Genomic DNA, 55008 nt, shown 5'->3' on the forward strand with positions numbered 1-55008 from the left:
CCAACCCGGACAAGGTCGCCCAGGCCAAGGCGAAGCCGACGCTTGCCGGCTGGTTCGTCGGACAGGTCATGAAGGCGACCGGCGGCAAGGCCAATCCGCAGGCGTTGCAGGCGCTGGTGAAGGAAAAGCTCGGCATTGTCGACGAATAAGCCGGTCTTCGTTTGACGGCAGGTTCGCACGGCTGGCCCTCGGGCCGGCCGTTTTTCGTTGCGCAGAACAGGGCGCGCGCCCCTCCCTTCGCAAAGATCGGCCAGCGCCATGATCACATCATGTGCCCCTGATCCGTTCAGGCCCCATTAAGCTAAATCCGTATTATGGTATAACCATCAACAGGGAATCTCCCGCGCAAGACGGGGGAACAGTGGGGCCGCATGACGAATGTCTTTAACTCCGAGTTCTCGAGCTATGTGGAGTATCTGAAGAACGAGGGCACCGGGCAGAACGTGGCCTTCAACCACACCTTGATTTCGGTGAACCTGAACGGGCTGCTCGATAACACCGCCCAATACAATGCGGCACGCAATGCGCTTGCTCTCTGGTCGAAGTTCACCGGCCTGCAGTTCAACATCGTCTCGGGCAGCGCCGACATAACCGTCGACAACACCTATGCGGGGGCCTACGCGACCGTCGATACCAGCGGCAGCACCATCACCCGCTCTCAAGTCAATGTTGCCCGCGACTGGTATCCGAACTGGTCCATCGGTCAGTATGGTGTCCAGACCTTCATCCACGAATTCGGCCATGCCCTGGGTCTCAATCACGGCGGCCCGTACAACGGGAACGGCACCTACGCCAATGATGCCATCTTCTGGCAGGACACCTGGCAGTACTCCGTCATGTCCTACTTCGAGCAGGAGAATTACAACGGGGCGACCACCGTCAATCTGATCGGCCCCATGATCGCGGACATCAAGGCCATCCAGGACCTCTATGGCCGCATCTCCGTCAATTCGGGCAACACGGTCTATGGCCGCGGTGAAACGGTGATCTCCGGCTGGACGGATTTTGCCAAATACGCCTATTCCACCTACTGCGTGAACGATACAGGCGGCGTGGATACGCTCGACTATTCGAACACCTCGCCGAGCGCCCTCATCGATCTCCGGGCGGGTTACTTCTCGAACATCAACGGTCTCAAGGGCAACGTCTCGATTGCTCTTGGCACCGTCATCGAGAATGCCCGAGGCGGCGCGGGCAATGATTCGATCATCGGAAATCACGTCGCGAATGTTCTTCAGGGCAACGCAGGCACGGACACGATCCAGGGCCTCGACGGCAACGACTCGCTCTATGGCGGACTTGCCCGCGATTACCTCTATGGCGGTAACGGCAACGATTCCCTCGTCGGTGGGGCCGGCAACGACTATCTGAATGGCGGCGCCAACATCGACACCGCCTATTACGGCGACTCGACCGTGGGGCTGAAGGCGAGCCTCCTCGTACCCTCGCAGAACACGGGCATCGCACTCGGCGATACCTATGTCAGCATCGAGAACATCTATGGCAGCGCCTACGGGGACACGCTGGTCGGTGACAATTTTGCCAACACGCTTTGGGGTGCGAACGGCAACGACTACCTCTACGGAAACGACGGCGCCGACGCGCTGAACGGCGGCAACGGCAACGATTACATCGTTGGCGGGCTCGGCAACGACGCCATCGTCGGCGGCGCAGGCATGGACCGGCTTTTCGGCAGCGGCGGTGGCGACCGTTTCGTCTTCACGGCCACGACCGATTCCACCTATTCAAGCGCCGGTCGGGACGTCATCTACGATTTCAGCTACGCCGCCGGTGACCGGATCGACCTGACGCTGATCGACGCCAATACACAGGTGGCAGGCAACCAGGCCTTCGCCTACATCGGCACGGCCGCCTTCAACGGCAGCGCCGGCCAGCTGCATATCGATTATGCCGGTGGCAATACGGTGGTGAGCTGCGACGTGAACGGAGACCGGGTTGCGGACTTCGGCCTCACGGTCTATCAGGCAAACGCGATATCGTCCCTCTGCTATTATCTGTAACCTGCGAGGGACAGGAAGCCCCGGCACGCGCCGGGGCATGTGCCACGGGCTGCAGGTGATCATGTACTTCATTCGAACTGCCAGCGAGCGGGATCTGCCCGCCATTCACGCGCTTCTCGTCGCCGCCTATGATGCGGTCTACACGCCTATCCATGGGCGGGAGAAGGTGGCCGAACTCAATGCTGCATGGAACAGCCCCGACGTTCTGCGTCAGTTGATCAGGGACCCCGCCGGCGAGTTTCTGGTGGCCGACAGCGGTACCGAGATCGGCGGCATTGCCTATGCGTGCCCCTCCCGCAGCAAGCCTGCAACCGCAACCCTGGCCAAGCTTTACGTTCACCCGGACCGCAAGCGGAAGGGCATCGGCGGCGCATTGTTCGCGGAAGTGGAGACCTGTTTTCCGGAGGCGAAGACGCTGCGGCTGGAAGTGGACGTCAGCAACCCGGAGGCGATTGCGTTCTACGAGGCGCACGGCATGTCCATCGTCGGGCGGACGGAAAACTGCGGAGCCGCGGAAAGCGGCATACCCGCGCACATCATGGAAAAGACGCTCGACCCGCTGCGCTGAGCCTTATTCGGCAGGCACCTCGTATTCCTTGCCGTCCTCGTCGAAAAGGCGGGCAGCCGCGCATTCCATGAGTTCGGGGTTGCGGACCTTGTCGCACACGGCCTTGGCGATCGCGAGCGCATCCTCCTTGCTGCCTGCGCCGCAGTGGATCTCGTGCCAGTGAAAGCCGTCGTTGTTCTGCTTGAACACGTCCACGGACCAGAAGGCGGGGAAGCAGTAGGTGGTGTCGATGCAATCGGCATCGGTGCCGCCATTATCGATGCACTGCTTGCGCGCACAGCCGAAGGCTTCCTCGCGGTTGGCGCCGGTGCACATGCCCGAACTCATTTCCGGTGCTTCCACAAAGGCAATCCCCTTGCGCTCTGCCAGCGCTGGCGATGCCATGAATGCGGCCATCATGGCCAAGGTCGTGACGATTTTACGCATGGTGCCGATCCCCCGTCGTTCGTAAGTGGATATAACCATAAAGCTGCCGCTCCTTGCCAGTGAGCCCGCCGGGAAAAGAGCCGGGAAAATGCTGGAATCACTGGACAACCGCGGGTGAGGGCGGCATAAGCGAAAAGAGAAATACGACCGTCGGCGACAATGCCCGGCGCGGTCCGCGAAGGAAGGCACGATGAAGCTTCTTCTGCAAATCTTTACCTGGTGGAGCGGCCAGACCATCGGAACCCGTTTCCATACCTGGCGTCATGGCCAGAAGGTCGGCCAGGACGAATTCGGCAACGTGTACTACCAGGGCGGCACGGATTCCGAAGGCCGCACGCGCCGCTGGGTCATCTATGCGGATTATGCAGAAGCTTCCGCAATTCCGCCCGGTTGGCATGGATGGATGCACCACCGCACGGACGTGCCCCCGAGCCAGGAGAACTACGTTGCCCGCGAGTGGCAGAAGCCGCATCGGCCGAACCCGACCGGTACGCCTGCCGCTTACCGGCCGCAGGGCTCCCTGCTGGCCAGCGGCGAACGTCCGCGCGTGACGGGCGACTACGACGCCTGGACGCCTGGCGCCTGATACCGGAAGGCGCTCCCGAGGCGCTTCACCCGGAATGGCAAGGACGGCCTGATGACGAACAGCAAGACGAGTGGATGGGTAAAGGCGCTGCCGGTGGCGGCGCTCGCGGCATTGTCATCCGCCCCTTCCGCCGAAGCCGCACGCATCAGCAATCCCGTCGCATCCTTCTCCGGTCTCGACAAGATCACCGGGCGCATCACCACCTTCGATGTCTATATCGGCGAAACCGTGCAGTTCGGCGCCCTGCAGGTCACGCCGCGGGCCTGCTACAACCGCGACGAATCGGAAGCGCAGCGCGTGGATGCCTTCGTCGAGGTCGATGAGATCACGCTCGACCGGAAGATCCGCCGCATCTTCACCGGATGGATGTTTGCCGACAGCCCCGCGCTGAACGCGATCGAGCATCCGATCTTCGACGTCTGGCTGAAGGAGTGCAAGCAGAAAACGGATGTGCCGCCGCCGAAGGACCTGAAGATCCCCCCGAGCGAGCCGAAGGCGCCGCCGAAACCGGCAGGTGATCAGGCCCCCGCCACGGATGCTTCTCCGTCGCCGGTTCCCGTCGATCCCGGCCAGCCCGAACAGGGCCAGGTGGAGCCGCAGAGCCCGCCGCCGCCCGCACCCGGCACCGAACCGCCGATCCAGGACGTGGAGCCCGCGCCGCTTCCCCCGCTCGAGGACGGGGCGACGGTGGATCAGCTTCCCGCTCCGCCGGATGCGGCGATACCGGAGGAGCTTCCGCCGCTTCCCGAGCCCGATTCCGGCTTCGGCCTGCCGCCGGAACCGGTGCCGGTTCCGGACGACGGCTTCGTTGAACCCGCCCCGGATGGTGCATTTCCGCCTCCGCCGCAGCCGCAACCCGGTCAGCCGGGGGGCGGGCAGGGCGGCTTCCAGTAAAAGCTGGCTTTTTTCTCAGTCGAAGGGAATATCCGGATTCGCCATGGCTGCCTCGAGCAGCCGTGCGTAATCCGCTTTCGGCACGTCGATCGCGCCGAACGTCTTCAGGTGTTCGGTGGTAAACTGCGTGTCGAGAAGCGTGAAGCCGCGGGCGCGCAGCCGCTCCACCAGATGCACGAGACAGATCTTCGATGCATTGGTGCGCCGGGAGAACATGCTTTCGCCGAAAAAGGCGGAGCCGAGCGAAACGCCGTAAAGCCCTCCCACGAGTTCATCGCCTTCCCAGGCCTCGACGCTATGGGCGTGACCGAAGCGGTGAAGAGCGGTGTAGAGCTGTCGGATCGTGTCGTTGATCCAGGTGGAGGGACGGTCCGGTGCCGCCGCGGCACAACCGGCCATCACGGCCTCGAACGCGGTATTCACCCTGATGTCGAAAGGCTTGCGGCGCATCGCCTTCTCAAGGCTGCGCGAGACGTGGAAATCGTCGAGGGGAATGATGCCCCGAATTTCCGGCTCGACCCAGAAAAGCTCCGGATCGTCTGCGGATTCGGCCATCGGAAACATCCCGATGGAATAGGCGCGCAGCAGGACATCAGGTGTTATCGGCTGATATCCGCTGCGCTTTCTGCCCATCTTTCACTCAGGCCGGGTTGTTGGCCAGATAATGCTCGAGCCAATGGATATCGTAATCCCCATTGGCGATGTCCTGGTTGGAGACCAGCTCCCGGAAGAGCGGCAGCGTGGTCTTGATCCCGTCCACGACGAATTCGTCGAGCACCCGGCGCAGGCGCATCATGCATTCGACGCGGGTGCGTCCATGCACGATCAGCTTGCCGATCAGGCTGTCATAATAGGGCGGGATCTTGTAGCCGGCATAGGCACCGGAATCGACGCGGACGCCGAGGCCGCCGGGGGCATGGAAATGCGTGATCGTGCCCGGGGAGGGTACGAAGGTCCGGGGATCTTCCGCGTTGATGCGGCATTCGATGGCGTGACCCGAGAAGGTGATCTCTTCCTGGGTGACCGAAAGCCCACGGCCCGAAGCGACACGGATCTGCTCATGCACCAGATCGATGCCGGTGATGGCTTCGGTGATCGGATGCTCCACCTGCAGGCGGGTGTTCATTTCGATGAAATAGAACTCGCCATTCTCGTAGAGGAACTCGATGGTGCCGGCGCCACGATATTTCAGCTTCTTCATCGCATCGGCGCAGATCTGGCCGATCTTCATGCGCTGGTCGACGTTGAGGGCAGGGGAATTGGCCTCTTCCCAGACTTTCTGGTGGCGGCGCTGCAGCGAGCAGTCCCGTTCGCCGAGATGGATCGCGTTGCCTTCGCCGTCGCCCACCACCTGGATTTCGATGTGGCGCGGCTTTCCGAGATATTTCTCCATGTAGACGGCATCGTTGCCGAAGGCCGCAGCCGCTTCCGCGCGGGCGGTGGAAATCGCCTCGTCGAGGTCCTCCTCGGTCTTTGCCACCTTCATGCCGCGGCCACCGCCGCCGGCGGTCGCCTTGATCAGCACGGGGAAACCGATCTTGCGGGCCACCTCGAGCGCCTGTTCCGGCTTCACCTCGCCATCGGAGCCGGGAACGACCGGAATGCCGAGTTCCTGGGCCGTCTTCTTGGCGGTGATCTTGTCACCCATGATGCGGATGTGTTCCGCGGTCGGGCCGATGAAGGTGATGCCGTGTGCATCGAGAATCTCGGCGAACTTGGCGTTTTCCGAGAGGAATCCGTAGCCGGGATGAACCGCATCCGCACCGGTGATTTCGCAGGCCGCCACGATCTGGTGGATGTTCAGGTAGCTTTCGCGCGACGGGGGCGGGCCGATGCAGACGCTTTCGTCAGCCAGGCGCACATGCATCGCATCGGCATCGGCGGTCGAGTGGACCGCCACCGTCGGAATGCCGAGCTCCTTGCAGGCGCGCAGCACGCGAAGGGCGATTTCGCCGCGGTTGGCAATGAGGATTTTCGAAACCATGGGCTCGGTGCCTTATTCGATGACGACGAGCGCTTCGCCGTATTCCACGGGACGGCCGTCTTCGACCAGGATTTCGGTGACCTTGCCGGCGCGCGGCGCCGGGATCTGGTTCATGGTCTTCATCGCCTCGATGATGAGCAGCGTCTGGCCTTCCTTGACGGTCGCGCCCACTTCGACGAAGGGGCGTGCGCCCGGGGCCGGTGCCATGTAGCAGGTGCCGACCATCGGGGCGGAGACGACATTGGCGGGGTTGCGGGCCGGAGCGGCCGGCGCTGCAGGGGCGGCGGCCGGTGCGGCCGGAGCGGCTGCAGCAACGGGAGCCGGGGCCGCAGCCATCGGTGCCTGAATGTAGTGCGGCGTGGCCGGGGTGCGCGAGACGCGGATCCGGAGGTCGTCCTGCTCGACTTCGATTTCCGTCAGGTCCGTATCGTTCAGGATGTTCGCCAGATCGCGGATGAGCGCCTGGTCAATGCCGGATTTCTTCTCTGCCATGGATAATCCCTTTGTTCTTCTTATCGCGTCACATTGGCCAGCGCGTGGAGCGCCAGGATGTAACTGTATGGTCCGAAACCGCAGATCACGCCCTTGGAGACGGGTGCGGTCATGGTCTTGTGGCGGAATTCCTCCCGCGCGTGAATGTTGGAAAGGTGCAGCTCCACCACCGGCAGGCCAATGGCCCGGATGGCGTCGTGGAGTGCGATCGAAGTGTGGCCATAGGCACCGGGATTGATTGCAACACCCATTGCCTTGTCGGCAGCCTCATGAAGCCAGTCCACCAGCACGCCTTCGTGGTTCGTCTGCCGGAACACCACCTCGAGCCCGAGTTCCTTGCCACAAGCGACGCAGGCAGCCTCTATATCGGCAAGCGTCTGGCCGCCATAGATCCCCGGTTCACGCTTTCCCAGCATGTTCAGGTTGGGACCGTTCAGCACATAAACCGATTGAGCCATCGCAAATTCCGACTTGTGACACGACGGTCACCTATAGACCGCCTGTCCTGCAAGGGAAAGAGCCTTGCCCCACTTGCGGCATTGTCCACAAGCGGGGAAGCGCTTAAAAGTCGAATTTGTCGGAATTTCAGCAGGTGATCTTCCCGCAGGCGCGGACGTTTGCAACCTTCGCGCTCAGTTCCTCGATCCCAATCGCGCCGAAAACGGGCTCGTTGCCGATCACGTAGGAGGGGGTTCCGCTGACGCCGAGCTCCTGCGCCACGCGATATGCCTCCCGGATGGAGTCGTCCGCCGGGCTTTTCTTCATCATGTCGCGGATTTCGGTCTCCGTCACGCCGAGCGAGGTGGCGATCTCGATGGCCCGGGCTTCGGTCGCGCGGCCATGGCCTCCCAGAAGCGCCTGGTGGAAGTCGTTGTACTTGTCGCGCTTCAGCTTGCGGAAGGCATCGGCAACCCGGTGCGCGGCCAGCGAATCCGGCCCGAGAATGGGGAATTCCTTCAGCACGAAGCGGATGTTCTTGTCCTTCTCCAGAAGCGCGTTCATGTCCGGAAGGGCCTGCTTGCAGTAGCCGCAGTTGTAGTCGAAGAACTCGACGACAGTCACGTCGCCCTTCGGATTGCCGAGATTGACATCGTCGGCCGCATTGAAGATCGCATCCTTGTTGCGCTCGACAGCTTCCGTCACGGCCCGGGCCTGTTCATCGGCCTGCTTCTTCTCGAGCGCAGCCTGCGCCTCCTGGATAACTTCCGGATGGCTGATCAGATACTCGCGGATGAATGCGCCGAATTCCTTTTTCTGGGCGTCGTCCAGCGCGTTGGCGGCGAGGGGGGCGGCGGCAAGAGCGCCGAGCATCACGCATCCGGTAGCAATAAGGGTCTTCAGTTTCAGGGCCATACGATCCTCGTTCGTCTCATGGGCGCACAAGGGCAACCTCTGTCCGCCCCCGCAATCCGTTTGTCGAGCTATAAGCCGTTCCGGCCCGAGCTCAAACCGAAAAGCGCAGCGACCGGCGCGCCTTCGCGCAAAAGTGAAGGGACAATGTGGCCGTTTTCCGCCGGTTCGTCGACCGACAAGGATATGGGAAAACGGTTGTTTTACAGCATCTTGTCCGTAAATGCGGAATCAGGTTCGCAAGCACCTGAATCAATCTCTGAGCGGCGACGGACAAAGAAAAAGGCCGCTCCCTATCGGGAGCGGCCTGATCTCGGGAAGTCTATCCCCGGCGCGCTCTCAGAGGAAGCCGCGGCGAGACCACCAGCCGGCCTTCTTCGGCTTGTCGGCTGCTTCCTCGCCGGCCGCGGACTTCACGACCGGTTCGGAGGTGGAGATGTTCGAGCCGCGATTGGCGCGCACGGGCTTTGCAGCATCGTCCGCTGCCTGTTCCTCGGCTGCTGCGGTTTCCGCCGCAGGAGCGTCCTCGGCGGGCGCCTCCGGTGCCGGCGCCTCTTCGGCGGGGGCTGCGTCCTCGGTTGCGACCGGTGCGGGTTCGGCCGCAGCCTTCTTGGCGCGGCTGCGGCGCGGCTTGGCAGGCTTTGCTTCCGGAGCAGGGGCGACGCCTTCGACGGCCGCCGTGGCTTCCGGTGCTTCCGCAGCTAGCGTCTCGGCCACGGCCTCGATGACCTCGGCTTCGGTGCGATCCGGTTCTTCCGTGGATCCGGCCTCGTCTGCGTCCGCTTCGCCCGAAGTCACTGCCTGTGCCTCACCGGTGCCCTCGGCGCCTTCCTCGCGATTGCGGCGGCCACCGCGCTTGCCGCGCCGGCGGCGCTTGCGGCGCTGGCTTTCCTCGCTTTCGGAGGACTGAAGCGCGGGCTTGTCGCCCTCTTCGCCCTCGGCGTCGTCGGCATCGTCGTCCTGGTCTTCACCGCCGAAATCGGCGTTGGACTGATGTTCCGACTGGAAGCCGGCATCCTCGCCGCGCTCGCCATTGCCCTTGCCGCCACGGCGACGACGGCGACGCTTGCGCTTGCGGTTGCCTTCCCCGCCTTCCGCACGGGACGGATGATGGGCGTCGGAAGCCTTCTCGACGACGATTTCCTCCTCGTCGGCCTCCTCCTCGATGATGACGACGTCGTCTTCCTCGGGTTCGGGCTCGAAGTGGATCAGGGTCTCGATCTTGACCGGGTTCTCGACGGCTTCGCCACGATCGATGGCGAAGTGCTGGCTGCCGACATTGGCATCTGCCGAAATGAAGATCGATACGCCAAAGCGCTTCTCATAGTCCGTGATGGTCGTGCGCTTCTGGTTGAGGAGGTAGAGCGCGATGTCCGGCGTGGTGCGCACGGTGATGTTGTGCGTCGTGTTCTTCAGCAGGTATTCCTCGATGCCGCGCAGGACATGCAGCGCGATGGAGGACTGCGAGCGCACATGGCCCGTTCCGCCGCAATGCGAGCAGACCTGGGTGGTGCTTTCGAGAACCGAGGCGCGGATGCGCTGGCGCGACATCTCCAGAAGGCCGAAATGCGAGATCCGGCCGACCTGGATGCGGGCGCGGTCGTTCTTCAGGCAATCCTTCAGGCGCTTCTCGACGGCGCGGTTGTTGCGCTTCTCCTCCATGTCGATGAAGTCGATGACGATCAGGCCGGCAAGGTCGCGCAGGCGAAGCTGGCGTGCCACTTCCTCTGCGGCCTCGAGGTTCGTCTGGAGGGCGGTATCCTCGATCGAATGCTCGCGGGTGGAGCGGCCGGAGTTCACGTCCACCGCCACCAGCGCTTCGGTCTGGTTGATGATGATGTAGCCGCCGGACTTCAGCGTCACCTGGGGCTGCAGCATGCGGTCGAGCTGGGCCTCGATACCGTTGCGCGAGAAGATCGGGTGAATGTCGCGATAGGGCTGAACCACCTTGGCGTGGCTCGGCATCAGCATCTTCATGAAGTCTTTCGCTTCACGATAGCCTTCCTCGCCGGCAACGATGATCTCGCCGATATCCTTGTTGTAGAGGTCGCGGATCGAACGCTTGATCAGGCTGCCTTCTTCATAGACGAGGCAGGGCGCCGTGGAATTCAGCGTCAGCGTGCGCACGTTTTCCCAGAGGCGCATCAGGTATTCGAAGTCACGCTTGACCTCGACCTTGGTGCGGTTCGCACCGGCCGTGCGCAGGATCACGCCCATGCCCTGCGGCACGTCGAGACCGCGGGCGATCTCCTTGAGGCGCTTGCGGTCCTGCGGGTTGGTGATCTTGCGGGAAATGCCGCCGCCACGCGCCGTGTTCGGCATCAGAACCGAGTAACGGCCGGCAAGCGAGAGATAGGTGGTGAGCGCCGCGCCCTTGTTGCCGCGCTCTTCCTTGGCGACCTGCACCAGCAGGATCTGCCGGCGCTTGATCACTTCCTGGATGCGGTACTGCTTGCGCGGCTTGCGCACGATGCGGTCCGGCACTTCTTCCATCGCGTCTTCCGCGCCGACGGACTCGATGACTTCCTTTTCGCCTTCATCGGCGTCGTCGTCATCGTCCTCGTCATCGTCGTGGCGCGGGCGGGCTTCCTCGGACACGGAGTCGGAATCGACCATCGCAGCCATTTCGCCGGGCGTGGAGTCGTCACCGTCGGGGTCGGAGGAGGTGGCGTCCGCCTCGACGGCGGCCTCTTCGGCCACGGTCTCTTCGGCAACCTTCTTCTTCGCGCGGGTGCGGCGCGGCTTCTTGGGCTTCTCGACCTTCGCCTCGACGGGTGCTGCATCCTCCGAGGCGGTGTCTGCCTCTACGGCCTGCGGTGCATCTTCCGTCGTCGCGGCGGTTGCATCCGTCTCGTTGTCGGAAAGATCGGTGCCGGTCTCCACGTGCTCGATGTCGTCGTCGCGGCGATGCTCTTCGGCTTCCGCGCGCAGCAGCGCCTGACGATCCGCCAGCGGGATCTGGTAGTAATCGGGATGGATTTCGGCAAAGGCCAGGAAGCCGTGCCTGTTTCCGCCGTAGTCAACGAAGGCCGCCTGAAGGGAAGGTTCTACGCGGGTAACCTTGGCGAGGTAGATGTTTCCGCGGATCTGTTTCTTGTGTTGCGATTCGAAGTCGAATTCTTCTATGCGGTTCCCGCGAACGACAACGACGCGCGTCTCTTCCGAGTGAGACGCATCGATAAGCATTTTGTCTGCCATGTAACCTGTGCTCCTCGGCGCAGCAGGCCGGGTGCATGCCTACCGTGCCATGAGGCCCGGTGGTGATATGCGACAGGTGATGCGCCGGAAATAGATGTTCTCGATGGAGATGGTTGGCTGGCGGGCAGAGAAGCAGGGGCGGGGATGTTTCCTCCCTCAGCGCTGCTCAACTGTGACAAGATCTGCCGCGACACCATTTCGGTCCATACGAGACTGACTAAGTTTAGACCCGGGAAGGGTCCGATGGATTGTGCTCCTTGGAGCGTTCGGTGGCTCGCCACCGAAAATTCTGTTTCCGGCCAGGCCGGTGTTCGTGATCCAGTTCCGGGACTTTGGTGTCACCACGGCGGATGAAGAGCGGGCCGATGGCGCCAGATCGTTGGCTGCCTTGTTGCCGCAATTCTATCCCGTTCACACTTTTTGTCCCGTCTTGCCTTGTATGGTCAAACCGCGACAATGGCAAGGGGAAAGCCGGTTTTGCCATAATATTGTAATAATTTTAGCATTGCTCGGCCGCGGCGCAGCCTGTCGCGGCATCGTCGTTTTGGGCTTCGGTCGGCGCCTCGATCCTGCTAGGAAGGCGCGAAATGCGGCGTTCGGGAGGCCAGATGAAACGGGTTGGGGGCATTCTACTTGCGGTGGCGGTCCTGCTGTCGCCTCTTTCCTTCAGGGGCGCGCGGGCAACCGGCGGAGAAGAAGCGCCCGCTATGGTCGTCTCCGCCACGCGACTCACCGCCACGGACCAGCGGATGACGCTGGAAATGGATTTCGACCAGAAGCCTGCCTACAGCTTCCACTATGTCGACCAGCCGCCGCGCCTGATCCTGGACCTGCCGAAGACCGTCTTTGCCAGCCCCGACAACACGATCGAAGGCGAGGGCATCGTCAAGGGCGTGCGTTACGGGACCATGTCGGAGGGCTCGGCGCGGATGGTCGTCGCACTGCGTCATCCCCTGAAGGTGGTGCGCTCGGAGATCCGGGCCCAACCCGAAGGAAAGGGTGCTGCCCTGGTGCTCGAGGGCGAAAAGATTGCGCCGGAGGCCTTCCGCTCCCTCGTGGCGGCGCAGACGTGGGAGGATCCGCAGGCGACTGCGAGCGTCCAGCAGCCCGCCATCCTCGCTTCGCCCTCCGAAGGCGATTTCCTTGTTGCGGTGGATGCCGGCCACGGCGGGATCGACACCGGCGCGAGCAGCCCGGACGGCAAGACGGTCGAGAAGCACATCACGCTCGCCTTTGCCCGGGCCCTTGCCGGCGAGCTGAACGGCCGCCCCGGCATCAAGGCTTTCCTCACCCGCGATTCCGACGAATTCATTTCGCTGAGCCGCCGTGTGGCGATTGCCCGCGAGCACAAGGCGAACCTTTTCGTTTCCCTGCATGCGGACAAGCTGAAGCAGAGCGACATCCGCGGGGCCACTGTCTACACGATTTCCGACCGGGCATCGGATACGCTTTCCGCGAGCCTCGCGGAACGGGAAAACCTGTCCGACGAGCTTGCCGGCATCGCGGTGACCGACGAACCGGAGGAGGTGGCCGATATCCTGCTCGACCTCACCCGGCGCGAGACCCAGGCCTTTGCGGTCACGCTTGCAGAGCAGATCATCGCCTCCTTCCGCGGCCAGGTGGAGCTGATCAACAACCCCCACCGTTCCGCAGGCTTCATCGTGCTGGGTGCCCCGGAAATTCCCTCGATCCTCCTGGAGCTCGGCTTTCTCTCGAACAGGAAGGACGTCGAACAGCTGACCGATCCCGATCGTCAGAAGCTGATCGCCCGGCTGCTCGCCGATGCCATCGTGCGCTACCGCTCGCCCGAAGCCCAGCTGCCGGGGCAGGGCGGCTGAGCGGCGAGGCTTTTCCGGCCGTGCCGCACCGGCCTGCGGCAGCCCGGCAACAGCCATGACGAATTCATGAAGAAAACCTTAAGGCCGCCGGCCACAGCCCTAATTTCCGCACAATCGGCGGTGTAAGCCGGACCCGTACAGGAGACGGCTCTGCCAGGCGGGCAGGGTGTGGAGAACCACGCAGGCGGGCGCTTTCCGCCCTGGCTTCCCACACATTCCTTGCAAACGGGAAACCGCCGTGCAAAAGCCGTAGCTAACGACAATTCCCGTTCCGCACGAGGAGCGGCAGGCAGGCATCGGCAAACCGGCAATGGTCAGACTGATTGGATATTTCTTCGGCGTCTTCTCTCTGCTCTTCCTTCTGGCAGCGGGTGTTGCGGGGCTGTATCTGCACAAGATTTCCAGTTCGCTGCCGGATTACGAGGTGCTCAACAGCTACGAGCCGCCGGTGATGACCCGCATTCATGCGGGCAACGGGGCGCTGATTTCGGAATATGCGCGCGAGCGTCGGCTGTTCATTCCCATCCAGGCCATTCCCGACCGCGTGAAGGCGGCCTTCCTGTCTGCGGAAGACAAGAATTTCTACAACCATCCGGGCATCGACATCTATGGTCTCGGCCGCGCGATCCTCGTGAACGTCCGCTCCTTCGGCTCCGGCCGCCGCCCCGTCGGCGCCTCGACCATTACCCAGCAGGTCGCAAAGAACTTCCTGCTGAGCGCCGACCAGACGATCGACCGCAAGATCAAGGAAGCGATCCTGTCCTTCCGGATCGAACAGGCCTATTCCAAGGACAAGATCCTCGAGCTCTACCTGAACGAGATCTTTTTCGGCCTGAACTCCTACGGCATTGCCGCTGCCGCGCTGACCTATTTCGACAAGTCCGTCACCGAACTGACGATTGCAGAGACCGCCTATCTGGCCTCGCTTCCGAAGGGTCCGTCCAACTATCATCCGTTCCGCCATCCCGATGCCGCGCTCGAACGCCGCCACTGGGTCATCGATCGCATGGTGGAGAACGGCTATGTCACCCGCGCCGATGGCGAGGATGCCAAGAAGCAGCCGCTCGGCGTCGTGGCCCGCCGGTCCGGCACCTACATCATGGCATCGGACTTCTTCGCCGAAGAAGTCCGGCGCCAGGTCATCGAGCGCTACGGCGACAAGGCCCTCTATGAAGGCGGACTGTCCATCCGCACGTCGCTCGATCCGACGCTGCAGGCCTATGCGACCCGCGCGCTGCAGGATGCGCTGGTGTCCTACGACCAGCGGCGCGGCTGGCGCGGCCCCGTGGCCACCATCGACGTCTCGGGCGACTGGGGCGAGGCGCTGGCCAAGCAGAACGGCTTCTTCGATGTGCCGCAATGGAAGCTGGCCGTCGTCCTGTCGGCATCGAAGGATGGCGTGGATATCGGCCTCCAGCCGCAGAAGGATGGCGCCGGCAAGGTTCTGCCCGAGCGCACCCTCGGCCGCATTGCCCCCGAGGACATGAAGTGGGCCTTCAATTCCGCCCGCGAGGGCGTGAAGAATGCCCGGTCGCCGGAAGGCGTGCTCAATCCCGGCGACGTGGTGTTCGTCGAGGCGGTCGGCGGCGATGCGCCGAGCTCCGCCTACAGGCTGCGCCAGCCTCCGAAGGTACAGGGCGGCTTCGTGGCCATGGATCCGCATACCGGCCGCGTGGTGGCGCTGACGGGTGGTTTCTCCTATGCCCAGTCCGAATTCAACCGCGCGACGCAGGCGATGCGCCAGCCCGGCTCCTCCTTCAAGCCCTTCGTATATGCGGCGGCGCTCGACAATGGCTACACCCCGGCCTCGGTGATCATGGACGCGCCCATCGAGGTCGTGTCCGGTGGCCAGGTCTGGCGCCCGAGCAACTACGAGGGTGAAAGCGCCGGTCCCTCGACGCTGCGTCTCGGCATCGAGAAATCGCGCAATCTCATGACCGTCCGCCTCGCCAACGACATGGGCATGGATGTGGTCGCCGAATATGCCGAGCGCTTCGGCATCTATGACAAGATGCTGCCGGTGCTCGCCATGTCGCTCGGGTCCGGCGAAACCACCGTTCTGCGCATGGTATCCGCCTATTCCGTGATGGCGAACGGCGGCAAGCAGATCAAGCCCTCGCTGATCGACCGTATCCAGGATCGCTACGGCAAGACGATCTTCCGTCACGAGGAGCGCGGCTGCACCGAATGCAACGTGCCGAAGTGGGAGAACCAGGCCGAGCCCGTGCTCACCGACAACCGCGAGCAGGTGCTGGACCCGATGACGGCCTACCAGATCACATCCATGATGGAAGGCGTCATCAAGCGCGGTACCGCCTACGGCCGCATCAAGCTCGATCGCGATGTCGCGGGCAAGACCGGGACGACCAACGACGAAAAGGATGCCTGGTTCGTCGGCTATACGCCTGATCTCGTCGCCGGCCTCTATATCGGATACGACACGCCCACGCCGCTGGGGCGCGGCATGACCGGCGGCCAGCTCGCGGCGCCCGTGTTCAACACCTTCATGAACGAGGCATCCGCCGGCACGCCGCCGACCCATTTCCTCGTTCCCGAGGGCCTCACCCGCATCGCGGTCAACCGGAAGACGGGCATGCAGGCCATGGAAGGCGATCCCGAGGCGATCGACGAGTATTTCAAGCCCGGCACGGGACCGGCCAACTCCTATCAGGTCATCGGCGCCGACATGACCCTTGCGCCCGACGACGTGATCAAGGCCTCGCCGCAGGCCAATCAGGCGGTCACGTCGGGTGAGGGTGGTCTTTTCTAGCCCGCCCGTCCTGACGGTCCGTCACCGCCCCGCCGTCGCATCCGCAGGGCTTTACATCCTTGCCGGGCGCAACTATGCACGGGGCTCATTTTTTCCCTGCACATCTGAGAACGGAAACCATGCGAGCGGAAATCGAGAATATCGTTGATGACATCAAGCAGGCCGTAAGCCTGCTGAGGAGGCATCTTTGACTGGGATCAGGCGCTGAGACGACTGGACTGGTTGAACAACAAGGCAGAGGACCCGAACCTCTGGAACGACCCGCAGGAAGCACAGAAGCTCATGCGGGAGCGGCAGCAGCTTGAAGACAGCATCAAGGGCGTGCGTCGCCTGGAAACGCAGCTGAACGATAACATCGAACTCATCGCCATGGGCGAGGAAGAGGGCGACCAGTCGATCGTTTCCGAAGCGGAAGACGCCCTGCGTGCCCTGAAGGCCGAATCCGGCCGCCTGCAGGTGGAGGCGATGCTGTCTGGCGAAGCCGACGGCAACGATACCTATCTGGAAGTGCATTCCGGTGCCGGCGGTACGGAAAGCCAGGACTGGGCCAGCATGCTTCTGCGCATGTATACCCGCTGGGCTGAAAAGCAGGGCTTCAAGGTGGAGTTGCTGGAAGTGCATGACGGCGAAGAAGCCGGCATCAAATCCGCGACCCTGCTGGTCAAGGGGCACAATGCCTATGGCTGGCTGAAGACCGAATCGGGCGTGCACCGCCTCGTGCGCATCTCGCCCTATGACAGCAACGCGCGCCGTCATACCTCGTTCTCGTCGATCTGGGTTTATCCCGTGGTGGACGAATCGATCCAGATCGACATCAACGAGAGCGATTGCCGCATCGATACCTACCGCTCGTCGGGCGCCGGTGGCCAGCACGTCAACACGACCGACTCGGCTGTCCGCATCACGCACATCCCGAGCGGCATCGTGGTGCAGTGCCAGCAGGAGCGTTCCCAGCACAAGAACCGCGCCAAGGCGTGGGACATGCTGCGCGCACGCCTCTACGAGATGGAGTTGAAGAAGCGCGAAGACGCAGCCAATGCGGAAGCCGCTTCGAAGACCGATATCGGCTGGGGTCACCAGATCCGCTCCTACGTGCTGCAGCCCTACCAGCTGGTGAAGGACCTGCGCACGGGCGTGGAGAGCACGGCTCCCTCGGACGTGCTCGACGGCGACGTCAGCCCCTTCATGGAAGCGGCCCTTGCCCACCGCATCAGCGGCAAGGCAGATGCCGCGGTGGCCGATATCGACTGAGGCAGGCATTCTCCATCACAAGAGCTCCGGCCCCGGTCCCGCGAAAGGGGCCGGGGCTTTTTCGTCGGAAGACGCTGCGCGTGCAGGAGCGGCCAATTTTGGGACCACCTTCATTATCGTGTTGCTGGCCGGCATGAGCTGCATTTCATCTTGATCGGGCACTCGAGCCCTCACGCCACACGGGGACACCCATGCACAAGACCCTTCTTTTCGCCTTTCTTGCCCTTGCGACACCCGCCGTTGCCACCGGCGCAGAATGCAGCCTGAAGACGGTCGCGCAGTGCGACGATACCGGTGCGCTCGCGGGCGCCAAGGGTTTCGAGAAGGCGGTCGACCGGTTTGCCGGCAAGCAGAAGGTGCGCTGGCTCGGCACCCGCATGACCCTTTCCGACGTCGTCCAGGAGGTGATCGGCATGCCGGCAGACGACGGTCGCAAGGAAGTCGCGCCCGGCCTTTACCGCTTCGCCGGCTCCCGCCCGCACAGCGCCATGGAGCGCGGCGCCGTGTTCGTTGCCGGCGACGGCACCGTGAAGGCCGCAGGCGTCCTCAACTTCGATTGCACCAAATCCTGCGGCAAGACCTATGTTCTGGCCGTCATCGTCCAGAAGCCCGATCCGGCGCTGGAAACCGCCGTTCGCGCCTGGGCGGACGAGCAGATGCGGCAGAACGCCGACGCCGGCTACGGCAAGGGCGACAGCACCATCGGCCGCACGGATCTCGTCGTCACGGGCAAGTGACGCCTAAGCTTCTGATTTGACTGGAAAGAATGGTGCCCCCGGCAGGGTTCGAACCCGCGACCCCCTGATTACAAATGTGGTCGCACCCCATGAAATCATTGATGCGCGTTCCCGAGTGAGTGCGTTCCCGGTCGATCTGGCCGGGAACGCCAACGGTCATGCTGCCGACCGAATGACGAGCGCCATGCAGGCCACGGCCGCACCAGCATAGGCCCCTGCGGCGTGATTTCTGAACACCACCGAGACGACTCCGTCAGCAGTGACGGCGCAACCTGATATCGCGACGCCAGCAGGATTAACTGCTCGCAGGTTGAAGACGACGTGATCCCCCAGAGCTGCCCCAGCCACTGCAATTGTTGCGGTACCCTCCGCGCCCGCGGCAAGCGCGGGAATGGTGATGTTGCCCTCGTAGCGCATGTAGCCGGTGATTCGAATGCCCGGTGGCCTCAGCTTCGAGAAAGGCGTCTTCCTGTCGGGGGAGGCGGGGCTACTCATGTCGAAGATGTAGAAGTAATCCGCATCAACGACCGAATCGATTTCCGGGAGATCGGTCAACTTCGCCATGGTCACATTCTCTTTGCTGATTCGCCGTAGGCGTCTGCCCTGTCCAGGCTGTGCTTCACACGAATTGCGAGATAGATGGCCGCCACCACGAGGAGTACGGCCAAGGCGAGCCCGACCCAACCGAAGTCCCCATAGAGAATCTCAGCGCCGCTAGACAGCCCGCCCGCAGCGCCAGCTCCACCCGCAGCGGCGGTCTTGTTGTTCGCATCGACGCGCGCGCGCACCTGCTCCTCTTCGAGCCGCCCCTTCACGACCGCAGGAGGAAGACCTTCCGCGGTGAGGGCCATCGATACGGCCCGGGCCTCGATGTCGGCGACCCGGCGAGACCAGCCGCGGCCAAACGTCTGCCAAGTGCGGAGGCCTCGCAGGAAGGACATCCGGGAGGCGCAATGCCGCTTGATTGTATCAACAGGTGGAAGGAGCTGCGCCCGACGCAAGGTGAGGGGACCAATGACTCCGTCTTGATCAGCGCCTACCACCTTCTGGAGGGCCTTGATCGAACGCTCGGGGCCACTGTTCACGCCATAGTCGAAGACTGCGAGATCGATGCCGGCCGGAAGCTGGTCGCCGCAAATGGGCAGCCAGTATTTCTCCCAGTAGATCGGCTCCACGTCAGATTTTGTCAGGTTCCGAATATCGAGGGATGGATGCGCCGAGGCTGCGACCCCGTATTTGGTGCCCTTCAGGACCCCATGGCCCACCTTTCCACCCGTCCAGTTGCCGGGATCACGGCGATCTACCGACAGCCCACCCTCATGCGAGAGCGTGATGTCGAGGCACTTTCTGAGGTTCCCGGCGGCCATTATTTGGCCCACCCGAACTTGACGGCCAGATAGTACCACCATTCCGAGACAGCTGCGGCCAGCAAGCCGAGTGCGATCTGGAGCAGCTGGAAGACATCAGGATCGGCAGCGATGGCATTGCCGATCTCCGGTGCGAGAGCTCCCTTGGCGATGAGAGCGCTGGCAGCATACCGAAGGAGAATTCTGGTCACGGCGGGGGACATGGCAGCACCTTTCACTTGTGCGGGCCGAAGAAGGCCAGGAACTTGAGGATGTTTTCCCAGACCATGACGAAGCCGACGAAAAGGCCGACCGTGCCGACGATCATCCATTTCATGAACGTGCCCACAGTGCGGATAGCGATCACCAGCCGCAGCCCGTCCTTTAATGTTTGGAGATCCTCACCCCGCATTTCCGCAAGGAAGAGGCGGGTTTCTTCCGGCAGCTCTGCGAGCCTTACGGGGTTTGCGACTTCATCTGCCACGGCATTCATCCTGTCTTGAGTGGGCGCATGATGCCCACCCCGAAAGGGCGACTGCAAAGCACAGGAGTTATCTCATGCAGCGCTGCACAATTTTCTTGACAAGAGGCTCGGCCACAGTTGTGGAGGGCGTTCAATCTGATCCTAAGACATGCTAACGCTAGTGTTCGCTGAAGTTATGAGCGTTGATCCCACATATACTGGTCGTAAACACTTAGGGGCCGCTATACATTTGTGCACTGTTCCAAGGGCGATAGTCGCAACTATACGGAGCAGCCCTCTCCCTGCTCCCGCCCCCCCGGGCGCGCGTATAGTGCCCCTATCATAAACCAGAGGCCTATCCAACTAAAGAACGTCGCCATCATCCCGAACACTAGAAGCACCGGGGTAACAGCTTTGAGCGTGACGGTGCCTCGCCGTCGAAATAATGAAAAAAGGCGTTCAATCACGACTATGGAGAACAGTGTGCTTCCAACGGCACCCAAATGAGTTTGCACAGACAAGAATGAATGTTGATAGTTGCCCCACCCGCCATGTTTAAGGTCCACCCCAAGATCGCCGAAAATCGGTGACGCTGCGAGTTGTTCGCGTATTAGATCACGGGTGATCTCCATCCGGTTTGATACGCTGTTTGGCGCTTGGAAGTAAGGTTCTGTCATACCCCCATCTTCGATTTGCGCCGGTTGAGCTTGGCTTTCGACTGTTCCTGTTCTCGGGGTCACGTCAGACCTACTCAGCCGCCTAATGCCGAGTGGGTCGTCCGCATAGTTGAAGAGCCGTAAGGGTTGTGCTGTAGCGACCAATGCAACGAGCAAAACACCATAGAGAACGTGGGCGCAGGCGATACGTACAGCCGTGCCGATACCTTCGGTTTTCCAGCGGGCAAGTGAACGTATAAACAGCATTAGCGTCCACATGAAAAAGATTGCCAGAATAATTACAGCGGCGGCGTTCGACCCCGCCAACTGCGCTTCAAAGAAGAAGCCGACCGCAATGACCGAAACCGCTGCGTAATACCGGATAAAGCTTCGCGAGCCATCGGCGAACGATTCCGCAATGGCCACGATAAGCACGAATGATAAAACGATCAGGTCGCCGATACGTTGATAGACACTTCGACCGCCCGGATATTCCACCGTCCACAGATCGGGCACTTTATACCGGGAAATAAGCGCAACAAACAAAGCGTGCGATACCAGCAGCAGACCGACCGCAATCAGTCTTCTCCCCCTGGCTTCACTGCTGTTGTCGCCGGTGAAAACGGTCATGCCGAACAGGAATCCGGGAACGATTGAAAACAACACAGCCCCGACGGCGCGCTTTTGAACATTCCAATCCGGGTAGATTACGGCTTGCAATAAAAAATAGAGTATGAATAACCCGAACGACATAAGCGCGAGAAATTCAATCTTTGATGTGTTCTTTAGATTGGCTATCCGCCCGATGTAAAAAACGAATGGGGTCGCGAGTAAAGCGGTTCCAATCGGCACAATTCGCATACCTGTTTCAATATGTACCGTGTTGATTATTAGAGCTAAACACAAAACCAGAGCGCAAGCTACCGTTTTTATACTGCTTCCAAAAAATCTATCCGTCCGCATTCAAAGACCCCTTACATTTTAGGGTTTTTATTAGCACGTATAGAGTCTAAACGCAACCTAGGGGACTCATAATTCAAGCGGCGTTGAGAATGAGAAGCTTCGAGAAAACAGTAACAAACGCGATGGCGATTACCGTCATCACGATTGTTAGCATTATGGTCGTATATTCTCTATTAGATACTGGTGAATGTCGCGTGCGCGGCTTGGAAGACGACAACCAAGAGATTTACACGGAAAACCTGTTCGGCCTTGAGTGCTATTGAAGACCGCCCCCACTTAGAAGTCTTTAATCCCGACCGACCAGTGTTGCCGCACGTTGTCCGCTGCTGTGAAATTCGTAGCGTCTGCTGTGAGCGTTGTTAAGCGGATTGCGGTGCTGGTTAGCGAGTAAACCGCCGTGTTCGCAACCTTGTTACCATAAGTGCTTTTTGCGGCACCATTGGTTGAAGATTGCGTCACCCCGAGAACGTTGGGCATCTTCGAATACGGATAGCGGAAATTTAACGTCCCGCTCACCGCCGACGCGGCTCCCGATGCAATGGCAGTGTCCACATACCCGACTTGCGTCATTTCACGCGTGGGGATGCCTGTCAGATCGCCGGTCGGGTATATCAGATACGCCCCATTCGGACCCGACACATTGTCAACGATCAGGAAATCACTCGGAAGTGTCGCGAGAACCTCATCCCGGGCGAACAAGAACGCTTGCCCCTGCGGAGCATCCCAATGAAGCCCGTCGATGATCACATTGACCTTCTTGTTCGTGTTGATCCCCTGGACGAAAACAGCGCGCGCATTGACACCAGCATTAGGCGACACGATGCGGGTGTTCATAATGCGGACAGTGATGTCCTCGCGGATATTCGCGCCGGCCGGATAGCCGCCACCGCTCGGCCCAATCGGCTGAACGAGGATATAGGCGAGCGAACTTGTCGAGCCATCGCCTTGCGAGATCAATTCGCAGTCGATGATATCGACATAGCCGCCGTTGATCTCGGCCGCCTGGACGCACATACCGGCCGTGCTGCCGTACATGCCGAAAACCGTGCAACCCTGAAGGCGCACGTTCCTGCCCCCGAGGGAGACGCCCGACATGAAACAATTCACGTAGCTGCAAAAATCAGCGCAACCATGGAAGTCAGCCGCTCCAACATCTGCAATCGGGCCAGTAAAGAGGTGCATACCGACTATAGTCACATAGCGGCACGGCACTGAACCCGGCGTACCGTAGGTGCCGATGGTAACAGCGTGTCGCGTGGCATAGGAGGCCGAGCCACGCACGGTCACGTTCTGGCAGCTGGAGATCTCGATGCCGTATTCATCGCCGACAGACGGAGAGTTATTTTCCCCGTAACCGCAGTCGATGTTAACGCCATAGCAGAGGTCGACTTCAAGCCCGCAGTAGGTTCCGCCGCCCGTTGCGCGGACATCGCGAAAGACGACATCTCGGCCGTATCGGACGAGAATGCCCGACTTGGCCGCCGTGTTGCAGGGCTTTATCGTGATGCCCTCGATCCGGGCCCTGACGCCATCCAGGCGGTATACATCCATGCTTGCAGCAGTGTAGGCATCTGTCGCCTGTTCATAGCAAAGCAGGTTGTTTCCGCTGAGCGAATGCACCTTGAACATGCCGCCATCACGATAGACGTCACGGCGCCCGCCGAACGAGAAGTCGGTCGGATTGTAAACAATCACCACATCGCCGGGGTTGACCGGCTGGGCGGCGGCGAACTGCAAGGTTCTCGACTGCTTGTTCACATTCGCGCTGAGCTTGCTGAGGAGCACAAGCGCCCCCTGAACCCGCAGCTGCGCGGAGGTTCCGAAAGAGAAATCGAGCGTGCCTTCTCCTCGCAAGGAGAGGTCCGCTGTGCGTACCAGGTCGCTATCCGCTCTCCAGTTTCCGGCAGGCAGGCGATGATTCCCACCTGTGTAGTTCAGCCATGACTGTAGGGCTGCCTGCTGATTGCTCAGTATGCCGGGAACAGCGCCGAACTGTTGCGGAACCACCTCCGGCTCGGTGATGGAATACCCGACCAGCGTGCCGTCTGCGAGGCTGATCACAAGATCGCCAACGGTGGTGTTGTTCTTCTGATATCGGGCGCCGCCGTAATCCCCCGCATTGTAATACCCAGCCGTCTGTATGTAGGGCGGGGCTGTGGTGGGATGGAAACTCCCTTCTGCAAAGGACTTGGACGCCAGCATGAAGCCGGGATTGGCGTTCGCCTGGATGCCGGCTGCGACCGCCAGCACGAGGTTCGCAAAGTATTCTGCCTGAATGATCTGGTCGCCGGAAAAGACTTTCCCGCTCTCGCCATAAGGCACCTTATGGGCGCGGTCGGCATCTCGCCGTATTTCCTGAATTTCGGCCTCAATCACATCGAGAACGTGATTATGGTCTTCAGGGGATATAGGCCTACCCATGGCAAACTCTGACGCCTTGTGGGGCGCGCGCATGCCTACGATCCTCACGTCACCAATGATGCCGGGATTGAACGTGACCCTTGCGTCATTAGCTACGCCTGAGACGAAGGTCGCGGAAATGGTGAAGTCGGTTCGCTGCTGTCCGTTGTGAATGACAATCAAGTCGTCGTCATCGAACAGCGGGAAGTCCGCCGCAAACTCTGTGGTTGCGACGACGGGGGCGTAAGCCGTATGGCGATCATCAGGAGCGGTCGTAGACATGGAAGGGATAATCCACGCCATGTCCCATGTCAGCAAAGCACTGGCGGCTATTGCCCGACCGCGTTGCCTACATCGGGTCCTCGAGTGGGCAGCGCCTCTCCCGGGCGCCACCAGAAGCCCTGCCCGAAGTCCTTTTTCATCCTCCGCTCGTAACGGGCAAAGGTGTTCCGATAGTCGGGGTCGATCATCGTCTGGATCTGATCGAACAGGATACGGTCCGTTGCAATCTTGGCAAACCACATGGAGGAGCCGGGCGTCCATGCCTTGAGGTGCTGAGCGAGCATCTTGCCCGATACCTCCTTGTTGCCCGCGGCGGCCTGCATCAGGTCGCCAGTGGCGGAGATAATCGCGCCGGGGCCCGGGCCCATAGCATATGCTGCTAGGCCATCTCCGCCTCGGGTAGTCGAGGAATAGACAAGATCGCCCAGCATCCCGAAGCCGCCGCCACGAATCGCGGCCTGCATCCAGAATTTCTGGCTGCCCATGTCCTGTGGGTCCCGACCTGCAATCAGCGACTGCATCTGGGCTGTCACCGCCCCGGCAATGGTCATCAGCCCGACCAGCTTGGTTCCCGCGAAGACCTTGTTCCACATACCGTCCTGAATGGCGGATCGCATCATGTGGGTCATCATGAAGGTCATCGGGAAGGACTTGAACTGTGTTGCGCTGCGCACCAGCTCGCCCATAAACGTCCCGCGCTGGAGGCCAGCGGACATCGCACCACGGATGCGAGCGTCCGGTTCGATCACGGCAAATTTCCGCTCATCGATAATCGCCGACATCAGCCTGTCCGCAAGCTGCTGATCGGCGACCCCGTTGACGTCGAAGAACCGCGCACCATCGGCCTCAAGCGGAGGCGTGACGCGGATCGCCTCCCACTGATCGGCGGAGAAGCCATATCGCCGCAGGAACCCTTGGAACGCCGGGTCCAGATCATCGAACGCATAGTCTGCTTGCCGTGCGATAAAGCCGTTGAACTCCATGGCCCATGCCCGCTTCAGGCCTTCGGTCCACACGTTGATGCCAGTGAGCCGCATCGTTGTGTCAGCAACGCGCCCGGTCAGCCCCTGGCCGACCACCTCATCCGCAAAGCGCTTGCTGCCGAGCGCGTGATCTATGATGGATTCGGCAGTGAGGTTCACCATGCGGGCGACTTCCTCAGCCCCTTCACGGTTTACGGTCAGGTCTTTCACAAGGCGCGCCAGAACTGCTGTCGCAGGAATACCGTTGTAGTTGGCAGCGAGCGAAGCTGTGAAGCTGTCACCGGGCAATGCGGCGATGGTGGCCGAGCCGAGTCGTGCCGCCGTCTGGATGTTGCGCATACCGCCGCCGATGCCCGCTATCAGATCGCTCTGCACCGCCCCGAGCTTGCCGGTGACGGAGTCCCACGTGCGCTGGACAGCTGCCGGGCTGTTCATACTCAGCGACCGCTTGGCTTTCGCCAGGAGCGACCGGTTGCGCACCGCGTCATCCTGTCGGGCGAGCTCCAGCAGCTTCCCAAACGTGCTTTCGTAGTTGGGGCCCAGGATCTCGAGCGTGGCAATCTCGCGGCCCATTCCGCTCAGATGCCCGATGAGCGTGCCGTGCAGCCCGCCGTCACCGATCCCGTACTTGCGCATCATCCGAATATACGAATCGGCGTTCTGGAAGCGGAACACGCGGAGTTGGTTGCTGAAGCCACCGGATGCACCGTTGCTGGCCTTGCCGAGCGTGATGTCCTTGTAGGCGTTGGCGATGATGCCACCGACCGCAGCTCGGGGCGCTTCGCCCTGTCCCTGCTTGTCCATTACCTTGATGTTGCCCGCCTCGAACTCGCTCATCAGATCGTTGACGAACTCGGACTGCGAGAACTGGCCCACCCGCTTGTTGTCCCAGTATTGAGGCAGCCGCCAGTCTTCCAGCACAGACAGCACTTTTCCCGCACGCTTGGCGCGCTCAACTGCATATTCGGTGGTTTTCTTCCAGCCGGCGGCCGCAGCCTTCGCAGCCTGATCCCCGGTGTCGTCGCCAAACAGTTCGCGCGCGATGTTCCAGACGGACTCCGTATCCTGTCGGAGACCGGCCAGCCTGGAGGCATATGGCTTCAGAGCGCCATCCATCATGCCGAGGAGCCGCTTTGTCACGTTCTCGCTGTGGCCGTCGATATGGATGGCGCTGCCCATGGCCTCGCCCCCTTCGAGGTTGTCTCGCACCAGAAGGCTATGCAGACCCGCCGTCTTGCCGGAAGGGTGCTTTTCCATCCGGTCGAGAGCCTGCGCATAGGCGATGGCTTGCTTCGCCGCCGCATACTTCCGTTCCTTGGCGGCTTCCATCATCACGCGCGCGGCTTCGAGCGCGGAGGCTGCATCGGCGGATGCGGGGCCCATGGCCGGGTAGAGTCGCTGCTGCAATCCCTCGTGCAGGGCCAGGGCATCATCTGCCTGCTTCTGGGTGATCCTCTGTGCGGCGACAAGTTTGGTGAGGCAGTTTGCAATGCTCATTGGGCGGCAACCTCCGTGCCGGTGGCGCAGACTTCGATCTCCTTGCCGGCGGCGATCTCATCATCTGCTTCATCGAGAATGTCATCAAGGGAGCGCTCGCCAAGCCCATCGCCGAGATCGACCGTGATGCCAGGTCTCTCTGCCCTCAGCTGCTGTGCTGCCTGTATGTGCGCATCCACCGTCTGGGGCTTTGCCGCAATTTCTTCAACTGCATCCGCCGTCAGTCTTTCCTCGGCTATTTGGGCAAGATCGGAACGTCCCACCCGATCCAGCGAAGACTTGAGAATATCGGGAGCCCCGAGCGGTTCACCGAACAGCCGCGGCCCCGAGTCGTTCTTCATGGCCTCTTCCGCGAAATCATTCAGGAAGGCAGCCAGCCGTGCCCGGCCAACCGGCCGCTTCAGGTCCGCATCCGAGAACAGCGCTCTCGCCACCAGCTTTGACAGCTCATCCGGCCCGCCGAACATCTCCGCCTGGTTGACCAGATCGGCCATGGAGCGGCCTTCGTCGCGCGCCTTCATGACCAGCCGGACGGCATTCATCAGGTCGGGAGTGATATCCATCCCGCCCGGGATTTCGCCGCGCGCCACGGCATCGCGCAACCGTGACCAAGGCCCAGCCGCGTCCGCGAGCGCCCCGGCAATCGCCTTGATGTTGTTGTCGGTATCTTCCAGAGCCCGGCCCAGAAGGGCCGGCTCCCCATAGGCTCTACCCATCAGGGCAGCGGTGATGCGCCGCTCTCCTTCTTGGCTCAGATAGCCCCCGGCATCCATAAGAGAGCCCTGCTCGGCTCGGGGAAGCTTCGCCATGAAGCCGCGCGTGAACTGCTGGTTCGCCGCCGCCTTCACGTCCGATCCCTGCAGAAGGTCGAGAAGCGATCCGTCTATCATGCGAGCGTCAGAAAGCGCCTGCTCGGTCGCCCCCATGCGCATCGCCGTTGACCGATTGGCGGCAGTAACAAACCCGATCCGCTCCCCGTTCTCCAGATCTGTGACGCGGCGAGCAATCAGAACGGGGTTGGTAAACCCCTCGATGTCAAAGTTCTGCGCGCGCAGGAAGTTGCGATAGTTGTTCGCCGAGGTCCCAGCGTCCGAATAGGCTCGCCGAAGTGCCATCACGCGGCCATTGCCGCTTTCAACGATCCCATCTGGTCCTACGATGGGCGCTCCGGACTCAGCCTGGGGCGAGGGGCCCAGCCGCTCCGGTTGCAGATTGGCAGCAATTCCTGCCACCTGATCGCGTGACAGGGCCCGGGACCGGTCGCGCGGCTGCAAATCCGGTGGGAAGGCCGGATTGGGCGTCATGTCGTCGGTATGGGAGGTGATCAGGTCAGTCGCCTCGACAACCTCGTAGCGAACGCCCACAGACCGCCCGTCCGCATCATACACCCGACCGGGCCTTGCTGCCGCCTCGATGAATGCTTCCTTCGGCAGCTCGACGGGGCGGCTCCGCACCAGATCGTCGGCAGCCTTCTCCACTGCTGCCCGGTATGCTCCATCTCCTCGGACAGTCGCGGGGAACCTTGATGCCGGCACCGCGGCTTCCCGACTGACGACATTCGCAGCATCGCGGACAGGAGAGGGCCAGTACCCCGTTTTCGCTCTATGCCAAGCCGCTGCGATACCCTTGAAGCCAGCCCCGAGCGCCGCGCCGCCAACACCGGCCGCGCCGATCTCGTAGAGAGCGTCTCCCACGGAGAATTCAGGATCGATCCGGCTCTTGCGCTGAAAGGATGTGGTTTGGATCAGGGACTCGGAGGCTACTCCGGCGGCGCCCTCAACCAGCGCTGTCCGCACGATGCCGCTGGCGGCAGAGCCCCCGAGGCCAGATACCAGCAGGTTGATCGGATCGGTGATGCCACCGACAACCGTGCCAAGGAACCCGCCGACAGAGGATGTGAAATCGGTCGTTCGGCGGGACAGGTCCACCGACTTCTGTCTGGCCTCGGAGGCTTTCTCATCGGCCTTCCGGCGAATTACTTCCGGGGTGGGAAACTCCAGCGGGCTATCGGGGTTGTTTTTCTTCCACGCCTCGAACTGCTTCATCGCCTCCTGGCGCTTGAATGGGAGTACGCTGTCCGACCAGTTGGGAAGCATCTGCCCGCTGGCCTTGTAGAACTCGTTCTGGAAATCGTTCTCGGCCGCGACTCGGGTGCGGTATTCCGCATTCGAGTTGGAGAAGTTCTGCATTGCCTCCAGATCGGCTTTGAAGCGCGCGGCAAAGCCGGGGTCAACGCCTTCGAACGGGCGCTGGGCTGCTGCCTGCAACGCCCCCCGCATCTGATCGTCATTCACCAGAAACGGCATCATTTCCCCCTGAGATCGAGGACGAACACGGACGGGCCGCCGTAGCTGCCCGGCGACGGTTGGCGCAGTGCGTAGGTGGGTGCGTCCTCCGGGCCGAACTCCAGCACGTACCGGCCATCGGCAACAGCCCGGAGCCGACCTTCGTTGAGGAGGTCCTGAGGCTTTACCCGTGTGCCGGAGGAAGTGACCGCGCCTTGCAGATCGGCATCCGATAGTCCCTCAAGCAACTGGTCGAACTCCTGCTGGGATGCTCCGTAACGCGGGGCGATCACCTGATGCCCATTCATCTCAACAAGCCCGCCCGTTACTTCCTGCACTGCCTGCTGCATCCGGCTGTCGTTGAGCTGCCCGGATGTGTCCCCCACCTGATTTGCCAGATCTGCATAGCGCGCGCGTGCCGCTTCGAGGATCTGCTGGCGTGCCCCTTCGAGAGCCGGTGCGAATACGGATGGAGGCAGCACCTCATCCACCAAGGCGGCATTCTCGTCCGTCTGCTTGGGCGCCAGGTTGGGGTTCTGTGCCAGAAGGGCCTGTCCGCGGAGGATGCCTTCGGCGGCCTGCGGGTTGACCCCTACAAGGGCACCAGCAGCAGCCACGGGCAAAGAGGCACCCTTGCCAGCAATTGCGGATATCGTTGCCTGATAGGTGTCCGGGCTGAGGTTCTGCTGCATCGTGCCTAGCAGCTGGATCTGCTCCTCGGGCGTGGATGTGGCAAGGCGACGTTGAAGCTCCTGCTGAGCACCCGGGCGCAGCGCCGGAATGTTCCCGGTGAGGCCACGAGCGCGAACGACATCGACCGCGCTCTGATACGCCTGGAACGTGCCGGCCCAGCTGTCAGGGTTCTGCAGGTCGAGAGGCGGCAGGTTAGAGACTAGTCGGCGGTTCATGGCGTAGCCGAGGGGATCATCTTTCAAGGCCGCCTGTTGAGCTTTCGCGGCCTCTTCAAGCCCGGCCACCATCTGGGATTGGGCGACGGTGAAGCCATCCGCGTTGTCAGCGCGCAGTCCGGCGATCAGACTTTCCAGCTGAGCCGGGGCCATGACCATGGCGCTGTCCGTGGCAAGCTGGGTGGCGAAGTAATCGGCCACCTCGTTCCGAAAATCCTGATCGTCCACCACTGCCAGCTGGCGATTCAGCAGATCGATGTTGGAGACGGTCGGGGTGAGACCCCTGTCGTTGCCAGACTTGATGTCTGCAAACAGCGCGCGAGCGTCGGATGTCACCTCCTGCCGGTATTCCTTCACCAGCTCGGGATCGACCGGGCTTGAGGGAACCCCACTCCGCGTGCTGTCGTCCTCGATGTGCCAGTTCTCGTTCGCCAGCGGGAATTTCAGCCCGTACTTGGCCGCGTTGTCGTGGAGCCATCCAACGACATTCGCAGGGGCTTGGGCAAGAGATTGCCCGTTATAAGACAGATCGGCGGCCGTGCCTTTCTGGTGGTAGGAGCCGCCCGGCTTGCCGATGTTTTCGGACAGGCCGCTGCGCTTGAACTCGCCCGCCCACTTCTTGCCAGCTTCGATGGGGCCGAGCTTCGCGACATCCGCTTCCCAAGCCTTGCGGTCGATGCCGTATTTGGCCGCATTCTCGCTGATGATCTCGGCCTGCCGCTGAGGTGTCCGCATCCCGGAGAACACACCGAGTCCATTCCGGATCTCTGGGGGCGCGTCCTGCATCATCCGTGCGAGCTTGACGGCGAAGCCGTCCTGGAGCCCCGTGATTGCCTCGGGCGCCTTGTCTGTTCGGCCCTGAAGAAACCCCTTCGCAGACGTTGCTTCTTCGGGAGAGAAAGTGACTATGGAGCTCGCCTTACCGAGCACCTTCTTGTAGTAGGCGGCGGATTCCTTAGGCAGCACGGAGTCGTCACGGCCAGCTGCCAGCCATGCATCGGCCCGCTGCGGCCCGCCATTGTAGGCTATCAGCGCGGCTTCCTTGTCCCCGTTGTACCGGGTCAGCATCTTGTTGAAATAATGGGTGCCGTACTGCCGGCTGATTTCCGGATTTTTGAGGTAGGCCTGCTTCTGCTCCACGGTGCCGTTCTTCGGGAAATTGACATCCCCGAGATCGCCGGCAATCTCGTCGGCAGTTTCCGGCATCACTTGCATGAGGCCGGTGGCGCCCTTGGAGGATACGCTGGTGGCATCCCCGCCGCTTTCAACCTCCTGCATCGCCGCGATGATCGTGTCTCCTCCTGAAGCTCGTGCGAGGAGGCTCTCGGCCTGGTTGACCTGCACCGAGTTGGGAGAGCTGCGGAAACCCTGCAATGTGCGCGCCATTGCCCGCGTGCTGATCAGCTCGGTGGCACCAGCCAGATCGCCGCCGCGTGCAAGCTCCATGGCCGTCTTGTCCACGTCATCCGCGTCGAGGCCAACGCCCTCCTTCAAACGCTTCTGGATCTGCTGGGAACGGTCCTGCACCGGCTTAAGGTTCGCCTTCGCTTGCGCCACGAAGCCGTTGATCCGCTCGTTCGCGAGCCCCGCATACTGCCTCCTTTCCGCCGGGGAGAGGGGGATTTTATCGTCCGTCAGAATGGCGTTCGACAGCTTTTGCGCTTCGGCGAGGCCGTTCGGACCCGAGAGCGCCTTGTCAACCTGCCCGAGCATGGCTTCCGACATGTGCCGGCCCTCCATCCTCTTCAGGGCGATGTCCGCCTCCGTCTGCCCGACGACGAAATCAGGATTGTCGGCGAGCTGCTGATAGAGCGTGCGGATCTGCTGGGTCTTCTCCAGATAGGCGGTAGTGCCGACGCCGCCGGATCGGGCCAGTGTCGATGCTTCATCATCGAGCATCTGGATTTCGGACTTGATGTTTCCCTCATACTCCTTGATGTCGGCAGTCCGCTTCTGCTCCGAAACGCCGAGGCGCAGGCGCGGGCCCTCCGTATCGAGCATGGTGAGAACCGCGCCCTGGTACTCCTCGGGGACGTTCTGGAGGAGCTGGTCGCGGAACCCTGTCCAAGCGCCATCGAAGGTATCGATGTTGCCTTTTGCCTCATTCGAAATCCTGACACCGGCGGCGCGGATGTCTCCTGCCACGCGCGCGGTATACCCCTGTGCGGCTGCCGCGTTGTAGGCGCGTCCCTTCGCCGACAGGTTCGAGCGCATTTCCACTTTCAGGTTGCCCTGATTGTCGCGATAGACAGCGTTCTCGCCAGCCGTTGCGGCGTCCGCCATTTCCTTCTTCTGGAACGTGTCGCCCCAGTCGGCGAGCGCCTGCCCAATCTGCCGGAACGGATTGGCGACCTCGGCCGGAGACACCGAAGACTGGGGACCTCGCGTGATCGCGCCACGCGGCTGTATTTCGGGCAGCTTTGCCATGGATCAGGCTCCGTAGAATTTCGAGAGGCCAGAGGCCACTCCGCCAAAAAGCGCGAACTTGGAGGCCGAGCGGCGGAAACGCGCGTCGGCATCGTCCTGATTGGCCTGCATGCGCCGCGAGCCGACATCGATCTGGCGCTCCCGGTCGCTGACCTGCCGCTGCTTGTCCTCGAAGGCCATTGCGGTCGGGGTGTTGCCGGCCACCCCGGCAGCCGCGCGGATCGAGCGGATGTTGCTGATGGTGCTGTTGAGCTCGTCGCGGTAGTTGGCGTCGATCTGGTCAGCCTGGACGCGCCCGATCTCGGCGGCCCGCTTCGACTGATCGGCGGCATACTGCCCAGCCTGATATTCGCCCACGGCGCCGACTACAGATCCAGCAAGGCCGAGCACGGCGCCCAGCGAACTCGCTGCGCCACCGGCACCGGCCAATCCAACGAGAGGAGCAAGAGCAGCCATTAGACCGTTATCCTTGTGTTCAGTTCGATGAGCTTGAATTTGCAGGGGAATGTGCTGGAGAAGACAGGGGCAGGATCATAGCTGCGGCCGAATTCCCTGTAGCCGTACGTCTCGTCCCGCTCGGGGATGGGCTGCGCGGTATCCTCGCCGCCGCGGTGAGAGCCGAATTTCCGGTTCCCGACCTTGAACTCTTGCGTCTCCCGCACCGTGATTTTCATGTTCTTGATCTTGCGCTTCTGCTCACCCTGGCCCATGGCATCGCCTCCCTCGACGTTGATGAACAAGGGAGTCAAGGTCCAATCGAAATCCACACCGAGCGTTATCTCGTCATATTGCGAGTACCCGGCCACGACCCCGTTTGATGGCACGGCAACCTTTCCGAACCAGAAGCCGCCGGCGTAAACCGATACCGTCTTCCCAGCGTAGAACGATGCAACCACCGCTGAGATATTCAGCGCTTTGCCTGTCGAGAGCTGAAGCTTCTGACCATTGTTCAGCTGAAGGGAATCCGATGTGTCGGCCGTGCTGAAGGTCTGGGAGCAGTCGGCCAAGCAGGAGGAATCCAGAAGCTCGCCAACCCCATAAACGAGCCCATTGAAGACATACTGGGTCATGAAAATGACCTTGCCATACGAACCGGCTACATTCCTCACATAGCCGGAACCGTCCTGCTTCAGCCAGCCGACGTATTCGCGGTCTGGGTTGAACTGCCCGGTCACATAGGTCCCGTCATCATTCACCACATAGAGCTGCCGGGACGGGAAATCGGGGGTCGCGCTGGTCACCGCAATGCTCTTGATCGCGCCGAACAGGTGCCGGTGGTAGCGGTTGATTTCGTTGGCGATGTATGGGCGCGCCGTCTGGCCCGTGGCGGAGATGGCATATACCCCGTTTCTCGCCTTATCCACGAACATCAGCCCTTCCGTCACTTGGATAGGGCGGATCGAGGACAACTCGCTCGAGAAGATGATGCGGAACTCGATGGACCCGGGCTGGAGGGGGGTGCCGACCGAGACGGGGATGTAAAAGACCCCCTTGTCGGTGACCGCGAACTCATCGTATCCGCCGATGACATGGAAGACCTGGCACTCTTCACCGATCCATTCCAGAATCGCATCCTCGGGATCGGCGCCGATCAGGTAGTCTCGGTTAGCGGAAATCGCAGACCAGAGAACCGCGTTCTTCTTCTGCGGGAAATTCGTGAATATCAGGCGCTGTCGGTCCTTCGAGACCGATCGCGGCCAGCCACGCGCATCGGACATGAACTGTTCGTCCCACTGGACAGCGGCGGCCGGGGCAGCTGCAGCGACGGCACTGATCTTGCCTTTCCCGGAGGGGCTGATCAGCTTCTCGTCAACCTGGGGCTTGATTATCCGGCTGATGGTGACGAAGGTGACCACGTTGCCCGCAACGGCAGCAACCTCGCCCTTGGCCCCGCTGGTGTCTGCCTCGACAATCTGCCCAACGGCAAAACCGGAAGCATCATCCAAGGTTAGAGAATAGGTAGGCGGGAGGTTCTCAAGAACCTTTGCATTGGCCGAGATACTGCTGTTCACCGCTGTGATCTGAAGCTGTCGGCCGGCGTATCGAAAGATCGTGCCTGCATGGTTAGCGGTCAGAACGGGCTGGGAGAAAAGCAGCGTGATGTTCCCGGTCAGCCCCGAAGGAAGCATCGTAATGTTCGCTGTGTCTTCGAACCGATAGAACGGGACCCGCGATGTGCCGCTGATATCCGTTGCGAAGCTGAACGGAGCTATCGACCAGGAATTCGTGCCCTTCTGGGCGCTGATGACCTGAACCCGCTGCCGCCACGCAACGAACACCTCATTGTCCATCACCTCATAGGTCAGATCCTCGAGATCGGAAGCCAGCCATGGCGCGGACAGCCTTGTGATGAGGGTTCCGGTGTCGGTTCGGATCTTCACGCCGCCCGCGATCAGGACAACGGTGTAGGCAATGTCGTCAAAGGGTCTGAAATCGAACGAGATCCCGGTATCGATAAAAATCATCCTGCGACCGGGGCGGCGTTTCAGTCCCCCGGTAGGCGTCGACACGAGATTGCGGGCATGCCGAACACCCGTCCTCAGCTGCTCCACATCGTCGCGGCGAAGCGCATCCGGGTTGATCTCCCCGGAGGTGAAATCCCTCTGCCTGATCGCGATGTCCTGAATGCTCATTTGCGCCGCGTCCTTCGCGCCAGAGCAATCTTGCTGACATAGTAGTTCCTGCCCGGGTTCTGCTGATCCACGGTAGGCCGCGCGTCTGCCAGCATCCCTTCAGCACGTGCCTCGCGTCGATCTGCTGCCGAGTGATCTTCATTCAGGCCACGGAGACAGCCAGCCTCGACCATGAGGGTCAGGACGGCGATGGCGACCGGGTGCCACCGCTCCTCATTGGTCGGCATCACCACGGCGGCATAGACGTCGCTGGAGTAGTTGCAGGACAGAATATCGCCCTGGACCTCATAGTCGGTCAGCGGAACGTTTCCGTAAAACACGGTCTTGAGGTGCACCCGGTTCGGCGGTAGCCGGAAACCGTTAGAAGGGAACCGGCGGGACTTGTTCTCTGTGTCGGGCACACGAACAAGGGGCTCGGTAACCACGGCAAACAGCCACGGGTGGCGCCCGAGGAGTTCGCGCGCGGCGCGCTCGAAAGCGTTATTGGCAACCTGATATTCGTCAGAGCCGTCATCAACATTCACCGGATTGTTGCCGGTGGCGAAGAGGGCATCGTTGAGGATCTGGATCTTGTTCATGACTGCAGAATGGCGATCCCCGCCAGTCGCGGCAAAGCACAGCAGGAAACGAAAAACCCCGAGGGGTTAACCTCGGGGCTCCTCAGCCAGGCGGTCGCGATGGTGAGCGACTGGCGTCAGCTTTCAGCGGCATGCGCCTTTGCGTATTCCGCCTTCTCGTCGTCGGACATCTCGTTGAACGCGACGGCATCCGGCTCGCGGATGGACTTCCCGACTTCGGCACCATCGGCATCATAGATGGCCCACCAGCCCTTGCCCTTATCGCGTGCTTCGAACGGGCCCTTGAGCTCGGACGTGATGGCCCCGGCCGGCAACGAGGGCTTCCCATCCTTCGGCCAGGGTTCAGCGCGCCATTCTGCGGGATGCTCCTGGAGCACCCGCCGCGCGTCATAGGAGTCGAGTTCGGCCGCGCCGTGGTCGATATGATAGAGGGTCGTTTTGACAGGCATTCTTGGCTCTCCTCAGGGGGAAACCGAGCGCTTAGTAGCGCTCGGCAATCCACGACTTCAGCTGGATGGACGGGGTGGTGCCACCGACATCGACATAAAGGCGCACGTCCTTGTAGTTGACGTCGTGCTGCTCGGTGGTGAACGGGATTTCGTAGCGGCCGACCACGGAGTTGATTGCGCCGCCGGGGCGGGCGGCGGTCGCTCCCAGCGTCAGCTGCGCCAGCGTTTCCTTGTTCACGAACGCATCGTTCGAACCCTGCAGAAGCAGGTGATAGAATTCGTCTGCCGAGCTGATGTCGATGGCAAGCACGTCCACAATAAGGACGCCCTCGAACCGGCCGGGGCCGAGCTGCTTCGTCACGTTCGCGCCGGAAACCTGAGTCACGGCATCAGCGGTAATGGCGGCTGCGCCATCGGCAAGGACGAGTTCCGCGTCCTGATTGTACACTCTCTGACCCATCGGTCATTCTCCTCTTCAAAGCAAAGCATGAGGCCCGGCGAACCGGGCCACGATGGATCAGGCGACGAACGGAGCGTCAGTGATGGAGGTGAGGCGGGTCAGGCTGAAGTCGTTTTCGACCACAATGCCCACATCCCACGACACGTTGGTGCCGTAGTTCACCGCGTCATCGAGGAGCCCCATGTCCCGGACCTCCATCGGCGTCAGCTGGATGCCATGGACACCCTCGGCGCTGATGTCAGCAACGAACAGCGACGTGGTGACGGCTCCGCCGCCGCCAGCGCCGACCTCGTTGAAGGACAGGATGGTGCCGTCGCGCCCCTTCGGATAGCCGAAGAGAATGCGCTTGCCGGCATAGGACATCTTCGGCATGCCCACTTCGTCCCACGACTGGATGACGAAGCCCGAGATCGCCGTGTTGCGAGCCGCCTGGATAAAACGCGGCAGCAGATCCAGACCCGCGATGATATGGTTCGCGTTCCGGGTGTTCATGATCGCCTTGTCCAGATTGTACAGCGAAAGGGCAGCGCCACCCGCGGCAACAGAATTGGCGATGAGGCGGCCATTTGCGGCCGTGCAGCGCGCCTTGAGGCCGTTCGGCTCCTTCGGGTTCGCCACGTTGTCGCCGTTGATGAAGGCGTTGGTGAAGAGGCGCGACTGCGCCTTCATCTGCATCGCCTCTTCCTTCGCACGACGGCTTTCGCCATGGCGGCGCAGAATGGCCTTGTCCACCTTCAGGATCGTGTCGATGGGGAAGCTGGTTTCCTGGAAGGGCTCGATCTTGCCCTTGGCGGAACCGGCGCCCTCGTTGATCGCACGGAAGGCAGCGGTGCCGACATCGGCCTCGCGGTAGCCTTCGAAAGCTGCGCCCGAGAAGCCTTCGAACGGGAGAACCTGCAGAATGTCCGATTCCGCGGCGAAGGTTTCGATCAGCGGGCGCTCGATGCTGGTCTTTTCCAGACCCTTTGCATATTCCGGGAGCGTCATTACTTCAGGCATTTCAGGTCTCCTCTAAGCCGTCAGCGCTTGCTGTGCTGGCGGGCGTAATTGATCTTCTCGGTGGGGGAGAGCTTGTCGTACTCCTCGTCCGAGAGTTCGGTTTTCCCGGAATCGCGACCACCGCCGGGATTGCCCGGCAGCACACCTCTGTTGGCGCGCATCAGCGCCTCGAAAGCTTCGACCTGGCCGGCCGTGTAAAGCATCTTCGAAAGCTCTGCCGCCGGACCAGAGCCCAGAACCGCGCCAAGCCATGTGTTCACCGCCTCGACGCGGGCCTTGCCCTTCGTGCCGAGCTTCTCCGCCTGCTCGGTCAGCGCCTCCTGGAGGCGGGCCTGCTCGGCAGCATCCAGCTGAACGCCGAAGGCAACCATCCCCTCGAAGTCCGACTGGCTCATCTGACGGGAGTGCGCGAAATCACGGAGCATCCCGAAGCGCGGATCGGACTCGTCCAGCTGGAACTCCGCTCCGTCGACGGTCAGCCCTTCAGGGAGCTTGAAGTCTTTGGGCAGAGCCAGCTTGTAGCCGTCAGGGGCGTCGGGAACCTGCGCAAGGTTCGCATCGTGCTCGGCCTTGAAGGCCACCAGGGCGTTCAGATCGTCGGCCTTGAAGCCCTTCTCCGAGTCCCAGAAGCTTTCCGGGATATAGTCCGGGCGCTGAGGAGGTGCCCCAGCGCCTGCACCACCATCGGAGCCTGTCTCGGGGGTTCCCGAACCGGCAGCAGCGGCAGCATCGCCACCGCCGCCGGCCGCCGCACCCCCTTCGGGAGCCAGTGAGACCCGAGGTCCGAACATCGAAGAAAGGACGAATGCCCCCGGCGCGCTACCGGCCTGCAGGGCCGTGTCGCCGGGATTTTCGAACTGGGAGACGTGCCCCGCTTCGCCTGTCTGTTTCGCTTTCGCTTCCATCTGCCTTTTCCGCCTCTGCCATCGCAATCAGATCGTGAGCAAATGTGCGGCGGGCATTGTGAGCGTGCAAAGCACAGGTTTCCGGCGGCCCGATCTCTTCCAGAACGGACTGCAATGCGGCGAAGAAGGGGAGGCTTTCCGGCTGGCGAGCAAACCACTGAAGAGCGGCGCGAGCGTCATCGTCATGGAGCTTTGTCATGGTTCACCTATTGCCCGCCGGCCGTCAGCATGCCGGCGTCCTGAGCGGCTCCCAAGACCGTCCGCACGAGCTGAGCCGTCTGCTCCTCGTCGCGAAGCTTGACCACCTCATCCTTCATAAGCCGCTTCACGTTCTCGATGGTGGCGCGCTCATCAATCGCCGCTTGCGCCGTCTCGGGGAACATGCCCTTGGCAAGGGAAAGCAGCTGGGTGGCGATCTGAACCTTCTGATTGTCGGCTGCCTGGGTAGCCGGATTGTTGGCAACCAGCGTGATAGGCTGGCCGTTCAGCGTGACGTCAGCGATCTTTGCGTCCTTGGTCAGAAGCCACTCGAACCGTCGGTAGATCTCATACGGACCTTCGCGCCAGAACTTCTTGCCCGGGGTGCCGATGCGGCGCTGAGCCTTCACCATCTCGTCGGCCCACTGGGTTGCGGTGGGAGGCGTGTCGCCCTTCTGCTCCGGATAGTCCGCGAAGTGCTTCCGACGAATTCGGCGCTCCAGATCGGAGGCGCTGTAGAAACCGAGATCCGGGTTCCCCTCGAAATAGAGGGGCTGGATGTCGCGGCCCGAACCGGGGCGGGAAGGGTAGGCTTTTCCGGCCTCCAACCCGTTTTCGAAGTTCAGCACCCCGTCATCCGGATAGGCGAGGGGTGGGGCCAGCGCGATATCGATCCGGTCTTGAGTGGCCGCCGTAATCACGTCGAGCACGCGATAATCCTGAAGCGCCTTGATCGAGGGGCCATACCCCCAGGCAAAGTTCGGATCTGGCGAGAAGCGGGCGATGATCAGCGGGATACAGCCTTCGCCTTCCATCGTTCGCTCGTTCACAGCGATCTTGTCGACCAGGAGGACGAAATTCCACCTGTCGTCCTCCGGCCTGTCCCAGTTCCGCCAGAAGCACCAGACGATCTCGATGGTCCCGTTCTTCATGCTGGAGATCTTGCGCTTCACTGCATCGGGCAGGGGAACGCCGGGAATGACGGTCTCCACCCGGTCAGCGGACACATGCCGCACCCGGAATCGGTCGCCCACGGAGCCATCGGCTTCAACGTTGAATTCGAGCTCCCGCGTCGGAACGGCCTCAACCCGTGTGGGCCGGGTGTTGAAGGGCTTGTCGATCCACCATGCCACCGTTCCCACCGCGGCGCCGGGGTCGAGGACGGTGCCCAGCTCCGCTTCAAAGTTCGATGCGCGGATTGCCGAGAAGATGATGCTGTTCCGCGCCTTCAAATCCTTTTCAAGCTTGGCGCGCTCGTTTGCCGGCACGCCCACCAGCTGGGACTCGTCAACGCCAGCCTCAACCCACTCCGTCCCTTGCGGGAAAAATGCGGCGACCACCTCCGTTGCGAAGTCCTCTGAAACTTCGGAGCCGATCCCGGTTGCAAGATCGTCCGCGTCATCGGATGGCCGCGAGGGTTTCGAGGTGGAGTCCACCTGGGTGCTGAGCCGGGGCCGGGTGAAAAAATAGGCCTCCTGCAGATCGGGCCGCACAAGGGCCTTCTGCGCGCGGGCCTGCTTCAGACGACGAAGCGCCTCTTCCGTTACCTGCTTGGAAGGGAAGCCTTGACCGGCCTTGTCCTGCATCGGTTTCTTCACAGCCGGTGCCGCCTTACTTCAGGATCTTGAGGAGCGGCGAGGAGCGAGCCCCCGCCATGGCCTGCCGCGCGCCGAAGTAGCGCATCGACTTGTCGGTCTCTGCCGACAGCTGGTCCTGGATGGTGTTCACCTTCTGCTGTGCCGCCGCTGCCTGCTGCCGCTTCAGCTCGGGATCTTCAGGGATTTTCTGTTTCATCGGTTGACCCTTCCGCACAGATGATTTCGCCACCGTTGGCGAGACATTGCCGGTAAAGGGCATCGGGCCGCAAAGCACAGCCGGGCATCCCGATCAGGTGAGCGACCGCCGGAACACACCACGCGCCCACCGCCATATTGAGGCTGTTGACCGCATCGGCCGGCTTCGGGACCCGCACAACCACCGTTTTGTCCGAGAACCTTGCGATCATGGGATCGGCATCCCGGCCATGAACCACATAGATCCTGCTCCGGTCGAGGTTGAAGTCGAAAAACACCCATGATGCAGCGCGATCGACATAGCCGAAGGCGGAAACGTGCTTGAACCGCCCCATTGCCAGCCAGTTCAGCCACCACCGCGGCGACTCCGTGTGAAAAGCCACGAACCAGGCGCTCGGCTCGCAATGATCCAGCGGCAACCGCCGCGAAAAGCTCTCAGATCCCACCGCGCCGCCTCGATTTCTTTCTCATCTTGATATCCACCGGAGCTTTCCGGCCGCCGCGCTCCATGCCGGCGACAACTCGACCTTCACCAGCGCCCAGAACCATATATTCCAGGGCATCCGCGATGTCGGAGTAGCGATCCTTCTCCGGCACCTCCTTGTGCCGGGCCGTTCCCTTGATCCGGGCGAAATGGTAGCCCCCCGCACACGCCACCTTCAGCGTCCGGCAATGGGTCCCGCACACCAGAAAGCGCGGCGATCCGTTCACCATCGTGATCATCGTGTATTCCACGGCCTCGATGCGGGTCTGGATGTGGTTGTTTTTGACAGGCGCCGGCCGCACCGGCATCCCGAATGACCGGAACACGTCATACGCTGTGTTCTCGTCCGCCTGCGTTCCATCCTCGCCCTTCGGGTCGCCGAAGAACTCCACGCTATATCCGTTTTCGGTGCCGCCATGCCCGGCCGGAGACCAGTTTCCCAGCCGCCGGTCGAGCAGCTTCTTCACCAGGGGGGCGAAAATGGACGCCCCGACGCCGCGCGCCGTCAGTTCGGCGAAGACCCGCCACCGGTTGTTCACCAGCTGTCCGACAACACAGGCCGGGTTTCGTCCGAAATCCAGCCCCACATAGATCGGCCATCCGGGAATCGGCTCCAGCGGGGTCTTCGAGACATGCGTCTCCTCGTTGAACTGCTCCCAGACAGGCTTGCCGTCCACATAGACCGTGATCTTGTTCAGCACACGGCTGTCGATCCAGCGCTTCGACTTGCCCTTGATCTTCTCCGCGTAATATCCCGGCTTCAGCCATTTCGTGTTCTCGGCCTTCGGGTTCATCCGATAGCCAAGCAGGGTTCCAGACGCATCCTTGATCTCCAGCATGGCCGGCGGCTGCACGTGATAGCCCCAGTTGTCCGGGCGCTGGAAGGCCAGACGCTCCTCCTCCGTCCAGTCGTCGGGCAGGGGAACCTCGCCCATCATCAACGGGACCCAGTGATCCTCGCGCGGCGCGTTCATGTCGGCAATGATGCCGTCCCACGTCGCCCCGCCGTCCTTCACCGCCGGATAGCGGCCCGTTCGAGACTCGGCCTCGTCCACGATGTCCTTCTCGATGAACTCCAGCTCGTTGAACCAGAACCCGGTCACCTCGAGCGACCGCATCTTCCGAACATCTTCCGGGCTGTCGAGCGCGATGAAGTGCACCTCCATCTCCAGATCGCCCAGCTTGATCTCATGCCGGTAGGGCCGATCCCAGAAGAACCGCCCGTACTGCTCCTCCGGAAACCAGTCGAGCCATGTTTTGACCGTCGTGCTCTTCAGATCCGGAAACGTGTTGCGAACCACGCACCACCGCGTCCGCCGAATACCGTCCTCCTGGGGGCGCTGCTCCATCGAGATCATGTACATCTTCATGATCGAAGCCGTGGATGTCCCGGAGCCAATCGAGCCACGGATAATCGACACGTGCTTGCGGCACTCCAGAAAGTCGATCAGCACATCACCATCAGGCGCATAGATCTTCCGCCCGGCAGCGTCTCGCTCGATCCTCGGCAGTTCCGCCGGCCGCTCGGGCTCAATGATCTGCAGCATAGACCTCGGCATCCCTGTCCATCGAGGAATTCAGCCGAAACAGCAGATGATAAACGCCAGCCAGCCGCCGCGGCGCATCGTCGGTCGCCGTGAAACCGGTGATCATGCTGCCATCGGTGCTCGCCGCCGAGTAACAAAGATCCACCAGCTTGCCAGCCTCGGCCATCGCCAGGAGACTGCGCGCCTTCTCAACAACATCAGCCTTCAGGCCAGCCTTCGCGTCGAAGGTCACGATCTTCAGATCAGTCATGCCGTTTCTCCGTAAAGAGGAAGGCCGGACGCTTGTGGCCCGGCCAAATCGCTCACTGCTCGGTCGGGATGAAGTCGACGTAAAATGTGTCGCCCGGCGTAAAGGTGCCGATGAGGGCGGGGTTCATGACCATCATGTCGAAATTCACCGAGGGCGAGTAACGTGCAAACGTGTTGTCCTCGTCATGACCATCAGCGCCGTATGGGGTCTTCTTCGCAACACCGTGGAAAACCAGACGCTCCTGTACGACCCGACCTTCATGCAACTGGACCGGGGTCACCGAACCCACCCGGACCTTGGCACGCATCTTCTTTTCTTCCGTCATGTCAGCTCTCCTTGCTGGTTAAAAAAAATCTGGATCACATCCCCCAAACGGGGAAATCGATTGGGTGAGGGTGGACTGGGAAGAGACCGCCCGTTTTTGCCCCCACCCCCCTCGAAGAGCGGCCCGGAGCAGAACGAAGGGGGTACGGGGCCGCGTTCCTCATTCATCGTCGGGAACGTCCTGCTGCGATGGTAACGGCTTGGCCTCGATTTGCTCCTGATGGGAGATCAGGCGCTCATCCGAACGGGCCAGCCGGATGACGTAGCCGGGGGTGTCTAGCTGCACGCTGTTGTTGATCTGGACGTTGACCTGCGCCGCGCCGATGGTGTGGCTGCCTCGGTTCATGCCGTCCAGGTATTCAGCGGCCTTGAACTGGGTGCTTTCGTTCTTCGCGTCGAGCAGGCTTTCCATCTTCAGTAGCGCACGAGGGCGGACGCTCGTTCGCAACACCTCCATGCACTCATTCATGTAAGCCAGAGTGTTGGGCTTGGTGAGGGCGCGGCGAAGGCTCTCTTCGTGCATTCCTGCTTTTTTAGCCGCGTCGGATCGCTTGAGGCCTTCGAACACCATCAGCTCAACAGCGGTGCGTGCTTTCTCGCTGATTGCGGCCTCTTTTTTTTCTTCATCGGCTTTGAGGAGTGCTGCGGCGGATCGGGCCTTGGTTCCGTAGTCGGTGGCCTTCTTCGAGGGCATGACCATCGCTGTCTGTCTCTCGCTGTGCTCGTTGATCGCTTTCGCTCGCTGCCTTGGTCGGCGCTTCGCTTTCGCTATGGAGATGAGGCGTTGGCGAGAGCCGATGAGGGAGGAACGCCGCGCGATGGTGGCCGCTGTGGAGAACGGTTGTCAAAGCACAGGTTTTTTATTCAATGATTTCAATGTTGTTGATCATTCGCAACAATCCGTAACATTCCGTGATGGATATTTAATGTCTGTTTGGCCTGTTCGTTCGCCTATGATTCTCGGTGTTTAATGTCCTCAAATAGCGCAATAAAAGATATTTAATGTCTGTTGGGGTTGACGGACGGGGAGGGGTGTGCTTGTATGCGGATACCGGATGCCAGCCGGTTCCACTCACTCACAGAAGGACGATCCCCATGAACATTCCCGCTGATGGTTCCATCATCATCTTCGACCGCAAGATCAACGGCAGCTATTGCAGCGAGGGCGTGGCCTATCGCGTCAAGCACTACGGCAAGCGCACGGTTGACCTGCAGGACGTGAAGACCGGCTCTCATACTCAGGAGTGGGCCCACGCATTCGCCCGCTGTGTCTGGCACGTGGCAGCTTGAGGGAGGCGGACATGAACAACAGCATCGCCGCCTACAACGCAGGCATGAAGGCAGCCCGGTCCATGCTGCAGGTCGGACACAAGTTCGAAGGCTCGCTCCTGATCGCAGACGCCCTTGGATACAAGCGTTTCGAGCAGGAATGGGAATATGCCCTGCATGGCGCCAGCACCGTGATCGGAGAGTTTCGCGCAGTGTTCACGAACGCCGAGGGCGTGATTACCGGCCTCGAGCTGGACACGCGCCGCTGACATCAGGGCAAGGGCTTTCGAGCCCTTATCCGGTTGCCAGACCGAAAACCCCTCACAGAACAAGGACAGTCCCATGACCACGGACATCATTCGCAAAGCCTCGATTGAAGAGCTGGTAGCGCACCGCACGCGAGCCATTGAAGCGTTCGCCCAGGCAGAGGCAGCCATTGAGGCCGCCAACGCGGCGGCAAAGCGCGCAGCCCCCTCATTCCAATATGCAGGCGGTGCGCAGGCGCTGGCCTCGCCCAGCCGGTCGCGGTTCTCCTGCAAGTCGCAGGCGGAAGAATGGCGCAGGGGTGTTGACCGCGACTGCTGGAACAATCTGCTGATGGCGTCCGGCCTTGGCGCGCTGATGGGCGCTAAACAGAAAGGCGAGTTCCAAAAGCTGCTTGAGGACAACCCGCCGGAATTCACCGTCGAGACGGCATTCGCCACCTTTGCGGACAAGATGGGCAACGCAGGAGCGATCTTCAACGAGAGCGTGGTGAATGCGTTCAAGTCTGCCCCGAAGGGCTTCAAGTCGAACGACAGCTTCCATGTCGGCAGCCGCATGATCCTCGACTATGCCGTGTCGCACTACATGAACCATGCCACGTGGTACAGCAGCAGCTATGGCAGCCAAGCCATCGATATTGTGCGAGACCTCGACCGCATCATGCACCAGCTGGACGGCAAGCCGTTCGAGACTGATGCAACACAGATCGCCAGCGTGGCTATGCGTGAGGGCAAATCGGAGTGCGAGACCGAATATTTTCGGTTCCGCTGGTTCCGCAAGTCAACGATGCACGTGTGGTTCAAGCGTGACGATCTGGTGCGCGAGATGAACAGGATTATCGCTGATCACTATGGCGCCGTGTTGGGCCAAGCAGCCTGAAACGAAACGGCCGGGCGAATTGCCAGCGCCCGGCCACACCCTTGCGGGCGATCCTCACAGAAAGGATGCCCGCTTTTACCATCACATCAGGGTTTCGAGCAATGGCGCGCAAAGCATCAGTCGACCAATTGGCATTCGATTTCTTCGGTAACAACGCGACTCCCGCAACGCCGGCCGCACCGGTGGCCTTGCCCGATCCGGTGAAAGAGGCGCTGTTGGGCGCGAAGCTGGAGCACAACGAGTTCTTGCTGAACCTCAACCGCGGCCTAACCAGCAAGCTGCATGTCCCTTTCCCGTCTCGCCTATACCGGTTCCCTGTCGAGTTTATGGACCGCGACCGGACCAAGACAGCATCCAGCCAGCTGCTGTTGCGGCATCCGAGGCTGTGGGATTGCGAGTTTGTCGCGCCATTCCTTGAGGAGATCGAGCAGCGATCCGGCATCCGGGCAGTGTGGCAGGATCACGACGAGTTCGGCCGAGACCGTGGCGAGCTGCCCCGCTGGTGGCATGCTGTAGACCTGTGCAACAACAAGCACTGGTCACACCTGATGGACACGGCGCACCTGACAGGCACAGATGAAATCTTCCGTGCTGTCCGCTTCCACATCGAATGCTGCAGCCTATCCACCAAGACTGCCCGGCAGATCATGCGTCAGCTGGAAACCGAAGAGCCGGCGGACCGCAGCCGTGGCGCTATCCTTGGTGACGGCATGTCCCCGGGCCGTTGTCAGCAGGGAATATCACCGAACATCCGGCTGCGCGGGCCCGAAGGCGCTTGGCTTGCAATTCATGCGGTCGAGGATGGATACCTGAAGAAGCGCGGCAGCTTCATGATGGTGCCGCCCGACACCATGGCGGCCCGCGAACAGGCGAAGGCCGCATGACCATGGACTCGGTAACCGAAAATCTGCATGGTGCCGCGACTGCCAGCAATGCGGACTCACCCATGGACAAACCACCCCACGATGCACCGGAGCACCTGAAGGCCAGGTACTGGCGCGAGGAGGTGCTGGAGCTGACCCGCGATCAGCTGGCCGCGCTGACAGGCTTCAGCGCGTCGAGCATCAAGGATTTCGAGAACCCGTCAAAGGACATCGACCCGATGGCCCGGAAGCGGTACCGGCTCGCATGCGCAGCGGTCGCCATGGGCATCCAGTTCGACTGGCTCACCACGTCGCTCAAGATCCAGCAGCCGGTTCAGATCACGATCGGTCCGGACGCATAGCACCGGCCAGCGTTCGCAGCACTCTCCCCCTTTGCCTGATGCAGATCACGGCCCCGGGCCCATACTGCTCTACAAGGCTTTCGAATGCCCGTTTTGCTGCTATGCCATTGTTCGCGCCACCGAGAGCTTCCACGGCCTTCCCGTTGTCATCCAGCAGCTCAATCATGAAATTGAAGGGATCGTCATAGACGGGGGACTCTGAGCGCACGGCAAATCCTCGTATTGATGTTCTCATTTCGTTCGCCGCGAGGGTTGATTAACGTCCTGATCCATAAGCGGTCAAGCCTTGGCGCTCACAAATCGCGCCTGAGAAACGAGAACATCCACTGTTTGATTTCCAATGTGGCGGTTTGGATGACGGCGAAATCGCCCTTGTTTCGGCCCCGCGATTAGGCATAGTGCGCAGCAGGCAGCACCGGTTTCTTTTGGTGAAAGGTGCGCCATGACACACGAATTACTCCGCTTGCAGGTTTGGCAATTCAAGGGAGAGGCTAGCGGACAACTGGCAATGTCATATCTTGCCTTCTTGGCTCTCCTGTTCTTTGCGCTCGTCGCCTACTGGATCTGGATAAGGAACAGGCGCTGATAGAAGCTAAACCTGAGGCACGTCGGCCTGATCTTTCTTTCGGCGGGGCCTCCTCGGGATCTCCACTAGCACCACGCCGACCTTAAGCCCGCCAAGCCAGAGCGGGAACACATCTGGCCCCATGCCGCGCCCCTGGGGGCGACCGTAGTTTTCCAGCTTCGAGGCGTAGCCTTCCTGCATCCCGGATCGGGCATCGAGCTCCATGCTGCTGATCCCCATTGTGGACCGCCGCTTCACCATGGCGTCCACGAAGCCCTGATAATCGCTGATCACGCCCGAGATCGGCTTAAGCCCGTGCAGGCGATCCGGCAGGTCAGGATCTTCGCCGCCTCGTTCTGCTTCCCAGCGCGCTAACGCCAGTTCGCTGAAATACCGGCGCTTCCGGATCATGACGGAGGGCGGGAACGAAGGGTCTTTCATCCAGACGTAGAGGGTTGAGCGCGCGATACCGAACCGCTCGCACACATCCCCGATGTCGAGATATTTTTCGTTGCGCTGGGTGATTGCCATCTGTCCGAACCTGTCTAAACCTGTCCAAAGTTGTCCGATTTCACCACGCCACATCGGCATCAACGGGAGGCGATTTCGCTGAGCCCGGCGGACCGAACACTGCCGAGAGAATCCCGCAATACTTCGCACCAGGGGGCAGCTCCCGCCGCCGGCTCACCAGCTCGGCATGGCTTTCCACCGTGAACAGAAGGGCGCGCTCCTCTGCGTCCATGGCAGCGCGCGCCTCGGCGACCCGTTGCTCCACCAGACGCACCGCCACCGGCACCGGACGCTTGTCCTCGATCTGCATGCGCTCCTCGGCCAGCTGGACCTGCTTCTGAACATGGGCGGCATGCTCGCGGACCGCCGCGCCCAGCTCCGGCGCAGTGGGCGCCCATTTCAGGCTGAAGCCCGGCATCTGCCCGGTGCAGATGGCCTCAATCACCATCTTCACAGAGTGGCAGGGAAGGCCTTGGCAGGCGTCGATGTAGCTGTCCATCTTCGATGCCGGTGAACCGCTCTTCAGCTCGAGCGCGGTGAAAAGCCGGTTCAATTCCGTCGCCAGCTCCATGCTGGTAATCGGCCTCAATCGTGCGTCCATCGTCTCGCTCCTTCATGCGTTGCAATACCTTGCCCGTGAAATCCGCCATCGAGACGCGGCCCTGCTGGTCACGGTGCAGCCCGTCAGGACCGGGGGCGGCCCCGGGCGGTCCGCGCTGCACCATCGCCGGGAGATCGTTCCAGCGCTCCTGGTTGAGCCATGTGGCGGGGTTGCACCATGGCCGGTCATCCCGTTTGCCGACGTAGGCCCGCAGGCCGGCCATGATCGTTTCCAGATCGGCGCCAGCTCTTGCCTTGACGAACGCCTTGAAGGCGACCGGCTTGCCAACCTTGTTCGGGTAGTTGGGCCAGAACCGGCTATCGAACTCTTGCCGAAGATCAGCCTGCCGGGAGGCCATCGCGCCTCGCGCGATTCCCGGGGCTGGGGATGATGGTTGGGGGATTATAGGGGGGTGGGTCTGGGAGGGGGGATCAAGGGGGAAGGAAGAAGGGGAAGGGGCTGAAGCGTCTGAATAAGACGGTTCAGACGCTTTAAGACGCTTTTCAGACGCCTTGTTCTTTTCGTAGTACCGCCGATTCCGCTCTTGCCGTGCCGTCCTCTGGGTGCTGACAGCAGGCGCCATGGAAGCCTCCATCTCGGCAATCGCCGCGATCAGATCATCGCCGGTCACGCCGGCGGCCAGCAAGTGCTTCACGGCTGTGGCGATGACGGACATCAATCCATCTCCACTTCACGCGGCCGGCGCCGGGGCTTCATCGGATTTTCGCGCATGACGGTGATCAGGTGGCCGTCCTTGACCACATAGGTGATCCGGTCCAGGCGCACCTTGCAGTTGGCAAAGCCGCTATCCATGACCAGCTTCACCGCTGGGTGCAGGATCTCGTTGCAGATGTCATGGAGAGACAGGCGGGCGCGTTGGCAGCAGCGCAGCACCTTCAGGTTCTCCGGCAGCGTGTCGTCATCGCCGATCCACTCCTGAACCGGCAGGCGCATGACCCGCTCCATGTAGCGGAGAACAGCGTGGCTGGAGATGCGTTCATGCATTCGCGACCTCCCGGCCTATAAACCGTGGACCGCCGGAATGCTGGGAGTGGAAGCGATACCACGCACACGACTCCTTCCCGGTCATCTTCGTGCCGGGGATCCACTTCAGGCGGCCTACCGAGACGATATGGCTGCACTGATCCATGTACGGGGCGGACTGCTTGGTGTGGGCCCATTCCGCATCGAACAGGAGCCATGTCGGCGCCATCGCCTGGAAGCGCAGGATCATCTGGTGAAGGATATGCCGATCCCAAGGCACGTTGCTTATGATCGCGTCAAAGCTGGCGTCCTGATCGAAGGGATAGACGAGGGCGTCATACCCACAGGAGATATCGCCCTCATAGACGCATTCGAGCCCAGCCTCCTGCAACTGCCCAACAAGATAGCCTTCGCCGGCGCAGGGCTCGGCGAAGGTCTTAACGCCGCGAAGGTGCGGCAGCAGCTTGCGCACCGCGTTCGGATCGATGGTCTGATAGGCATCTCGGGCGATGCGGGGAAAATCGCTTCGGCGGCCCATCAGAGAAGCACCTTCGAGATCTTCATGGCATTGCGCTCGGATACCGTCCCGCGACTACGGGCAGCGCGCTTGTGATACTCGCAGTAGGACGAGCCCTCGGCCTGGCTGTGCCCGCAGAACAGCGTCTTGTCTTTCTCGCCCGACACCGGCCACCGGCAATCCAGACGGCCGAGCTCCACCAGCGTCATGTTGAGCGGCTCCGGCCTCAGCGCATCGGCCACCACAGGTTCACAGGTGATAGGCCGAGGGCTGGAATCGACCGCCCGAATTTTTGGCCGCTGCCGCGGAGGCCGGGCGACGGGAACTCTTTTCGGTCTCTGATCAGCCGGAGCAGGAGGCGGGCGGCGCTCGATGCTGGTGTCACGCATGCGCAGACGGGCGATCTTGCCAATCACCGAATTGCGCGAAACGCATCCGAGACGTTCGGCTATGACCGTCGCACTGTGTCCAGCAGCCCACAGCTGTTTCAGCGCGGCTGTGTTCTCTTCTGTCCATTTGATGTTCATTCGAATGCCTCAATAGACCAGCCGCCGCCGTCCTTCTTCGGAAGCGGGCGAACAGCGATAAAGCGAAGGGGAAAAAGATCAGCGGCCACCTTGATTTTCACGCGGGCGTCGTCCTGCCAGAAGCCTTTGACCTCGTGCATTTCGAGGTGGCCGGTGGACAACATCACGGCAAAATCGGGGGTGTAGAAGGTGTTGTCGGCGAGGCGGAACTTGAAGCAATCGAACTCGAACCAGACGACACGGCCGGCCAGCTTCTCGTTCTCCAGATGGGCTGCATAAGCTGCCTCGGTTTTGTTCATCTCTCCGGTTTTCAAGCGACCCAGAGCAAGGCGGCCGGAACCCGCCTTGTTCTGTATCCGGCCCCCGCCGGTCATCAAACCATTCCCAGGGCGGCCATGTAGACGTCGAGGATAGCTTCCTCTTCGAGCCGCTCGTTGGCGTCCTTCTTTCGAAGGCGCAGAATGGTTTTCATGGCCTTGGTATCGTAGCCGCGGCCCTTAGCCTCGCTGATGACCTCGCGGATATCGTCCGCGATGGTCTGCTTCTCCTTCTCGAGCCGCTCAATCCTCTCGATAAACTGGCGGAGCTCGGCAGCGGCGACCCGCTGAACCTCAGCCTGTCCAGTCTCCTCGTCCGAAAATGCCTCCACCTGAGCCGACTGTTTCGCTGCCGAGATGCCCGCGGCGTTCTGGGTAACGGCCCGTGCCGCGCTTGCCGGGATGCTGTCCATGATCCTGTCCTTTCGTGGAGGGTTACTGTTTCGACTGGTTGCGGGCGCCGAGCACCCACAGTGCTGCGTTCTTTGCTTCCACGGATCGGCGATGAAGCCAGCAGGAAACCCGCAACAGGATGTCGGCGAGGGTGGTGCGCATCACTTCAGCTCCTGCTTGAGGGTGTCGAGCTGCTGCCGGTGCCATTCCAGCCGCTGCTCAAGCTCGGCGATCTGGACGCCGCGCTCGAACTCCCGCCACCAGCGCGTCCCCGAGCCCTGCATGATCGACTGCAGGACCACGAAACCAGCATCCGACCGCAGGAGGTTCACAACGGCCTCGGCGCCCGGCTCGGTTCGCCCCTCGAGCCAGAGCTTGGCTGCTCGTTCGCTGATCTCAGCCCGGCTGGCGAGGTTCGTGGCGGTTTTCGACGGCCACAGAGTGCGAGCAACCCCGCAAATGGCGTCGACCAAGGGAATCCGGTTTCCCCGCTTTGGGAATCCAGAGTCCGAAAAAAGCGGCAATGATGTCCCCATCGAACAACCTTCCAGGAGTAACCAGAGATGAATTCTCAATCAGTCGCCGCGGCAAACGCCGCAGTGATCTTCTCAATCGGGATGGCGCTTTCGCCACGCGGCACGCATCGCACCCGTGAATTTCTTGAAGAGGTCGCCAACGAACTGCTGACCCTTGCCCCCACTCTCCCAGGCGATGCTGGTGAAGCTACGCGCAACACCGCCGAGCTTCTGATCGCGGCGGAGTTTCGGTGAGCTGACCGCATCCAGCCGGCGGCGCATGGTCTCGATGAAGGCAGAGAATTCGGACATCACGCCACCTCGCTTCCGGCATCAATGACTGGCGCAAAATCCAGCGGGCCCACGTCGATGTCTCGCTCTCTCGCCGCTGCGAGGATGGCCGGGATATGCCAGTGCGGCACGACACCGCCGGTGCCGCCTTTCTCCTTGGGCATCCGCCACCGCATGACGGTATGAACGGACACATCCGTCACCTCAGCCAGAGGCTTCAGACCCTTGAATTTGGTGATGATCGTGTTCGCTGGTTCGCATCTCATAGCGGCAATGTACGATAAACATACAGTGCGAGCAAGTAGCCATGTACGATAATCCTAAATGCGCCGATTTCTACGATGTGCGAAAATCGGACATGCGCGATGAAGTGTATCGAATCTATCTGGACTGGATCCGTAAGGGTCTGAAATCGAGTGGCAAAACGCAGACCGCGCTAGCCGCTCACCTGGGTGTGGCCCACCCCCAGATCACCATGCTCATGCATGGCAAGCGCAATTTGAAGGTTCATGAGATACCGAAGATTGCAGAATTCCTTGGCGTACCGCCGCCGAGCGTAGAGCTTCAGCCATACAGCGCGACACAGGTGCCGATCCGCAAGGCAGGCATCGTGGAAGCCGGCGCCTTCCGCGAGGTGGATGAATTCGACCAGTCGGAGCCGGAAGAAGAATACGGCTACCCAGATCCGCGCTATCCGAACGCTCGGCAGATGTTCTTCGAGGTGTCAGGCGATTCTATGGATGACCTACGCCCAGCGCCGATCTTGCCGGGAGCCAAGATTTTCTGTGTGGCCTATGAAGACATCGCACATAGGATCACGCCTCAGCAGGGCATGGTGGTAGTGGTTGAGCGCACGAGAGACGGCGGCCACTTCCGTGAATGGTCGGTGAAGCAGATCGAGATGTACGAGGATCGAATTGAATTCCATCCTCGCTCCACCAATCCGAAGCATAAGCCGATCATCGTCAGAAGCGATGCAGAGGCCGATAACGGCACCAGAATCGAAATTATCGCCCTGGTGCGCCGGATCGTGAATGACGTGCCGGAGATGTTCTAGGCACGCCCGACACCCGCGGTGAAGCCACGGCATGCTTCGGCTATCTCGGCCATGGTCCAGTTAGCTGGCGGATTACACATCCTGCTTTTCCCGTCATCAGCAAGATAATTCATGATCGGATACACTCCGAAGTCCCTTCCGTCTCCCACTGGAGCGAAGGGCGCGAGCTTGAACATGAATTGCGGAAAGCACCTCGTCAGATATCCGAGGAATTGTTCTTTCAGGTGGGTTAGTTCTGCTACGCGGTCAGCCGGCGGCACCACGATAAATTCAATCACATCAGAATCGCGCATGATTTACTCCATCGGTGATCTGGAAAATACGGCCGACCGTGCAAGAGCAGTGTCGGCAGTGATATCGCAGGCCATTTAGCGCCGCGTCCTCCGTCAGCTCCTCAATGTCCGAGGGAGCAAAATCAACCTGTGGGATGTCGAGCGGTAGGATGCTCTCGCGCATGCAGTTATCGCAGCGCAGGTGAAGAGCGAACCGAGCTTTGTATTCCAATGCGGCAAGACCCATGATGTTCTCCTTTCGTTCCAATGAAAGCAGAACTGCACGCGGGAGTCGAATCGATTCTTCCGAACGCTAACAATCACAGCCAACAACTAATATGTATGTTTATCGTACAAGACACCTTTACACAGATGTACGATTAGCATACATTTCCCCTCATCGAACTGGAGGGACTAGCTTATGCCAGACAAACATATTCCGGATAGCCGAGGCCGTTCCGTGCTTCCCGATGAAACCACCGGATCGCCCGACGCCGGGCTCTTCGCCGCCCGGTTCGCGGAGTACACCCTGATCTCGGCAATTATCTGCCTGTCGCTCATCGCGCTGATCGGTGTGAACGCCTATGTGGCGCTCGAGCGCGTCGAAGCCGCCTACCGGATCGAGCGCGTATGATCACGGCCCTCTCCCTTATCCTTATCGCCCCGCTGGTGCTGCTGATCGCAGACGCCCGCCGGCACAGCCGCAGAAAGCGGCTCTGATCCCTGCCGCCGTCCCCCGGCAGTGAAAGCAGCGGGCCGTGCCCGACCCCCAAGCGGCCCGCTGCACCCCAATTCAGCAGGAGATGAGCATGACCGAATTCGAGAGCTACACCTTCACGTTCGAATACACCCCGGCAGCAGGTGAAGTGCTGATCGAGGGCAGGGCGGTTCTGAAGGACGCGGGCGCGAAGAGCGACCACATGTTCATCGTGGATGTTGACGATATCGAGATCCGCGCCGAGGCGAGCACTCGGTTTGCAAAGGCAGAAGAGCGCATCTTCCAGAAGGCGCTGAAGGAATACGTCCGCGCTCGCATCCTGGTCGATCCGGCAGCGGACAGGGAATGGGCCGACCATCTTCAGGCCAATGGCTGGCGGCCACCGGACCCGTATCGGGAGCACCGGACAGACAACCACGCGCTGGCCGGCATCGCCCGCTAGCGCCCCACAACCCCGCAATCTGACACTTTGGAGTTTGAACCCATGGTTCCAGCTATCGCCCTTGCCGTGCATCCGGCCAACAAGAACCCCGACCACGAAGCCGTCGCGCAGGTCCAGATCGGCCGCAGCACGGGCGTCGTCTTCAAGCTCGAGGATGGTTTCGTCCCGGCATTCCGCGGGATGGCCTGCCCCGGCTACCTGAAGACGGCACAGAACGCCATCAACTGGATCGAGGCGTATGCCGAGCAGGTGGCGGCATGAGGCCTCCCTTCCCGTTCACTCTGGCTGAGATGCCAATTCACCCTGCAAATTTGCCCACACCTGCCGGTGGACGGCTGATCACTCACGGCCTGACCATGCGCGAGCATTTCGCCGGTCTGGCGATGCAGGGCATCGCGTCAAAGTATCCGTTCGGTCTCCCCAATATGGGCGGATATCCGACCGCTGAGGCGATAGCGGTGACTGCTGTGTCTTATGCCGACGCCCTCATTGCCGAGCTGGCGAAGACGGAAGGCGGTGACGCATGAATCCGAAGCACACGCCGGGGCCTTGGGCATTTGGCAAAGAACGCAGTTGGTTGTTTCGAGGCAACCTAAAGTCGGATTGGAATTATTCGTCCACTACAATTTTGCTTATACATGATGATGCCTTTCGGCCCACGGAGGCAGATGCCATTCTGATCGAGGCAGCGCCTGATCTGCTGGAGGCGCTGAAGGA

62 protein-coding genes and 1 pseudogene (2 of these 63 only partly in view) are annotated in these 55008 nt (G+C 61.4%); 20 read left to right on the forward strand and 43 right to left on the reverse strand.

The features are described from left to right. The 3 genes from gatB to GGR23_RS19460 form a co-directional block, all read left to right on the forward strand. A protein-coding gene (gene gatB / locus GGR23_RS19450) for an Asp-tRNA(Asn)/Glu-tRNA(Gln) amidotransferase subunit GatB (protein ID WP_183367989.1) crosses the window boundary here: on the forward strand, nt 1–149 show its 3' portion. It extends 1357 nt beyond the left edge of the window; 149 of the gene's 1506 nt are visible here — the last part of the coding sequence; its start codon lies off the left edge, out of view; the stop codon is at nt 147–149. Between the two features lie 222 nt (nt 150–371). Next, the gene (locus GGR23_RS19455; RefSeq protein WP_183367990.1) at nt 372–2021 is read left to right on the forward strand and encodes a M10 family metallopeptidase; all 1650 of its coding nucleotides are present in this window, start codon (nt 372–374) and stop codon (nt 2019–2021) included. 61 nt (nt 2022–2082) lie between these two features. Further along, entirely contained in the window at nt 2083–2589 is a 507-nt protein-coding gene (locus GGR23_RS19460; protein WP_183367991.1) for a GNAT family N-acetyltransferase, read from the forward strand. Between the two features lie 3 nt (nt 2590–2592). On the opposite strand, the gene GGR23_RS19465 is transcribed toward GGR23_RS19460, so the two are convergent. Continuing rightward, a complete protein-coding gene (locus tag GGR23_RS19465) occupies nt 2593–3015 on the reverse strand; it encodes a hypothetical protein (protein WP_183367992.1) in 423 nt (140 codons plus the stop codon). A 190-nt stretch (nt 3016–3205) separates the two neighbouring features. On the opposite strand from GGR23_RS19465, the gene GGR23_RS19470 reads away from it, so the two are divergent. Together GGR23_RS19470 and GGR23_RS19475 are read left to right on the forward strand one after the other, a co-directional pair. Continuing rightward, nucleotides 3206–3601 (forward strand): NADH:ubiquinone oxidoreductase subunit NDUFA12, encoded by a 396-nt coding sequence (locus tag GGR23_RS19470; protein ID WP_183367993.1) that lies wholly within the window; start codon nt 3206–3208, stop codon nt 3599–3601. A 51-nt stretch (nt 3602–3652) separates the two neighbouring features. Continuing rightward, nucleotides 3653–4063: pseudogene (locus GGR23_RS19475) on the forward strand (DUF2155 domain-containing protein); the annotation flags it as partial. A 447-nt stretch (nt 4064–4510) separates the two neighbouring features. On the opposite strand, the gene aat reads toward GGR23_RS19475, so the two are convergent. The 6 genes from aat to GGR23_RS19505 form a co-directional block, all read right to left on the reverse strand. Then, the gene (gene aat / locus GGR23_RS19480) at nt 4511–5128 is read right to left on the reverse strand and encodes a leucyl/phenylalanyl-tRNA--protein transferase (protein WP_183367994.1); all 618 of its coding nucleotides are present in this window, start codon (nt 5126–5128) and stop codon (nt 4511–4513) included. Nucleotides 5129–5135: 7 nt separating this feature from the next. Next, nucleotides 5136–6479 (reverse strand): acetyl-CoA carboxylase biotin carboxylase subunit, encoded by a 1344-nt coding sequence (accC, locus tag GGR23_RS19485; RefSeq protein WP_183367995.1) that lies wholly within the window; start codon nt 6477–6479, stop codon nt 5136–5138. A 12-nt stretch (nt 6480–6491) separates the two neighbouring features. Next, the gene (gene accB, locus GGR23_RS19490) at nt 6492–6971 is read right to left on the reverse strand and encodes an acetyl-CoA carboxylase biotin carboxyl carrier protein (RefSeq protein WP_183367996.1); all 480 of its coding nucleotides are present in this window, start codon (nt 6969–6971) and stop codon (nt 6492–6494) included. A gap of 20 nt (nt 6972–6991) precedes the next feature. Further along, entirely contained in the window at nt 6992–7429 is a 438-nt protein-coding gene (gene aroQ, locus GGR23_RS19495) for a type II 3-dehydroquinate dehydratase (RefSeq protein WP_183367997.1), read from the reverse strand. Between the two features lie 127 nt (nt 7430–7556). Further along, nucleotides 7557–8324, reverse strand: coding sequence for a DsbA family protein (locus tag GGR23_RS19500; RefSeq protein WP_183367998.1), 768 nt, complete (start codon nt 8322–8324; stop codon nt 7557–7559). A 336-nt stretch (nt 8325–8660) separates the two neighbouring features. Continuing rightward, nucleotides 8661–11519: an Rne/Rng family ribonuclease gene (locus tag GGR23_RS19505; RefSeq protein ID WP_183367999.1), complete on the reverse strand. Its 2859-nt coding sequence runs from the start codon at nt 11517–11519 to the stop codon at nt 8661–8663. 608 nt (nt 11520–12127) lie between these two features. Here GGR23_RS19505 and GGR23_RS19510 point away from each other — a divergent pair. From GGR23_RS19510 to GGR23_RS19525, 4 genes are all read left to right on the forward strand, one after another. Continuing rightward, on the forward strand, nt 12128–13357 hold the full coding sequence (locus GGR23_RS19510; RefSeq protein ID WP_246365906.1) for an N-acetylmuramoyl-L-alanine amidase: 1230 nt from the start codon (nt 12128–12130) through the stop codon (nt 13355–13357). A gap of 310 nt (nt 13358–13667) precedes the next feature. Next, nucleotides 13668–16127 carry a penicillin-binding protein 1A gene (locus GGR23_RS19515; protein WP_183368001.1) on the forward strand — a complete coding sequence of 820 codons (2460 nt, stop codon included), beginning with the start codon at nt 13668–13670 and terminating at the stop codon, nt 16125–16127. Between the two features lie 119 nt (nt 16128–16246). Next, nucleotides 16247–17378, forward strand: a protein-coding gene (gene prfB, locus GGR23_RS19520) for a peptide chain release factor 2 (protein ID WP_183368002.1) whose coding sequence is annotated in 2 segments (ribosomal slippage) — nt 16247–16315 and nt 16317–17378 — 1131 coding nt in all. Because the reading frame shifts where the segments join, the coding sequence is not laid out codon by codon here. A 191-nt stretch (nt 17379–17569) separates the two neighbouring features. Further along, entirely contained in the window at nt 17570–18115 is a 546-nt protein-coding gene (locus GGR23_RS19525) for a hypothetical protein (RefSeq protein ID WP_183368003.1), read from the forward strand. A 156-nt stretch (nt 18116–18271) separates the two neighbouring features. Here the strand turns inward: GGR23_RS19525 and GGR23_RS19530 are convergent, their stop codons facing one another. The 23 genes from GGR23_RS19530 to GGR23_RS19640 form a co-directional block, all read right to left on the reverse strand. Further along, nucleotides 18272–18679 carry a hypothetical protein gene (locus tag GGR23_RS19530; RefSeq protein WP_183368004.1) on the reverse strand — a complete coding sequence of 136 codons (408 nt, stop codon included), beginning with the start codon at nt 18677–18679 and terminating at the stop codon, nt 18272–18274. A gap of 2 nt (nt 18680–18681) precedes the next feature. Then, a complete protein-coding gene (locus GGR23_RS19535) occupies nt 18682–19482 on the reverse strand; it encodes a glycoside hydrolase family 108 protein (protein ID WP_183368005.1) in 801 nt (266 codons plus the stop codon). Next, nucleotides 19482–19673 carry a hypothetical protein gene (locus tag GGR23_RS19540; RefSeq protein WP_343066707.1) on the reverse strand — a complete coding sequence of 64 codons (192 nt, stop codon included), beginning with the start codon at nt 19671–19673 and terminating at the stop codon, nt 19482–19484. The genes GGR23_RS19535 and GGR23_RS19540 overlap by 1 nt, the downstream gene beginning before the upstream one ends. 23 nt (nt 19674–19696) lie before the next feature. Beyond that, the gene (locus tag GGR23_RS19545; protein WP_246365931.1) at nt 19697–19945 is read right to left on the reverse strand and encodes a hypothetical protein; all 249 of its coding nucleotides are present in this window, start codon (nt 19943–19945) and stop codon (nt 19697–19699) included. Nucleotides 19946–20205: 260 nt separating this feature from the next. Then, the gene (locus GGR23_RS19550; protein ID WP_183368008.1) at nt 20206–21543 is read right to left on the reverse strand and encodes a hypothetical protein; all 1338 of its coding nucleotides are present in this window, start codon (nt 21541–21543) and stop codon (nt 20206–20208) included. A 276-nt stretch (nt 21544–21819) separates the two neighbouring features. Further along, nucleotides 21820–24225, reverse strand: coding sequence for a phage tailspike polysaccharide lyase family protein (locus GGR23_RS19555; RefSeq protein WP_183368009.1), 2406 nt, complete (start codon nt 24223–24225; stop codon nt 21820–21822). A 47-nt stretch (nt 24226–24272) separates the two neighbouring features. Next, nucleotides 24273–26705, reverse strand: a complete 2433-nt coding sequence (locus GGR23_RS19560; protein ID WP_183368010.1) for a hypothetical protein — start codon at nt 26703–26705, stop codon at nt 24273–24275. Next, a complete protein-coding gene (locus GGR23_RS19565) occupies nt 26702–29011 on the reverse strand; it encodes a hypothetical protein (protein WP_183368011.1) in 2310 nt (769 codons plus the stop codon). The genes GGR23_RS19560 and GGR23_RS19565 overlap by 4 nt, the downstream gene beginning before the upstream one ends. Then, on the reverse strand, nt 29011–32325 hold the full coding sequence (locus tag GGR23_RS19570) for a transglycosylase SLT domain-containing protein (protein ID WP_183368012.1): 3315 nt from the start codon (nt 32323–32325) through the stop codon (nt 29011–29013). The genes GGR23_RS19565 and GGR23_RS19570 overlap by 1 nt, the downstream gene beginning before the upstream one ends. Nucleotides 32326–32328: 3 nt before the next feature. Beyond that, on the reverse strand, nt 32329–32781 hold the full coding sequence (locus tag GGR23_RS19575) for a hypothetical protein (protein ID WP_246365908.1): 453 nt from the start codon (nt 32779–32781) through the stop codon (nt 32329–32331). Next, on the reverse strand, nt 32781–34958 hold the full coding sequence (locus GGR23_RS19580) for a phage tail protein (RefSeq protein WP_183368013.1): 2178 nt from the start codon (nt 34956–34958) through the stop codon (nt 32781–32783). Before GGR23_RS19580 ends, GGR23_RS19575 begins: the two co-directional genes overlap by 1 nt. Next, the gene (locus GGR23_RS19585) at nt 34955–35536 is read right to left on the reverse strand and encodes a hypothetical protein (RefSeq protein ID WP_183368014.1); all 582 of its coding nucleotides are present in this window, start codon (nt 35534–35536) and stop codon (nt 34955–34957) included. Before GGR23_RS19585 ends, GGR23_RS19580 begins: the two co-directional genes overlap by 4 nt. Before the next feature lie 116 nt (nt 35537–35652). After that, on the reverse strand, nt 35653–35985 hold the full coding sequence (locus GGR23_RS19590) for a hypothetical protein (RefSeq protein ID WP_183368015.1): 333 nt from the start codon (nt 35983–35985) through the stop codon (nt 35653–35655). Nucleotides 35986–36016: 31 nt separating this feature from the next. After that, the gene (locus tag GGR23_RS19595; RefSeq protein WP_183368016.1) at nt 36017–36445 is read right to left on the reverse strand and encodes a hypothetical protein; all 429 of its coding nucleotides are present in this window, start codon (nt 36443–36445) and stop codon (nt 36017–36019) included. Nucleotides 36446–36502: 57 nt separating this feature from the next. Continuing rightward, nucleotides 36503–37444 carry a major capsid protein gene (locus tag GGR23_RS19600; protein WP_183368017.1) on the reverse strand — a complete coding sequence of 314 codons (942 nt, stop codon included), beginning with the start codon at nt 37442–37444 and terminating at the stop codon, nt 36503–36505. A gap of 20 nt (nt 37445–37464) precedes the next feature. After that, a complete protein-coding gene (locus tag GGR23_RS19605) occupies nt 37465–38349 on the reverse strand; it encodes a hypothetical protein (protein ID WP_246365910.1) in 885 nt (294 codons plus the stop codon). A 206-nt stretch (nt 38350–38555) separates the two neighbouring features. Then, the gene (locus GGR23_RS19610; RefSeq protein WP_183368018.1) at nt 38556–40133 is read right to left on the reverse strand and encodes a portal protein; all 1578 of its coding nucleotides are present in this window, start codon (nt 40131–40133) and stop codon (nt 38556–38558) included. 25 nt (nt 40134–40158) lie between these two features. Further along, the gene (locus GGR23_RS19615; RefSeq protein WP_183368019.1) at nt 40159–40341 is read right to left on the reverse strand and encodes a hypothetical protein; all 183 of its coding nucleotides are present in this window, start codon (nt 40339–40341) and stop codon (nt 40159–40161) included. Next, a complete protein-coding gene (locus GGR23_RS19620) occupies nt 40322–40786 on the reverse strand; it encodes a hypothetical protein (RefSeq protein WP_183368020.1) in 465 nt (154 codons plus the stop codon). Before GGR23_RS19620 ends, GGR23_RS19615 begins: the two co-directional genes overlap by 20 nt. Continuing rightward, complete coding sequence (locus GGR23_RS19625; RefSeq protein ID WP_183368021.1) at nt 40776–42371, reverse strand: hypothetical protein; 1596 nt, start codon at nt 42369–42371, stop codon at nt 40776–40778. The genes GGR23_RS19620 and GGR23_RS19625 overlap by 11 nt, the downstream gene beginning before the upstream one ends. Beyond that, the gene (locus GGR23_RS19630) at nt 42355–42621 is read right to left on the reverse strand and encodes a hypothetical protein (RefSeq protein ID WP_183368022.1); all 267 of its coding nucleotides are present in this window, start codon (nt 42619–42621) and stop codon (nt 42355–42357) included. The genes GGR23_RS19625 and GGR23_RS19630 overlap by 17 nt, the downstream gene beginning before the upstream one ends. A 52-nt stretch (nt 42622–42673) precedes the next feature. After that, nucleotides 42674–42946 (reverse strand): hypothetical protein, encoded by a 273-nt coding sequence (locus GGR23_RS19635; RefSeq protein ID WP_246365912.1) that lies wholly within the window; start codon nt 42944–42946, stop codon nt 42674–42676. 159 nt (nt 42947–43105) lie between these two features. Then, entirely contained in the window at nt 43106–43645 is a 540-nt protein-coding gene (locus GGR23_RS19640) for a hypothetical protein (protein WP_183368023.1), read from the reverse strand. A 395-nt stretch (nt 43646–44040) separates the two neighbouring features. Here GGR23_RS19640 and GGR23_RS19645 point away from each other — a divergent pair, with 395 nt between their 5' ends. From GGR23_RS19645 to GGR23_RS19665, 5 genes are all read left to right on the forward strand, one after another. After that, on the forward strand, nt 44041–44235 hold the full coding sequence (locus GGR23_RS19645; RefSeq protein WP_183368024.1) for a hypothetical protein: 195 nt from the start codon (nt 44041–44043) through the stop codon (nt 44233–44235). An 11-nt stretch (nt 44236–44246) separates the two neighbouring features. Continuing rightward, on the forward strand, nt 44247–44483 hold the full coding sequence (locus GGR23_RS19650; RefSeq protein ID WP_183368025.1) for a hypothetical protein: 237 nt from the start codon (nt 44247–44249) through the stop codon (nt 44481–44483). A 73-nt stretch (nt 44484–44556) separates the two neighbouring features. After that, nucleotides 44557–45357, forward strand: coding sequence for a DUF4942 domain-containing protein (locus GGR23_RS19655; RefSeq protein ID WP_183368026.1), 801 nt, complete (start codon nt 44557–44559; stop codon nt 45355–45357). Nucleotides 45358–45458: 101 nt separating this feature from the next. Continuing rightward, nucleotides 45459–46241: a hypothetical protein gene (locus GGR23_RS19660; protein ID WP_183368027.1), complete on the forward strand. Its 783-nt coding sequence runs from the start codon at nt 45459–45461 to the stop codon at nt 46239–46241. Nucleotides 46242–46303: 62 nt separating this feature from the next. Continuing rightward, nucleotides 46304–46582 carry a helix-turn-helix domain-containing protein gene (locus tag GGR23_RS19665; protein WP_183368028.1) on the forward strand — a complete coding sequence of 93 codons (279 nt, stop codon included), beginning with the start codon at nt 46304–46306 and terminating at the stop codon, nt 46580–46582. A gap of 592 nt (nt 46583–47174) precedes the next feature. Here the strand turns inward: GGR23_RS19665 and GGR23_RS19670 are convergent. The 11 genes from GGR23_RS19670 to GGR23_RS19720 all read right to left on the reverse strand — a co-directional run bounded on the left by GGR23_RS19670 (nt 47175) and on the right by GGR23_RS19720 (nt 51996). After that, nucleotides 47175–47678 carry a helix-turn-helix transcriptional regulator gene (locus GGR23_RS19670; RefSeq protein ID WP_183368029.1) on the reverse strand — a complete coding sequence of 168 codons (504 nt, stop codon included), beginning with the start codon at nt 47676–47678 and terminating at the stop codon, nt 47175–47177. Nucleotides 47679–47718: 40 nt separating this feature from the next. Beyond that, on the reverse strand, nt 47719–48156 hold the full coding sequence (locus GGR23_RS19675; RefSeq protein WP_183368030.1) for a hypothetical protein: 438 nt from the start codon (nt 48154–48156) through the stop codon (nt 47719–47721). Next, on the reverse strand, nt 48095–48934 hold the full coding sequence (locus tag GGR23_RS19680; RefSeq protein ID WP_183368031.1) for a hypothetical protein: 840 nt from the start codon (nt 48932–48934) through the stop codon (nt 48095–48097). The genes GGR23_RS19675 and GGR23_RS19680 overlap by 62 nt, the downstream gene beginning before the upstream one ends. Continuing rightward, the gene (locus GGR23_RS19685) at nt 48934–49263 is read right to left on the reverse strand and encodes a hypothetical protein (RefSeq protein ID WP_183368032.1); all 330 of its coding nucleotides are present in this window, start codon (nt 49261–49263) and stop codon (nt 48934–48936) included. Before GGR23_RS19685 ends, GGR23_RS19680 begins: the two co-directional genes overlap by 1 nt. Next, entirely contained in the window at nt 49256–49780 is a 525-nt protein-coding gene (locus GGR23_RS19690) for a hypothetical protein (RefSeq protein WP_183368033.1), read from the reverse strand. Before GGR23_RS19690 ends, GGR23_RS19685 begins: the two co-directional genes overlap by 8 nt. Further along, entirely contained in the window at nt 49780–50286 is a 507-nt protein-coding gene (locus GGR23_RS19695; protein WP_183368034.1) for a GcrA family cell cycle regulator, read from the reverse strand. Before GGR23_RS19695 ends, GGR23_RS19690 begins: the two co-directional genes overlap by 1 nt. Next, on the reverse strand, nt 50283–50660 hold the full coding sequence (locus tag GGR23_RS19700) for a DUF1064 domain-containing protein (RefSeq protein ID WP_183368035.1): 378 nt from the start codon (nt 50658–50660) through the stop codon (nt 50283–50285). The genes GGR23_RS19695 and GGR23_RS19700 overlap by 4 nt, the downstream gene beginning before the upstream one ends. Beyond that, nucleotides 50660–50935: a DUF2312 domain-containing protein gene (locus tag GGR23_RS23305; protein WP_343066709.1), complete on the reverse strand. Its 276-nt coding sequence runs from the start codon at nt 50933–50935 to the stop codon at nt 50660–50662. Before GGR23_RS23305 ends, GGR23_RS19700 begins: the two co-directional genes overlap by 1 nt. 222 nt (nt 50936–51157) lie before the next feature. Beyond that, nucleotides 51158–51469, reverse strand: a complete 312-nt coding sequence (locus GGR23_RS19710; protein WP_210297026.1) for a hypothetical protein — start codon at nt 51467–51469, stop codon at nt 51158–51160. Between the two features lie 135 nt (nt 51470–51604). Beyond that, a complete protein-coding gene (locus GGR23_RS19715) occupies nt 51605–51823 on the reverse strand; it encodes a hypothetical protein (protein ID WP_183368037.1) in 219 nt (72 codons plus the stop codon). Then, nucleotides 51823–51996, reverse strand: a complete 174-nt coding sequence (locus GGR23_RS19720; protein WP_246365913.1) for a hypothetical protein — start codon at nt 51994–51996, stop codon at nt 51823–51825. The genes GGR23_RS19715 and GGR23_RS19720 overlap by 1 nt, the downstream gene beginning before the upstream one ends. Nucleotides 51997–52109: 113 nt before the next feature. Here GGR23_RS19720 and GGR23_RS19725 point away from each other — a divergent pair, with 113 nt between their 5' ends. After that, a complete protein-coding gene (locus GGR23_RS19725; protein WP_246365926.1) occupies nt 52110–52859 on the forward strand; it encodes a LexA family protein in 750 nt (249 codons plus the stop codon). Here the strand turns inward: GGR23_RS19725 and GGR23_RS19730 are convergent. Beyond that, complete coding sequence (locus GGR23_RS19730; RefSeq protein ID WP_183368039.1) at nt 52856–53152, reverse strand: hypothetical protein; 297 nt, start codon at nt 53150–53152, stop codon at nt 52856–52858. The two genes, GGR23_RS19725 and GGR23_RS19730, sit on opposite strands and share 4 nt — an antisense overlap. Next, nucleotides 53139–53378: a hypothetical protein gene (locus GGR23_RS19735; protein ID WP_183368040.1), complete on the reverse strand. Its 240-nt coding sequence runs from the start codon at nt 53376–53378 to the stop codon at nt 53139–53141. Before GGR23_RS19735 ends, GGR23_RS19730 begins: the two co-directional genes overlap by 14 nt. 174 nt (nt 53379–53552) lie before the next feature. On the opposite strand from GGR23_RS19735, the gene GGR23_RS19740 reads away from it, so the two are divergent. The 5 genes from GGR23_RS19740 to GGR23_RS19760 form a co-directional block, all read left to right on the forward strand. Further along, the gene (locus GGR23_RS19740) at nt 53553–53765 is read left to right on the forward strand and encodes a hypothetical protein (RefSeq protein ID WP_183368041.1); all 213 of its coding nucleotides are present in this window, start codon (nt 53553–53555) and stop codon (nt 53763–53765) included. 175 nt (nt 53766–53940) lie between these two features. Continuing rightward, nucleotides 53941–54291, forward strand: coding sequence for a hypothetical protein (locus GGR23_RS19745; protein ID WP_183368042.1), 351 nt, complete (start codon nt 53941–53943; stop codon nt 54289–54291). A 42-nt stretch (nt 54292–54333) separates the two neighbouring features. After that, on the forward strand, nt 54334–54552 hold the full coding sequence (locus GGR23_RS19750) for a hypothetical protein (RefSeq protein ID WP_183368043.1): 219 nt from the start codon (nt 54334–54336) through the stop codon (nt 54550–54552). Next, the gene (locus GGR23_RS19755; RefSeq protein WP_183368044.1) at nt 54549–54818 is read left to right on the forward strand and encodes a hypothetical protein; all 270 of its coding nucleotides are present in this window, start codon (nt 54549–54551) and stop codon (nt 54816–54818) included. Before GGR23_RS19750 ends, GGR23_RS19755 begins: the two co-directional genes overlap by 4 nt. Next, nucleotides 54815–55008, forward strand: the 5' portion of a protein-coding gene (locus tag GGR23_RS19760; protein WP_183368045.1) for a hypothetical protein. The gene runs 94 nt beyond the window's last position; the window shows 194 of its 288 coding nt (coding positions 1–194); it begins with the start codon at nt 54815–54817; its stop codon lies off the right edge, out of view. Before GGR23_RS19755 ends, GGR23_RS19760 begins: the two co-directional genes overlap by 4 nt.

The sequence above is a fragment of the Gellertiella hungarica genome (genome assembly GCF_014197145.1).
Lineage (GTDB): Bacteria > Pseudomonadota > Alphaproteobacteria > Rhizobiales > Rhizobiaceae > Gellertiella > Gellertiella hungarica.

Coding starts and splice junctions, on each gene's coding strand:
- GGR23_RS19455 (WP_183367990.1), top strand. CDS start 372: ATGACGAATGTCTTTAACTCCGAGTTCTCGAGCTATGTGGAGTATCTG.
- GGR23_RS19460 (WP_183367991.1), top strand. CDS start 2,083: ATGTACTTCATTCGAACTGCCAGCGAGCGGGATCTGCCCGCCATTCAC.
- GGR23_RS19465 (WP_183367992.1), bottom strand. CDS start 3,015: ATGCGTAAAATCGTCACGACCTTGGCCATGATGGCCGCATTCATGGCA.
- GGR23_RS19470 (WP_183367993.1), top strand. CDS start 3,206: ATGAAGCTTCTTCTGCAAATCTTTACCTGGTGGAGCGGCCAGACCATC.
- aat (WP_183367994.1), bottom strand. CDS start 5,128: ATGGGCAGAAAGCGCAGCGGATATCAGCCGATAACACCTGATGTCCTG.
- accC (WP_183367995.1), bottom strand. CDS start 6,479: ATGGTTTCGAAAATCCTCATTGCCAACCGCGGCGAAATCGCCCTTCGC.
- accB (WP_183367996.1), bottom strand. CDS start 6,971: ATGGCAGAGAAGAAATCCGGCATTGACCAGGCGCTCATCCGCGATCTG.
- aroQ (WP_183367997.1), bottom strand. CDS start 7,429: ATGGCTCAATCGGTTTATGTGCTGAACGGTCCCAACCTGAACATGCTG.
- GGR23_RS19500 (WP_183367998.1), bottom strand. CDS start 8,324: ATGGCCCTGAAACTGAAGACCCTTATTGCTACCGGATGCGTGATGCTC.
- GGR23_RS19505 (WP_183367999.1), bottom strand. CDS start 11,519: ATGGCAGACAAAATGCTTATCGATGCGTCTCACTCGGAAGAGACGCGC.
- GGR23_RS19510 (WP_246365906.1), top strand. CDS start 12,128: ATGAAACGGGTTGGGGGCATTCTACTTGCGGTGGCGGTCCTGCTGTCG.
- GGR23_RS19515 (WP_183368001.1), top strand. CDS start 13,668: ATGGTCAGACTGATTGGATATTTCTTCGGCGTCTTCTCTCTGCTCTTC.
- GGR23_RS19525 (WP_183368003.1), top strand. CDS start 17,570: ATGCACAAGACCCTTCTTTTCGCCTTTCTTGCCCTTGCGACACCCGCC.
- GGR23_RS19530 (WP_183368004.1), bottom strand. CDS start 18,679: ATGGCGAAGTTGACCGATCTCCCGGAAATCGATTCGGTCGTTGATGCG.
- GGR23_RS19535 (WP_183368005.1), bottom strand. CDS start 19,482: ATGGCCGCCGGGAACCTCAGAAAGTGCCTCGACATCACGCTCTCGCAT.
- GGR23_RS19550 (WP_183368008.1), bottom strand. CDS start 21,543: ATGCGGACGGATAGATTTTTTGGAAGCAGTATAAAAACGGTAGCTTGC.
- GGR23_RS19555 (WP_183368009.1), bottom strand. CDS start 24,225: ATGTCTACGACCGCTCCTGATGATCGCCATACGGCTTACGCCCCCGTC.
- GGR23_RS19560 (WP_183368010.1), bottom strand. CDS start 26,705: ATGAGCATTGCAAACTGCCTCACCAAACTTGTCGCCGCACAGAGGATC.
- GGR23_RS19565 (WP_183368011.1), bottom strand. CDS start 29,011: ATGCCGTTTCTGGTGAATGACGATCAGATGCGGGGGGCGTTGCAGGCA.
- GGR23_RS19570 (WP_183368012.1), bottom strand. CDS start 32,325: ATGGCAAAGCTGCCCGAAATACAGCCGCGTGGCGCGATCACGCGAGGT.
- GGR23_RS19575 (WP_246365908.1), bottom strand. CDS start 32,781: ATGGCTGCTCTTGCTCCTCTCGTTGGATTGGCCGGTGCCGGTGGCGCA.
- GGR23_RS19580 (WP_183368013.1), bottom strand. CDS start 34,958: ATGAGCATTCAGGACATCGCGATCAGGCAGAGGGATTTCACCTCCGGG.
- GGR23_RS19585 (WP_183368014.1), bottom strand. CDS start 35,536: ATGAACAAGATCCAGATCCTCAACGATGCCCTCTTCGCCACCGGCAAC.
- GGR23_RS19590 (WP_183368015.1), bottom strand. CDS start 35,985: ATGCCTGTCAAAACGACCCTCTATCATATCGACCACGGCGCGGCCGAA.
- GGR23_RS19595 (WP_183368016.1), bottom strand. CDS start 36,445: ATGGGTCAGAGAGTGTACAATCAGGACGCGGAACTCGTCCTTGCCGAT.
- GGR23_RS19600 (WP_183368017.1), bottom strand. CDS start 37,444: ATGCCTGAAGTAATGACGCTCCCGGAATATGCAAAGGGTCTGGAAAAG.
- GGR23_RS19605 (WP_246365910.1), bottom strand. CDS start 38,349: ATGGAAGCGAAAGCGAAACAGACAGGCGAAGCGGGGCACGTCTCCCAG.
- GGR23_RS19610 (WP_183368018.1), bottom strand. CDS start 40,133: ATGCAGGACAAGGCCGGTCAAGGCTTCCCTTCCAAGCAGGTAACGGAA.
- GGR23_RS19615 (WP_183368019.1), bottom strand. CDS start 40,341: ATGAAACAGAAAATCCCTGAAGATCCCGAGCTGAAGCGGCAGCAGGCA.
- GGR23_RS19625 (WP_183368021.1), bottom strand. CDS start 42,371: ATGCTGCAGATCATTGAGCCCGAGCGGCCGGCGGAACTGCCGAGGATC.
- GGR23_RS19630 (WP_183368022.1), bottom strand. CDS start 42,621: ATGACTGATCTGAAGATCGTGACCTTCGACGCGAAGGCTGGCCTGAAG.
- GGR23_RS19635 (WP_246365912.1), bottom strand. CDS start 42,946: ATGACGGAAGAAAAGAAGATGCGTGCCAAGGTCCGGGTGGGTTCGGTG.
- GGR23_RS19640 (WP_183368023.1), bottom strand. CDS start 43,645: ATGGTCATGCCCTCGAAGAAGGCCACCGACTACGGAACCAAGGCCCGA.
- GGR23_RS19645 (WP_183368024.1), top strand. CDS start 44,041: ATGAACATTCCCGCTGATGGTTCCATCATCATCTTCGACCGCAAGATC.
- GGR23_RS19650 (WP_183368025.1), top strand. CDS start 44,247: ATGAACAACAGCATCGCCGCCTACAACGCAGGCATGAAGGCAGCCCGG.
- GGR23_RS19655 (WP_183368026.1), top strand. CDS start 44,557: ATGACCACGGACATCATTCGCAAAGCCTCGATTGAAGAGCTGGTAGCG.
- GGR23_RS19660 (WP_183368027.1), top strand. CDS start 45,459: ATGGCGCGCAAAGCATCAGTCGACCAATTGGCATTCGATTTCTTCGGT.
- GGR23_RS19665 (WP_183368028.1), top strand. CDS start 46,304: ATGGACAAACCACCCCACGATGCACCGGAGCACCTGAAGGCCAGGTAC.
- GGR23_RS19670 (WP_183368029.1), bottom strand. CDS start 47,678: ATGGCAATCACCCAGCGCAACGAAAAATATCTCGACATCGGGGATGTG.
- GGR23_RS19675 (WP_183368030.1), bottom strand. CDS start 48,156: ATGGACAGCTACATCGACGCCTGCCAAGGCCTTCCCTGCCACTCTGTG.
- GGR23_RS19680 (WP_183368031.1), bottom strand. CDS start 48,934: ATGTCCGTCATCGCCACAGCCGTGAAGCACTTGCTGGCCGCCGGCGTG.
- GGR23_RS19685 (WP_183368032.1), bottom strand. CDS start 49,263: ATGCATGAACGCATCTCCAGCCACGCTGTTCTCCGCTACATGGAGCGG.
- GGR23_RS19690 (WP_183368033.1), bottom strand. CDS start 49,780: ATGGGCCGCCGAAGCGATTTTCCCCGCATCGCCCGAGATGCCTATCAG.
- GGR23_RS19695 (WP_183368034.1), bottom strand. CDS start 50,286: ATGAACATCAAATGGACAGAAGAGAACACAGCCGCGCTGAAACAGCTG.
- GGR23_RS19700 (WP_183368035.1), bottom strand. CDS start 50,660: ATGACCGGCGGGGGCCGGATACAGAACAAGGCGGGTTCCGGCCGCCTT.
- GGR23_RS19715 (WP_183368037.1), bottom strand. CDS start 51,823: ATGTCCGAATTCTCTGCCTTCATCGAGACCATGCGCCGCCGGCTGGAT.
- GGR23_RS19725 (WP_246365926.1), top strand. CDS start 52,110: ATGTACGATAATCCTAAATGCGCCGATTTCTACGATGTGCGAAAATCG.
- GGR23_RS19730 (WP_183368039.1), bottom strand. CDS start 53,152: ATGCGCGATTCTGATGTGATTGAATTTATCGTGGTGCCGCCGGCTGAC.
- GGR23_RS19735 (WP_183368040.1), bottom strand. CDS start 53,378: ATGGGTCTTGCCGCATTGGAATACAAAGCTCGGTTCGCTCTTCACCTG.
- GGR23_RS19740 (WP_183368041.1), top strand. CDS start 53,553: ATGCCAGACAAACATATTCCGGATAGCCGAGGCCGTTCCGTGCTTCCC.
- GGR23_RS19745 (WP_183368042.1), top strand. CDS start 53,941: ATGACCGAATTCGAGAGCTACACCTTCACGTTCGAATACACCCCGGCA.
- GGR23_RS19750 (WP_183368043.1), top strand. CDS start 54,334: ATGGTTCCAGCTATCGCCCTTGCCGTGCATCCGGCCAACAAGAACCCC.
- GGR23_RS19755 (WP_183368044.1), top strand. CDS start 54,549: ATGAGGCCTCCCTTCCCGTTCACTCTGGCTGAGATGCCAATTCACCCT.